This window comes from Enterobacter cloacae complex sp. IR53041, from assembly GCF_049238285.1.
Lineage (GTDB): Bacteria > Pseudomonadota > Gammaproteobacteria > Enterobacterales > Enterobacteriaceae > Enterobacter > Enterobacter roggenkampii.
The window spans coordinates 1-56,982 of record NZ_JBMKHB010000018.1; the positions used below are offsets into that span (position 1 = coordinate 1).

54 protein-coding genes and 2 tRNA genes (1 of these 56 only partly in view) are annotated in these 56,982 nt (G+C 55.6%); 22 read left to right on the forward strand and 34 right to left on the reverse strand.

All coding sequences use genetic code 11. From position 1 onward, the window contains the following. The 3 genes from ACOTXF_RS13970 to pncB form a co-directional block, all read right to left on the reverse strand. On the reverse strand, positions 1–448 hold a 448-nt coding region (locus tag ACOTXF_RS13970), incomplete at its 3' end, for a porin (RefSeq protein WP_421635284.1). Positions 449–1,054: 606 nt separating this feature from the next. Beyond that, positions 1,055–2,455, reverse strand: coding sequence for an asparagine--tRNA ligase (gene asnS, locus ACOTXF_RS13975; RefSeq protein ID WP_021240867.1), 1,401 nt, complete (start codon positions 2,453–2,455; stop codon positions 1,055–1,057). A gap of 166 nt (positions 2,456–2,621) precedes the next feature. After that, positions 2,622–3,824, reverse strand: a complete 1,203-nt coding sequence (gene pncB, locus ACOTXF_RS13980) for a nicotinate phosphoribosyltransferase (protein WP_045417272.1) — start codon at positions 3,822–3,824, stop codon at positions 2,622–2,624. Positions 3,825–4,078: 254 nt separating this feature from the next. Between pncB and pepN the strand changes: the two genes are divergently transcribed. Beyond that, the gene (gene pepN, locus ACOTXF_RS13985) at positions 4,079–6,691 is read left to right on the forward strand and encodes an aminopeptidase N (RefSeq protein WP_232926486.1); all 2,613 of its coding nucleotides are present in this window, start codon (positions 4,079–4,081) and stop codon (positions 6,689–6,691) included. 50 nt (positions 6,692–6,741) lie between these two features. Here the strand turns inward: pepN and ssuB are convergent, their stop codons facing one another. From ssuB to ssuE, 5 genes are read right to left on the reverse strand one after another with little or no spacing between them, the layout of a single operon-like run. Beyond that, entirely contained in the window at positions 6,742–7,512 is a 771-nt protein-coding gene (ssuB, locus tag ACOTXF_RS13990) for an aliphatic sulfonates ABC transporter ATP-binding protein (RefSeq protein ID WP_047745091.1), read from the reverse strand. Next, the gene (gene ssuC / locus ACOTXF_RS13995) at positions 7,509–8,300 is read right to left on the reverse strand and encodes an aliphatic sulfonate ABC transporter permease SsuC (protein WP_008499943.1); all 792 of its coding nucleotides are present in this window, start codon (positions 8,298–8,300) and stop codon (positions 7,509–7,511) included. The genes ssuB and ssuC overlap by 4 nt, the downstream gene beginning before the upstream one ends. Before the next feature lie 9 nt (positions 8,301–8,309). After that, positions 8,310–9,455, reverse strand: a complete 1,146-nt coding sequence (gene ssuD, locus ACOTXF_RS14000) for an FMNH2-dependent alkanesulfonate monooxygenase (protein WP_181518890.1) — start codon at positions 9,453–9,455, stop codon at positions 8,310–8,312. Then, the gene (locus tag ACOTXF_RS14005) at positions 9,452–10,414 is read right to left on the reverse strand and encodes a sulfonate ABC transporter substrate-binding protein (protein ID WP_047745093.1); all 963 of its coding nucleotides are present in this window, start codon (positions 10,412–10,414) and stop codon (positions 9,452–9,454) included. Before ACOTXF_RS14005 ends, ssuD begins: the two co-directional genes overlap by 4 nt. Then, positions 10,407–10,982: an NADPH-dependent FMN reductase gene (gene ssuE, locus ACOTXF_RS14010; protein ID WP_047745094.1), complete on the reverse strand. Its 576-nt coding sequence runs from the start codon at positions 10,980–10,982 to the stop codon at positions 10,407–10,409. Before ssuE ends, ACOTXF_RS14005 begins: the two co-directional genes overlap by 8 nt. Before the next feature lie 248 nt (positions 10,983–11,230). Between ssuE and pyrD the strand changes: the two genes are divergently transcribed. Beyond that, positions 11,231–12,241, forward strand: a complete 1,011-nt coding sequence (gene pyrD, locus ACOTXF_RS14015; RefSeq protein ID WP_008499939.1) for a quinone-dependent dihydroorotate dehydrogenase — start codon at positions 11,231–11,233, stop codon at positions 12,239–12,241. Positions 12,242–12,407: 166 nt separating this feature from the next. Continuing rightward, positions 12,408–12,950: a cell division protein ZapC gene (zapC, locus tag ACOTXF_RS14020; RefSeq protein ID WP_023292867.1), complete on the forward strand. Its 543-nt coding sequence runs from the start codon at positions 12,408–12,410 to the stop codon at positions 12,948–12,950. On the opposite strand, the gene ACOTXF_RS14025 is transcribed toward zapC, so the two are convergent. After that, positions 12,947–14,056: a YcbX family protein gene (locus ACOTXF_RS14025; RefSeq protein WP_047745095.1), complete on the reverse strand. Its 1,110-nt coding sequence runs from the start codon at positions 14,054–14,056 to the stop codon at positions 12,947–12,949. The genes zapC and ACOTXF_RS14025 overlap by 4 nt on opposite strands. A 98-nt stretch (positions 14,057–14,154) precedes the next feature. On the opposite strand from ACOTXF_RS14025, the gene rlmKL reads away from it, so the two are divergent. The 6 genes from rlmKL (at position 14,155) to rmf (ending at position 22,081) form a co-directional block, all read left to right on the forward strand. After that, positions 14,155–16,263, forward strand: coding sequence for a bifunctional 23S rRNA (guanine(2069)-N(7))-methyltransferase RlmK/23S rRNA (guanine(2445)-N(2))-methyltransferase RlmL (gene rlmKL, locus ACOTXF_RS14030; protein ID WP_021240859.1), 2,109 nt, complete (start codon positions 14,155–14,157; stop codon positions 16,261–16,263). 12 nt (positions 16,264–16,275) lie between these two features. After that, on the forward strand, positions 16,276–18,183 hold the full coding sequence (locus tag ACOTXF_RS14035; RefSeq protein ID WP_048962068.1) for an ABC transporter ATP-binding protein: 1,908 nt from the start codon (positions 16,276–16,278) through the stop codon (positions 18,181–18,183). Positions 18,184–18,196: 13 nt separating this feature from the next. Beyond that, a complete protein-coding gene (gene pqiA / locus ACOTXF_RS14040; RefSeq protein WP_047745096.1) occupies positions 18,197–19,450 on the forward strand; it encodes a membrane integrity-associated transporter subunit PqiA in 1,254 nt (417 codons plus the stop codon). Between the two features lie 4 nt (positions 19,451–19,454). Next, on the forward strand, positions 19,455–21,095 hold the full coding sequence (gene pqiB / locus ACOTXF_RS14045) for an intermembrane transport protein PqiB (RefSeq protein WP_008499933.1): 1,641 nt from the start codon (positions 19,455–19,457) through the stop codon (positions 21,093–21,095). Beyond that, positions 21,092–21,658, forward strand: a complete 567-nt coding sequence (gene pqiC, locus ACOTXF_RS14050; protein WP_047745097.1) for a membrane integrity-associated transporter subunit PqiC — start codon at positions 21,092–21,094, stop codon at positions 21,656–21,658. Before pqiB ends, pqiC begins: the two co-directional genes overlap by 4 nt. Positions 21,659–21,913: 255 nt before the next feature. Then, positions 21,914–22,081, forward strand: coding sequence for a ribosome modulation factor (gene rmf / locus ACOTXF_RS14055; RefSeq protein WP_013097261.1), 168 nt, complete (start codon positions 21,914–21,916; stop codon positions 22,079–22,081). Positions 22,082–22,151: 70 nt separating this feature from the next. On the opposite strand, the gene fabA is transcribed toward rmf, so the two are convergent. Beyond that, positions 22,152–22,670, reverse strand: coding sequence for a 3-hydroxyacyl-[acyl-carrier-protein] dehydratase FabA (gene fabA, locus ACOTXF_RS14060; RefSeq protein WP_008499931.1), 519 nt, complete (start codon positions 22,668–22,670; stop codon positions 22,152–22,154). A 68-nt stretch (positions 22,671–22,738) separates the two neighbouring features. Then, complete coding sequence (locus ACOTXF_RS14065; protein WP_421635285.1) at positions 22,739–24,499, reverse strand: AAA family ATPase; 1,761 nt, start codon at positions 24,497–24,499, stop codon at positions 22,739–22,741. A 186-nt stretch (positions 24,500–24,685) separates the two neighbouring features. On the opposite strand from ACOTXF_RS14065, the gene matP reads away from it, so the two are divergent. Then, on the forward strand, positions 24,686–25,138 hold the full coding sequence (matP, locus tag ACOTXF_RS14070; RefSeq protein WP_008499929.1) for a macrodomain Ter protein MatP: 453 nt from the start codon (positions 24,686–24,688) through the stop codon (positions 25,136–25,138). 64 nt (positions 25,139–25,202) lie between these two features. Here the strand turns inward: matP and ompA are convergent, their stop codons facing one another. Both ompA and sulA read right to left on the reverse strand, forming a co-directional pair. Further along, on the reverse strand, positions 25,203–26,258 hold the full coding sequence (gene ompA, locus ACOTXF_RS14075) for a porin OmpA (protein ID WP_045417251.1): 1,056 nt from the start codon (positions 26,256–26,258) through the stop codon (positions 25,203–25,205). A 354-nt stretch (positions 26,259–26,612) separates the two neighbouring features. Beyond that, positions 26,613–27,122 (reverse strand): SOS-induced cell division inhibitor SulA, encoded by a 510-nt coding sequence (sulA, locus tag ACOTXF_RS14080; protein ID WP_023618859.1) that lies wholly within the window; start codon positions 27,120–27,122, stop codon positions 26,613–26,615. 217 nt (positions 27,123–27,339) lie between these two features. On the opposite strand from sulA, the gene ACOTXF_RS14085 reads away from it, so the two are divergent. Then, on the forward strand, positions 27,340–27,966 hold the full coding sequence (locus ACOTXF_RS14085) for a TfoX/Sxy family DNA transformation protein (protein ID WP_048962070.1): 627 nt from the start codon (positions 27,340–27,342) through the stop codon (positions 27,964–27,966). Here ACOTXF_RS14085 and yccS read toward each other — a convergent pair. Both yccS and ACOTXF_RS14095 read right to left on the reverse strand, forming a co-directional pair. Then, positions 27,923–30,085 carry a YccS family putative transporter gene (gene yccS / locus ACOTXF_RS14090; RefSeq protein WP_232926488.1) on the reverse strand — a complete coding sequence of 721 codons (2,163 nt, stop codon included), beginning with the start codon at positions 30,083–30,085 and terminating at the stop codon, positions 27,923–27,925. The genes ACOTXF_RS14085 and yccS overlap by 44 nt on opposite strands. A gap of 19 nt (positions 30,086–30,104) precedes the next feature. Beyond that, complete coding sequence (locus ACOTXF_RS14095) at positions 30,105–30,551, reverse strand: YccF domain-containing protein (RefSeq protein WP_008499924.1); 447 nt, start codon at positions 30,549–30,551, stop codon at positions 30,105–30,107. 123 nt (positions 30,552–30,674) lie between these two features. Between ACOTXF_RS14095 and helD the strand changes: the two genes are divergently transcribed. Continuing rightward, a complete protein-coding gene (helD, locus tag ACOTXF_RS14100; RefSeq protein WP_047745101.1) occupies positions 30,675–32,729 on the forward strand; it encodes a DNA helicase IV in 2,055 nt (684 codons plus the stop codon). Between the two features lie 59 nt (positions 32,730–32,788). Here the strand turns inward: helD and mgsA are convergent, their stop codons facing one another. After that, positions 32,789–33,247, reverse strand: coding sequence for a methylglyoxal synthase (gene mgsA / locus ACOTXF_RS14105; protein ID WP_023618847.1), 459 nt, complete (start codon positions 33,245–33,247; stop codon positions 32,789–32,791). Between the two features lie 80 nt (positions 33,248–33,327). Then, positions 33,328–33,990 carry a curli synthesis inhibitor gene (gene csgI, locus ACOTXF_RS14110; protein ID WP_008499921.1) on the reverse strand — a complete coding sequence of 221 codons (663 nt, stop codon included), beginning with the start codon at positions 33,988–33,990 and terminating at the stop codon, positions 33,328–33,330. A gap of 173 nt (positions 33,991–34,163) precedes the next feature. Between csgI and ACOTXF_RS14115 the strand changes: the two genes are divergently transcribed. After that, entirely contained in the window at positions 34,164–34,577 is a 414-nt protein-coding gene (locus tag ACOTXF_RS14115) for a CoA-binding protein (RefSeq protein ID WP_008499920.1), read from the forward strand. A gap of 36 nt (positions 34,578–34,613) precedes the next feature. Here ACOTXF_RS14115 and hspQ read toward each other — a convergent pair whose 3' ends face one another. Both hspQ and rlmI read right to left on the reverse strand, forming a co-directional pair. Continuing rightward, positions 34,614–34,931, reverse strand: coding sequence for a heat shock protein HspQ (gene hspQ, locus ACOTXF_RS14120; protein WP_008499919.1), 318 nt, complete (start codon positions 34,929–34,931; stop codon positions 34,614–34,616). Between the two features lie 60 nt (positions 34,932–34,991). Continuing rightward, positions 34,992–36,182 (reverse strand): 23S rRNA (cytosine(1962)-C(5))-methyltransferase RlmI, encoded by a 1,191-nt coding sequence (rlmI, locus tag ACOTXF_RS14125; RefSeq protein WP_023343703.1) that lies wholly within the window; start codon positions 36,180–36,182, stop codon positions 34,992–34,994. A gap of 174 nt (positions 36,183–36,356) precedes the next feature. On the opposite strand from rlmI, the gene ACOTXF_RS14130 reads away from it, so the two are divergent. The 3 genes from ACOTXF_RS14130 to yccX are packed head-to-tail and all read left to right on the forward strand — an operon-like array spanning position 36,357 to position 38,006. Continuing rightward, on the forward strand, positions 36,357–36,914 hold the full coding sequence (locus ACOTXF_RS14130) for a kinase inhibitor (RefSeq protein WP_047745102.1): 558 nt from the start codon (positions 36,357–36,359) through the stop codon (positions 36,912–36,914). A 10-nt stretch (positions 36,915–36,924) separates the two neighbouring features. Next, entirely contained in the window at positions 36,925–37,713 is a 789-nt protein-coding gene (locus tag ACOTXF_RS14135; RefSeq protein WP_045417236.1) for an AraC family transcriptional regulator, read from the forward strand. A gap of 11 nt (positions 37,714–37,724) precedes the next feature. Continuing rightward, complete coding sequence (gene yccX, locus ACOTXF_RS14140; protein WP_008499914.1) at positions 37,725–38,006, forward strand: acylphosphatase; 282 nt, start codon at positions 37,725–37,727, stop codon at positions 38,004–38,006. Here yccX and tusE read toward each other — a convergent pair. From tusE to ACOTXF_RS14170, 6 genes are all read right to left on the reverse strand, one after another. Next, a complete protein-coding gene (gene tusE, locus ACOTXF_RS14145; protein WP_008499913.1) occupies positions 38,003–38,332 on the reverse strand; it encodes a sulfurtransferase TusE in 330 nt (109 codons plus the stop codon). The genes yccX and tusE overlap by 4 nt on opposite strands. A gap of 68 nt (positions 38,333–38,400) precedes the next feature. Further along, positions 38,401–38,952 (reverse strand): LuxR C-terminal-related transcriptional regulator, encoded by a 552-nt coding sequence (locus ACOTXF_RS14150; protein WP_008499912.1) that lies wholly within the window; start codon positions 38,950–38,952, stop codon positions 38,401–38,403. Positions 38,953–38,962: 10 nt separating this feature from the next. Next, positions 38,963–40,120 (reverse strand): CfaE/CblD family pilus tip adhesin, encoded by a 1,158-nt coding sequence (locus ACOTXF_RS14155; protein ID WP_048962072.1) that lies wholly within the window; start codon positions 40,118–40,120, stop codon positions 38,963–38,965. A gap of 1 nt (position 40,121) precedes the next feature. After that, positions 40,122–42,839 (reverse strand): TcfC E-set like domain-containing protein, encoded by a 2,718-nt coding sequence (locus ACOTXF_RS14160; protein ID WP_048962073.1) that lies wholly within the window; start codon positions 42,837–42,839, stop codon positions 40,122–40,124. 72 nt (positions 42,840–42,911) lie between these two features. Then, positions 42,912–43,418 (reverse strand): CS1 type fimbrial major subunit, encoded by a 507-nt coding sequence (locus ACOTXF_RS14165; RefSeq protein ID WP_021240847.1) that lies wholly within the window; start codon positions 43,416–43,418, stop codon positions 42,912–42,914. A gap of 75 nt (positions 43,419–43,493) precedes the next feature. Continuing rightward, positions 43,494–44,237, reverse strand: coding sequence for a fimbrial protein (locus ACOTXF_RS14170; RefSeq protein ID WP_232926492.1), 744 nt, complete (start codon positions 44,235–44,237; stop codon positions 43,494–43,496). 308 nt (positions 44,238–44,545) lie between these two features. Here ACOTXF_RS14170 and ACOTXF_RS14175 point away from each other — a divergent pair, with 308 nt between their 5' ends. Together ACOTXF_RS14175 and ACOTXF_RS14180 are read left to right on the forward strand one after the other, a co-directional pair. Then, complete coding sequence (locus ACOTXF_RS14175; protein WP_048962074.1) at positions 44,546–45,298, forward strand: winged helix-turn-helix domain-containing protein; 753 nt, start codon at positions 44,546–44,548, stop codon at positions 45,296–45,298. After that, on the forward strand, positions 45,295–45,771 hold the full coding sequence (locus ACOTXF_RS14180; RefSeq protein WP_008499906.1) for a hypothetical protein: 477 nt from the start codon (positions 45,295–45,297) through the stop codon (positions 45,769–45,771). Before ACOTXF_RS14175 ends, ACOTXF_RS14180 begins: the two co-directional genes overlap by 4 nt. 56 nt (positions 45,772–45,827) lie before the next feature. On the opposite strand, the gene yccA is transcribed toward ACOTXF_RS14180, so the two are convergent. Beyond that, positions 45,828–46,487 carry an FtsH protease modulator YccA gene (gene yccA / locus ACOTXF_RS14185; protein ID WP_048962076.1) on the reverse strand — a complete coding sequence of 220 codons (660 nt, stop codon included), beginning with the start codon at positions 46,485–46,487 and terminating at the stop codon, positions 45,828–45,830. A gap of 270 nt (positions 46,488–46,757) precedes the next feature. On the opposite strand from yccA, the gene ACOTXF_RS14190 reads away from it, so the two are divergent. The 3 genes from ACOTXF_RS14190 (at position 46,758) to ACOTXF_RS14200 (ending at position 49,152) form a co-directional block, all read left to right on the forward strand. Then, positions 46,758–48,386, forward strand: coding sequence for an ABC transporter substrate-binding protein (locus tag ACOTXF_RS14190; RefSeq protein ID WP_048962078.1), 1,629 nt, complete (start codon positions 46,758–46,760; stop codon positions 48,384–48,386). 130 nt (positions 48,387–48,516) lie between these two features. Next, positions 48,517–48,604 (forward strand) — tRNA-Ser (locus tag ACOTXF_RS14195). Between the two features lie 290 nt (positions 48,605–48,894). Beyond that, positions 48,895–49,152: a YjhX family toxin gene (locus ACOTXF_RS14200; RefSeq protein ID WP_047745106.1), complete on the forward strand. Its 258-nt coding sequence runs from the start codon at positions 48,895–48,897 to the stop codon at positions 49,150–49,152. 101 nt (positions 49,153–49,253) lie between these two features. Here ACOTXF_RS14200 and ACOTXF_RS14205 read toward each other — a convergent pair whose 3' ends face one another. From ACOTXF_RS14205 to ACOTXF_RS14225, 5 genes are all read right to left on the reverse strand, one after another. Further along, the gene (locus tag ACOTXF_RS14205) at positions 49,254–50,090 is read right to left on the reverse strand and encodes an alpha/beta fold hydrolase (RefSeq protein WP_023292852.1); all 837 of its coding nucleotides are present in this window, start codon (positions 50,088–50,090) and stop codon (positions 49,254–49,256) included. A gap of 155 nt (positions 50,091–50,245) precedes the next feature. Then, complete coding sequence (locus ACOTXF_RS14210; protein WP_047745107.1) at positions 50,246–50,464, reverse strand: acyl carrier protein; 219 nt, start codon at positions 50,462–50,464, stop codon at positions 50,246–50,248. 17 nt (positions 50,465–50,481) lie between these two features. Beyond that, a complete protein-coding gene (locus tag ACOTXF_RS14215; RefSeq protein ID WP_047745108.1) occupies positions 50,482–51,915 on the reverse strand; it encodes an AMP-binding protein in 1,434 nt (477 codons plus the stop codon). After that, on the reverse strand, positions 51,912–53,030 hold the full coding sequence (locus tag ACOTXF_RS14220; RefSeq protein ID WP_047745109.1) for an MBOAT family O-acyltransferase: 1,119 nt from the start codon (positions 53,028–53,030) through the stop codon (positions 51,912–51,914). Before ACOTXF_RS14220 ends, ACOTXF_RS14215 begins: the two co-directional genes overlap by 4 nt. A gap of 128 nt (positions 53,031–53,158) precedes the next feature. After that, positions 53,159–54,295 carry a D-alanyl-lipoteichoic acid biosynthesis protein DltD gene (locus ACOTXF_RS14225; RefSeq protein WP_047745130.1) on the reverse strand — a complete coding sequence of 379 codons (1,137 nt, stop codon included), beginning with the start codon at positions 54,293–54,295 and terminating at the stop codon, positions 53,159–53,161. 279 nt (positions 54,296–54,574) lie between these two features. Here ACOTXF_RS14225 and ACOTXF_RS14230 point away from each other — a divergent pair. Next, positions 54,575–54,662 (forward strand) — tRNA-Ser (locus ACOTXF_RS14230). Positions 54,663–54,706: 44 nt separating this feature from the next. On the opposite strand, the gene ACOTXF_RS14235 is transcribed toward ACOTXF_RS14230, so the two are convergent. The 3 genes in view from ACOTXF_RS14235 to hpxO are tightly spaced (at most 17 nt apart) and all read right to left on the reverse strand, a layout consistent with a single transcriptional unit that may run on beyond the window. Beyond that, positions 54,707–55,642 (reverse strand): PDR/VanB family oxidoreductase, encoded by a 936-nt coding sequence (locus ACOTXF_RS14235; protein WP_023343713.1) that lies wholly within the window; start codon positions 55,640–55,642, stop codon positions 54,707–54,709. Positions 55,643–55,653: 11 nt separating this feature from the next. Next, entirely contained in the window at positions 55,654–56,688 is a 1,035-nt protein-coding gene (gene hpxD, locus ACOTXF_RS14240) for a molybdenum cofactor-independent xanthine hydroxylase subunit HpxD (RefSeq protein WP_023343714.1), read from the reverse strand. A 17-nt stretch (positions 56,689–56,705) separates the two neighbouring features. Further along, positions 56,706–56,982, reverse strand: the final stretch of a protein-coding gene (gene hpxO / locus ACOTXF_RS14245) for an FAD-dependent urate hydroxylase HpxO (protein WP_021240834.1). The gene runs 878 nt beyond the window's last position; the window shows 277 of its 1,155 coding nt (coding positions 879–1,155); its start codon lies beyond the right edge, outside the window; its stop codon occupies positions 56,706–56,708.

The following is a 56,982-nucleotide window of genomic DNA, read 5'->3' on the forward strand; positions in this document are numbered from 1 at the left end:
CTGGGCGAAATGCGCCTGGTAAGCAGAGTTTTTGAAATGTAAGGCCTTTGAATAAGACAAAAGGCTGCCTCATCGCTAACTTTGCAACAGTGCCGTTACGACCGTAGTCGATGCTGCCAGCGTCGCCCGCTTTCAGACCAGCGAAAGCCAGACGGTTTTTGTTTTTCTGTGCAGAGTTTTCTGCATCGCTAGCCACGAAACGGTATTCCCACTGGCCATAACCTGTCAGTTGGTCGTTGATCTGAGTTTCGCCTTTGAAACCGATCTGCGCGTAAGTAGCGTCGCTATTGTTTGTGCTATCACCGGAAGTCACGAAGTCGTGCTCGGCGTTAACTTTACCGTAGAAGTCCAGCTTGTTGCCGTTCTTGTTATAGATTTCTGCAGCGTTGGCTGCACCGGCTACCAGCAGGGCAGGGATTACCACTGCCAGAATATTGCGCTTCATCATTATTTATTACCCTCATTGGTTTTTTTATGACACTCGCCACTGCCGTCAATAAATTCTGTCAATAAATATTTCCGGAACTATTGATGAGAGTTTGGTGTCTTTATGTATCTGACAGGCATCTTTCCATTCGCCGAAGCGTTTCGCTAGCCTGAAAGTGCTACAATTCTCAAGATTAAGTAACCAAAAGAAAATATATGTAACTAAATGTGTATTTTTGGGAACTTTGTGAACCACCTCAAACTTCAGAACGCCCTGGTGAATTAAGCGACAGTATCTATCCTATATATATGAATTTCTTATGATTAATTTGGATAAAGGCAATTCATATAAACAGACGATAAACGACTCGTTTTTTCTTATGACGCCGAAAAGCCTTCTGGATGGCTGTAAAATTGGTTGAAATTTGTGCTATTGCTTGAGGGTGTGATAAGCGCAATAAGAATGGGGTTTATTTTTTGTGGCTGGATATTTCGCGGAAACAAAACGTAACAGGTAGTGGTTGTGACGGGGTGAAGGTTTGAAGATGCTGACTTTACGCTGACGAAAACTGACAATGCAGAATAAAATAATGGCCAGCACAGGCTGGCCATTTTAGTCTTTTACCGATTAGAAGCTGGCGTTACGTGGCGTACGTGGGAACGGAATCACGTCACGAACGTTCTGCACACCGGTCACGTAGGCAATCAGACGCTCAAAGCCCAGACCAAAACCGGCGTGCGGTACGGTACCGTAACGACGCAGATCGCGGTACCAGCTGTAGTCCGCAGGGTTGAGACCCATCTCTTCCATACGCGCGTCCAGCACGTCCAGACGCTCTTCACGCTGAGAGCCACCGATGATTTCACCGATGCCCGGCGCCAGGACGTCCATCGCTGCCACGGTTTTACCGTCTTCGTTAAGGCGCATATAGAAAGCCTTAATGTCTTTCGGGTAGTTTTTAACGACAACCGGCGCTTTGAAATGCTTCTCGGCCAGATAGCGCTCGTGCTCAGACGCCAGGTCTACGCCCCAGTAAACCGGGTTCTCGAACTTCTCACCGCATTTCTCGAGGATCGCCACCGCGTCGGTGTAGTCCACCTGCGCAAAATCGGCAGAGACGAAGCGCTCCAGACGGGCTACCGCGTCGCTGTCTACGCGCTCGGCGAAGAATTTCATGTCGTCCGGACGCTCTTCCAGCACCGCTTTGAAGACATATTTCAGCATCGCTTCCGCCAGACCCGCGACATCGTCCAGGTTGGCGAACGCCACTTCAGGCTCCAGCATCCAGAATTCCGCCAGGTGACGGCTGGTGTTGGAGTTTTCGGCACGGAAGGTAGGGCCAAAGGTGTAGATTTTAGACAGCGCGCAGGCGTACGTTTCGCCGTTGAGCTGACCGGATACGGTCAGGAAGGCCTCTTTACCAAAGAAGTCTTTGTCATAGTCCACTTTACCTTCCGGGGTGCGCGGCAGGTTTTCGAGATCCAGCGTTGAGACGCGGAACATCTCACCGGCGCCTTCCGTATCGGACGCGGTGATCAGCGGGGTAGACACCCAGAAATAACCCTGCTCATCGAAGAAACGATGCAGCGCCTGCGCCAGCGTATGACGTACGCGAGCAACCGCACCAATCAGGTTGGTACGTGGACGAAGGTGCGCCACTTCACGCAGATACTCAATGCTGTGACGTTTAGCCGCCATCGGATAGGTATCCGGATCTTCAACCCAGCCGGTGACTTCAATCGCAGAAGCCTGAATTTCGAAACTCTGACCCTGGCCCGGGGATGCCACGACCACGCCGGTGACGATAACGGAACAGCCCGTTGTCAGGTGCAGAACGTCATCATTGTAATTGGGCAGAGAATTATTAATGACGGCCTGTACAGGATCAAAGCAGGAACCGTCATAGACGGCAAGGAAGGAGATGCCAGCTTTAGAATCTCGGCGGGTACGCACCCATCCGCGCACGGTGACTTCTGAGTCAACGGCGACACGGCCCTGGAGTACGTCGGCTACAGGCACAACGCTCATAATATTCTCTCTGTTAATAGTCGGAAAAAATAAACACTTGTCCACCCTTATGGGGGGATATCTATGTTACCTGCCATCCGCTATCAGACAAGTAAATTTCGCGGTCAAAAGGGAAGAATTGAGAAATAAATAAGAAGAGGGGAGCCATGAAGGCTCCCTTAAGCGCTTAACTGGCTTTTTTGATCTGGGGAAGATCGAAGGCTTTGCGCAACGCGCGGACAAACGCCTTGTCATGGCAGATGGTTTTGCCCGGGCTGTCGGAGAGTTTCGCCACCGGTTTGCCGTTACATTCCACCAGCTTTATCACGATATTCAGAGGTTTTACCTGAGGAATGTCGCAGGTTAACCGGGTACCGATCCCGAAGCTCAGGTTCACTCTGGCGTTGAAATGGCGATAGAGTTCGACGGCTTTCGCCAGATCGAGATTATCGGAGAAGACCAGCACCTTGCTCATCGGGTCAATGCCCAGTTTCTCGTAATGGGCAATCGCCTTCTCACCCCACTCAACCGGATCTCCGGAATCGTGGCGCAACCCCTGATAACGCTCCGCAAATTCAGGTCCAAAGTCGCGCAGGAAGGCATCCATCGTAATACAGTCCGTGAGGGCAATTCCGAGTTGACTCGGGTACTCCTCAAGCCATGCGGCCAGCGCTGCCCGCTGGCTGTTGGCGAGGTCAGGGCTAATTTGCTGATGCGCCTGGAACCACTCGTGCGCCTGGGTACCCATTGGCGTCAGATTGAGGCGACGGGCCAGATCGTAGTTACTGGTGCCCACGAACCACGGCTCCTGCTGCAGACGTTTAACGATGGCCTCCTGTACGTCGCGCGAAAAACGGCGGCGGGTGCCAAAGTCCATCAGGCGGAAGCGGGACATGTCCAGCCCTGCGGTCAGCGTGGAGAAGTCAGCGAGTTTCTTTTCCAGCGAGGCCACCGCCTGCGCTACGCCCGTTTCCGGGGAACGGTAGCGGTGAGCCAGTTCACTGATTACCGCCAGAAGCGGCACTTCCCACATGATCACTTCCCGCCACGGACCTGCAAGGCGAATATCCAGCTTGCCGTTATCGTTAACCACGGTGACCTGCTCCGGCTTATAGCGGAAGTCGCGCAGCCAGTTCAGGTAGTCGGCTTTGAAGAAAGGCAGGCTAGAAAGCCACTGATATTCCTCGTCCTGCAGCGTCAGATGCTGCATAGCATTGACCTGTTCACGAATGGCGTCTGCGTAGATACCGAGCAAGTCGTCGCCACGGCAGCGGAATTCCGCCGCGACATGAACGTCATAGTAATGGTGGAAAACGGCTTGCTGCATGTGCAGTTTATACGCGTCGGTATCCAGCAACGTATGCAGAACTGGAGAAGCGAATTGAGTCATAGGTGCGCAGTAGCATCCTCTCACAGGAGCGTTTAGTACAATAAACAACTCCGGAGTATACCTTGTTTAGTGATTTATTGAACCCCGATCACAACATAAGCGCGTTTTATGGTCGAGGGCATTTTGTGCCCCGTGTTATACAAATGTAGCAAAAAAAGGTGTTGGCCCTGAAAAGATGAACATTCTGCATAGCGCGTTTTGCGCAACAGGAATATATTGAAACGTTACTCGACAAACGATGCATAAGGTTTTCTATGACACAACAGCCACAAGCCAAATACCGCCACGACTACCGTGCGCCGGATTATCTGATTAGCGAAATCGATCTGACTTTTGACCTGGATGCCACTAAAACCGTTGTCACGGCGGTGAGTCAGGTGACGCGCCACAGCGCAACTGCTGTGCCGCTGCGTCTGGATGGCGAAGACCTGACGCTGGTCTCCCTGCATATTAATGATGAAGCCTGGTCAGACTATAAAGAAGAAAACAACCAGCTGGTCATCGACAACCTGCCGGAACAGTTTACGCTGCGCATCGTGAATGAAATCAACCCGGCCGCCAACACCGCGCTGGAAGGGCTTTACCAGTCAGGCGTGGCGCTGTGTACCCAGTGTGAAGCGGAAGGGTTCCGCCACATTACCTGGTATCTCGACCGCCCGGACGTCCTCGCGCGCTTCACCACCAAAATCATCGCCGATAAAACCCTGTATCCCTTCCTGCTCTCCAACGGCAACCGCGTAGGCGAAGGCGAGCTGGAGAATGGCCGTCACTGGGTTCAGTGGCAGGATCCGTTCCCGAAACCGTGTTACCTGTTTGCGCTGGTGGCGGGGGACTTCGACGTGCTGCGCGACACCTTCAAAACGCGCTCAGGCCGCGAAGTGGCGCTGGAGCTGTTTGTTGACCGCGGTAACCTGGACCGCGCGCCGTGGGCGATGACCTCGCTCATCAACTCCATGAAGTGGGACGAAGAGCGCTTTGGCCTCGAATATGACCTCGACATCTATATGATCGTTGCCGTTGATTTCTTCAACATGGGCGCAATGGAGAACAAAGGTCTGAACGTCTTTAACTCCAAATACGTGCTGGCGCGCACCGATACCGCCACCGATAAAGATTATCTCGATATCGAACGCGTCATCGGCCACGAATATTTCCACAACTGGACCGGTAACCGCGTCACCTGCCGCGACTGGTTCCAGCTGAGCCTGAAAGAGGGCCTGACCGTCTTCCGTGACCAGGAGTTCAGCTCCGATCTGGGTTCACGCGCGGTGAACCGCATCAATAACGTGCGTACCATGCGCGGCCTGCAGTTTGCGGAAGATGCCAGCCCAATGGCGCACCCGATCCGTCCGGATAAAGTCATCGAAATGAACAACTTCTACACCCTGACGGTGTATGAGAAAGGCGCTGAAATTATCCGCATGATCCACACCCTGCTGGGTGAAGAGAACTTCCAGAAAGGGATGCAGCTCTACTTCGAGCGTCATGACGGCAGCGCGGCCACCTGCGACGATTTTGTGCAGGCGATGGAAGATGCTTCTAATGTCGATCTTTCCCACTTCCGCCGCTGGTACAGCCAGGCCGGTACGCCAGTTGTTACCGTCAAAGACGACTACAATCCGGAAACCGAGCAGTACACGCTGACCATCAGCCAGCGCACGCCGCCGACGGCAGAGCAGGAAGAGAAATACCCGCTGCATATTCCGTTCAGCATCGAGCTGTACGATAACGAGGGCAAAGTCATTCCATTGCAGAAGGGCGGCCACCCGGTACACCACGTGCTGAACGTGACCCAGGCCGAGCAGACCTTTACCTTCGATAACGTCTACTTCCAGCCGGTGCCTGCGCTGCTGTGTGAATTCTCCGCGCCGGTGAAGCTGGAGTACAAGTGGAGCGATCAGCAGCTGACGTTCCTGATGCGTCACGCCCGCAACGACTTCTCCCGCTGGGATGCGGCGCAAAGCCTGCTGGCGACCTACATCAAGATCAACGTAAACCGTCACCAGCAGGGTCAGCCGCTGTCGCTGCCTGTTCACGTGGCTGACGCGTTCCGCGCGATCCTGCTGGATGAGAAGATTGACCCGGCGCTGGCCGCTGAAATTCTGACCCTGCCGTCAGCAACGGAAATCGCGGAGTTGTTCGAGATTATCGATCCGATCGCGATCGTGGCGGTGCGTGAAGCGCTGACCCGTACGCTGGCTGCTGAACTGGCGGACGAGTTCCTCGCCATTTATAACGCCAACAAGCTTGACGCTTATCGCGTTGAGCATGCGGACATTGGTAAACGTTCTCTGCGTAACACCTGCCTGCGCTATCTGGCGTTTGGTGAAACCGAGCTGGCGAACACCCTGGTGAGCAATCAGTATCACGAGGCGGATAACATGACCGACGCGCTGGCCGCGCTGGGCGCAAGCGTTGCCGCCGAACTGCCGTGCCGCGATGCGCTGATGCAGGAGTATGACGACAAGTGGCATCAGGATGGTCTGGTAATGGATAAGTGGTTCATCCTGCAGGCGACCAGCCCGGCGGCCGATGCGCTCAGCAAGGTGCGCAGCCTGCTGAAGCATCGTTCCTTTACCCTGAGCAACCCAAACCGCGTGCGCTCGCTGATTGGCGCGTTTGCCAGCAGCAACCCGGCCGCATTCCACGCCGAAGACGGCAGCGGTTATCAGTTCATGGTGGAAATGCTGACCGAGCTGAACAGCCGTAACCCGCAGGTGGCGTCGCGTCTGATAGAGCCGCTGATCCGTCTGAAACGCTACGATGAGAAGCGTCAGGCGAAGATGCGTGCCGCGCTTGAGCAGCTGAAAGGGCTGGAAAACCTGTCTGGCGATCTGTACGAGAAGATTGCTAAAGCGTTAGCGTAATAAAAGTTTACCCTCCCTCTCCCTGTGGGAGAGGGCCGGGGGTGAGGGCATCAGGCATTAGCCTTAGCTCGCTGTAACTCCGTGCCCCCGCGTTTCATCACCCGATCCAGCACTTCTGCCTCCAGCTCCGCCAGTCTTGCCGAGCCCACGCGACGAGGCCGGGGAAGATCCACCGTCAGATCCAGACCGATTTTTCCTTCCTCTATTAACAGCACCCGATCGGCCATTGCGACGGCTTCGCTCACGTCATGTGTCACCAGCAGTACCGTAAAGCCGTGCGTCTGCCAGAGGGAACCAATCAAATCCTGCATTTCGATTCGCGTCAGGGCGTCGAGCGCGCCCAGTGGTTCATCGAGCAAGAGCAGGCCCGGACGGTGAATCAACGCCCGCGCCAGCGCCACGCGCTGCTTCTGTCCACCCGAGAGTGCGGCAGGCCATTCATCGGCGCGATTTTCCAGCCCAACGGCGGCCAGCGCCTGGCGGGCTTCATCCCGCCAGTTACCCTTAAGGCCGAGCCCGACATTGTCGATAACCGATTTCCACGGCAGCAGGCGTGCATCCTGGAACATCATTCGGGTATCATCCTGAATATTCGAAAGCGGCGTCGTTCCTGCCAGAATGTCGCCGCCGTTGGGGGCTTCCAGTTCGGCCAGCAGCCGTAGCAGCGTACTCTTGCCGCCGCCGCTGCGTCCGACTACGGCCACAAACTGTCCGGCGGGAATATGCAGATCCAGCCCGTTAAGAATGGTGTTATCGCCGTAGCGTTTGGTGACACCGCTCAGCAATAACGGGGTCCCCTGATTCAGTCGTGCAGTATTCATGCTTTCGCCTCCTGAAGGGTATAGGCCGGATTCCAGCGCAGCCAGCTGCGCTCCAGCCACTGGGCGCTGACGTCGGCGAGTTTGCCGAGCAGGGCGTAAAGGATAATGGCTACTACCACCACGTCCGTTTGCAGGAATTCGCGGGCGTTCATCGCCAGATAACCAATCCCGGAGTTGGCTGAGATGGTTTCCGCCACAATCAGCGTCAGCCACATCAGGCCGAGCGCGAAACGCACCCCGACCATAATGGAGGGCAGGGCACCCGGCAGAATCACGTGAACAAAGAGGGAAAAACCCGATAAGCCGTAGCTGCGCGCCATCTCCACCAGACCACGATCGATATTGCGGATGCCGTGCCAGGTGTTGATGTAAATCGGGAACAGCGTGCCCAGCGCCACGAGGAAGATCTTGGCGCTCTCATCAATCCCAAACCACAGAATGACCAGCGGGATCAGCGCCAGATGCGGCACGTTGCGCAGCATCTGGATGGAGGTATCCAGCAGCCGCTCGCCCCAGCGTGAAAGGCCGCTCACCAGACCCAGAACCAGCCCGATACTGCCGCCGATGGAAAACCCGATCGCGGCGCGCCAGGAGCTGATCGCCAGATGCTGCCACAGCTCTCCGCTGACGCTCAGCGACCAGAACGCTTCTACAACGCCCTCCGGAGAGGGCAGAATGCGGCTCGACAGCCAGCCGGTGGACGATGCGAGCTGCCAGAGCGCCACAATGCCGACGGGTAAAAACCACGGCGCGGCGCGCAGCAGCCATTTTTGTGAGGTGGCAGACATGGTCCCTCCTTAGCTCTGTGCGGCTTTGCGTGGAATAAATTCGTTTGCCACGGCTTCGCCCTGCAGCTGGAGCGGCTGCGGCTGCGGAACCTCCGGAATGGCGACATCAAGATGCGGGAACAACAGCTCGCCGACCTTGTACGCCTCTTCCAGATGCGGATAACCGGAGAGAATGAAGCTGTCGATGCCCAGTTCGGCGTATTCATTGATGCGCGCGGCCACGGTCGGGCCGTCGCCGACCAGCGCCGTACCCGCACCGCCGCGCACCAGACCGACGCCCGCCCACAGGTTCGGGCTGATCTCCAGGTTCTCGCGCTTGCCGTTGTGCAGGGACGCCATCCGGTGCTGCCCGACGGAGTCGGTTTTGGCAAATGCGGCCTGGGCTCTGGCGATCGTTTCATCATCCAGATGGGAGATCAGGCGGTCCGCCGCCTGCCAGGCTTCTTCATTGGTCTCGCGCACAATCACATGCAGACGGATACCGAAGCGCACCTTGCGGCCATGGGCGGCCGCCTTCGCGCGGACCTGAGCGATTTTCTCTTTCACCAGCTCAGGCGGTTCGCCCCAGGTCAGATAGAGGTCGACCTGCTCCGCCGCCAGATCCTGGGCTACATCCGACGACCCGCCAAAATAGAGCGGCGGGCGCGGCTGCTGCACCGGCGGGAAGTAGAGCTTCGCGTCGCGAACGTGAATATGCTTACCTTCAAAGGTGACGGTTTCCCCTTCCAGCAGGCGTCGCCAGACGCGGGTGAACTCGGCGGAGGCCTCATAGCGTTCGGTATGGTCGAGGAACACGCCGTCGCCCGCCAGCTCCTGTGGATCGCTGCCCGTCACCAGGTTAAACAGGGCGCGGCCGTTGGACAGCCTGTCCAGCGTGGCCGCCTGACGTGCCGCCACGGTAGGGGAGACGACGCTCGGGCGTAACGCGACAAGGAACTTCAGGCGCTGGGTGACCGGGATCATCGACGCGGCGACCAGCCAGGCATCTTCACATGATCGTCCGGTCGGGATCAGCACCCCGGTGAAACCGATTCGGTCCGCCGCCTGTGCAATCTGCTGCAGGTAGCCATGGTCAACCGGGCGTGAACCCTCTTCTGTACCAAGATAGTGTCCATCACCGTGGGTGGGTAAAAACCAGAAAAGATTCAGACTCATGATTTAGCTCCTTCTTTGCCTGCGGGTTGCCAGATGCGTTCGCGAATATTGACCTGTTTTGGAACCAGGCGGTTTTGATAGAAGAGGTCAGCCGTTTGTTGCTGAAGTGCGGCGACGTGTGCGTCCACCGGCGTAATGGTGGTCGGCGGACGGTGGTTGAGATAGCTCGCGATCACCGGCTCAGGTAAGCCCATGGTTTTCGCCAGCAGGGCAATGCTCTCCTGACGCTGGCTCTGGGTCAAAGCATCGGCCTGGGTAAAGGTATCCAGCACGCCCTGAAGAAACGCGCCGTTCTTTTCAGCGTAAGGGCGCGCGGCCAGGTAGAACGAACCGGTCTGCTTCAGCGTGGTACCGTCTTTCAGCACGCGAACGCCACCCTGCAGCAATGCGGCGGAGTAGTACGGATCCCAGATGGCCCAGGCATCAACGTTCTTCTGCTGGAACGCGGCGCGCGCGTCGGCAGGCGTCAGGTAGACGGGCTGAATGTCGGTGAATTTGAGTCCGGCCTCTTGCAGAGCGCGCAGCAAAAGGTTGTGTGAGCTGGAACCTTTCTGGAAAGCGACCTTATGGCCTTTAAGATCGGCGACGCTTTTAATGTCGCTGTTTTCAGGCACCAGAATGACTTCGGCCTTAGGCTTGGGCGGCTCAACGCCAACGTAGACGAGGTCCGCTCCCGCGGCCTGGGCGAATATAGGTGGGATATCGCCCGTGCTGCCGAGATCGATACTGCCCACGTTCAGGGCCTCCAGCATCTGCGGGCCGGCGGGGAACTCCACCCAGGAGAATTTGGTGTCCGGGAAGCGTTTTTCCAGAAGCTGGTGGCTTTTTGCCAGCACCATGCTGATGCTGCCTTTCTGATACCCGATGCGTAAACTTTCCGGAGCCGTTTCTGCGGCATGGGCCAGCGAGGTAAGCGCCATTAAACCGGCCAGTCCGATGCGGGTTAACGTTTTAAACATGTGCGACTCCTTGAGGCTGACTAAACGCCGGGGCCTGGATATCCCGGCGATGCAGGGCATGCCAGAACGTTTCCAGAGCGTTATCGAGGCGGGTTTGCAGGTTGGGCGTAAAGTGGGGTTTGTGTTGATATTCGATGACCTGCGAGTCATCGGCGAAAACGCCGTGGAGGATCTCCTGCGCTTTCAACGCGTTCAGCACCGGCTTCAGGGCATAATCCACGGCCAGTAAATGGGCAACCGTACCGCCCGTTGCCAGCGGCAGCACCACCTTGCCGTCCAGCGCACGTTCCGGAAGCAGATCGAGCAGGGTTTTCAGGGCCCCGGAAAAGGAGGCCTTATAGATGGGCGTTGCTACGATCAGGCCGTCCGCGCCGTTAAGTTGCTCAATGAGGGTTTTCAGCGCGGGGCTGTCGAAACGGGCGTAGAGCAAATCTTCAGGTTCGAAGTTATGCAGGTTCCAGTGGCACACTTCCACATCCAGAGCATTCAGTTTTTCACGGGCATATTCCAGCAGGGCGCTGGAGCGCGAAGGGAATCGTGGACTTCCGGCCAGGGTAATGACGCGCATACTTCCTCCTTATAACTAATTGTTTGCTTTTATCTAACATTCATAACAATTTTAAGGAGTGTGACACCGCGCGTTTATTCCACTAAATGATTTATCTGCAATTAAAATGCAAAAAAGTGCATAAGAAATGGACGGGGAGGTAAACGATTGCGTTTTACGCGGTTTTTTTGCCGCAGGTCAATTCCCTTTCGCGACGGGATCGCCCATAATCCCCTCCCGGTTTGCACACCGGGAATCCAGGAGAGTTCATGTACTACCCCTTCGTTCGTAAAGCCCTTTTCCAGCTCGACCCTGAGCGCGCTCATGAATTTACATTCCAGCAATTACGTCGTATTACCGGCACGCCTTTGGCCGCGCTGGTGCGCCAGCATGTGCCGGTAAAACCTGTGCAGTGCATGGGGCTGACTTTTAAAAATCCGCTGGGTCTGGCTGCCGGTCTGGACAAAAATGGCGAGTGCATTGATGCCCTGGGCGCGATGGGCTTTGGCTCCATTGAAATCGGTACCGTCACCCCGCGCCCGCAGCCGGGAAATGACAAACCGCGCCTGTTCCGACTGGTGGAAGCCGAAGGGCTGATCAACCGCATGGGCTTCAACAACCACGGTGTTGATCACCTGGTCGAGAACGTAAAAAAAGCCCACTTTGACGGAATACTGGGCATCAATATCGGCAAAAATAAAGACACGCCGGTCGAGCAGGGTAAAGATGACTATCTGATTTGTATGGAAAAAGTCTACGCCTATGCCGGTTATATTGCGGTGAATATTTCCTCACCCAATACCCCGGGCCTGCGATCCTTACAATATGGTGAAGCGCTGGACGATCTTCTGAGTGCCATTAAAAATAAGCAAAATGAACTCCAGGCGATCCACCACAAATATGTTCCGGTCGCGGTTAAGATCGCCCCGGATCTTTCTGCCGAAGAATTGATCCAGGTTGCCGACAGTTTGGTTCGCCATAATATTGATGGTGTAATTGCGACCAATACCACGCTCGATCGTTCCCTCGTGCAGGGAATGAAAAACTGTGACGAAGCGGGTGGGTTAAGTGGCCGTCCGGTGCAATTAAAAAGCACCGAAATTATTCGCGCCCTGTCTGCGGAATTAAATGGCCGCCTGCCGATTATTGGCGTCGGCGGCATTGACTCCGTGATTGCTGCGCGTGAGAAGATGGCGGCGGGTGCGTCCCTGGTGCAAATCTATTCCGGCTTTATTTTTAAAGGGCCGCCGCTGATTAAAGAAATCGTTACGCATATCTAATCTTTTCTCGTAATCAGACAACCGGGGCTTTATTTCCAGCCCTGGTTGTTTTATATTCCGTCACTGTTGCTTATTTAGACATTATAGTCCTTTATTAATGGTGTTATAAACGAAGCGGCAAACAGGACATTTTTAGTACAGGACGTTTCGGGGACGGGAGAGAAACATGCGAATTAAACCTGACGATAACTGGCGCTGGTATTTTTGCGACGAGCATGACCGAATGATGCTCGACTTAGCCAATGGCATGTTGTTTCGCTCTCGTTTTGCCCGCCGAATGTTAACCCCGGACGCTTTTTCCCCGTCAGGCTTTTGCGTTGATGACGCTGCGCTTTATTTCTCCTTTGAGGAAAAATGTCGCGATCTGATGCTCTCGAAAGAGCAGCGCGCCGAGCTGGTATTAAATGCGCTGGTGGCTATCCGTTTCCTGAAGCCGCAAATGCCAAAGAGCTGGCATTTCCTGCCGCACGGCATGAACTGGACCCCGGCAACGGGCGATGCGGCCAGCGTCAACCTGAGCGATACCGCAGAAGAGGTGAGCCTGCTGGTGGTGGAGCCAGGCGATAATGCCGCGCTCTGCCTGCTGGCCCAGCCTGGCGTGACGATTGCCGGGCGGACGATGCAGCTCGGGGATGCCATTAAGGTCATGAACGACAGGCTGAAGCCCCAGCTTCGCGTGGATGCCTTCAGCCTCGAGCAGGCGGTTTAAGCTTCCAGCTGTACGGACGTTTTCGGGACGCAGCTACAGCACAGAATTGTGCCGTCATTTCCAATTGCCGACTTTTTCAACGCACTCACTTCGCCATCCACCAGTCTGATACGACAGCATCCGCAAATGCCCGCGCGGCAGGAATAGGGTATGCGGATCCCCGCTTGTTCCAGCTGCTCAAGCAGTACCTGCTGGTTGTTACCCCGGATGACGTTGCCCTGCCAGTGAATATCTACCGCAGAGGCGACGTTCGTCTCAACGTCGACAAACTCCTCCTCCTGACCCGAGCCGTACACTCTTGCTGGCCCACGGGCAAGAATTTCGACCTCATCGCCGACGCGGATCGCGCCGCTGGAGCGCGGAATCAGGTTCTGGCCGAAATCGACATCGCTATTATCCTGCGCGGTGCGGAATGATTGCAGGGTTTTCAACGGTTCGCCGGAAGGATGCTTCTGGCCTTTCTCCGGGCTCACCGTGGTGAAAATGCAGCGGCTGCAGGGCTTCACCACGTCAAAAATGACGCTGCCAATGCGGATCACTTTCCAGATATCTTCGTCCCAGGCCTCGGCACCCGTCACCACCAGGTTCGGACGGAACTGTTCCATCTGAACGCTGGCTTTGCAGCGGCCCTGTAAATCACGCAGCGAGGCTTCGTTCGTCAGCAGGAACGGGAAGCCATCGGCAAAGGAGAGGGGAACGGCGTCGTGGCGCTTCACGCGACGCGTCAGTTCAGGTCCAACCCACCGCAGCTGCACGTCGCGGGAGAAGAAGCCGCTTAACCAGCGGTTAATTTCATCCGGGGCGATGCGCGCGGTAAAGTGGTTCCCCCACACTTCCGTTGGCGCATCGACGGGCGCAAAATCAGCAAAGCGAATCACCGCGCTGGAACCGTCCGGCGCGGTAAGATGCAAACCGTCGTGAAGCGGGGAAGGGGTAAAGCGAACCATCTGAGGGAACTGGCGTGCGGTAATAAACGTACCGTCAGGCTCGGTGACCATAAAAATTCGATCGAAGGCGAATCCGCTCATGTCGGCCAGCGCGTGAGAGACGCCGATGCCGCGCATGGATTTCACCGGATGAATAAAAAGCCTGGATAACGTCGCCACTGCACACTCCCTCGAATGAAAATAAGCCTTCAACTTTATGACATACACGCCATATTAGCTATAATGCGCGACAATTTTCTAAGAGTAAAAGTGACGATATGAATTCTCTGTTTGCCAGTACGGCCCGTGGGCTGGAAGAGCTGTTAAAAACTGAACTGGAAAGCCTGGGCGCACAAGAGTGTCAGGTGGTTCAGGGTGGTGTCCATTTTGAGGGCGACACGCGGCTTATTTACCAGAGCCTGATGTGGAGCCGCCTGGCGTCGCGCATCATGCTGCCGATGAAAGAGTGCAAGGTTTATAGCGACCTTGACCTCTACACCGGCGTACAGATGATCGACTGGACAGAGATCTTCACCCCGAATGCCACCTTTGCGGTCCATTTCAACGGCGTGAACGACGAGATCCGCAACAGCCAGTACGGTGCCCTGCGCGTAAAAGACGCCATTGTGGACTGCTTTACGCGTAAAAATAAGGAACGTCCGAACGTCGATCGTGAAAACCCGGATCTGCGTATTAACGTCTGGCTGAACGGCGACACGGCGAGTATCTCTCTCGATCTGAGCGGCGCGGGCCTGCACCTGCGCGGCTACCGCGATCGTACCGGCATGGCACCCATCAAAGAGACCCTGGCGGCCGCCATTGTGATGCGCTCCGGCTGGCAGCCGGGCACGCCGCTGCTCGACCCGATGTGCGGTTCCGGTACCCTGCTGATTGAAGCGGCCATGCTGGCCACCGACCGCGCCCCGGGACTCCATCGCGGCCAGTGGGGCTTCAAAGGCTGGGCGCAGCACGATGAAGCGCTCTGGAAAGAGGTCAAAGACGACGCGCAGACCCGCGCACGTAAGGGGCTGGCGGAATATACCTCTCATTTCTACGGCTCCGATAGCGACCCTCGCGTCATTGAGCGCGCGCGCAGCAACGCCCGCCGTGCCGGTATTGGCGAGCTGGTCACCTTCGAAGTAAAAGACGTGGCGAACCTGACCAACCCGCTGCCAAAAGGCCCGTACGGTACCGTGATCAGCAACCCGCCATACGGCGAACGTCTCGACAGCGAACCGGCGCTGATTGCCCTGCACAGCCTGCTTGGCCGCAACATGAAGGACCACTTCGGCGGCTGGAACCTGTCTCTGTTCAGCGCCTCGCCGGAACTGCTGAGCTGCCTGCAGCTGCGTGCCGACCGCCAGTTTAAGGCGAAAAACGGCCCGCTGGACTGCGTGCAGAAAAACTACCATCTGGCGGAGAAAGCGGCCGACAGCAAGCCGTCCGGCGTGGCGGAAGATTACGCTAACCGTCTGCGCAAGAACCTGAAGAAATTTGAGAAGTGGGCGAAGCAGGAGGGCATTGAATGCTACCGCCTGTATGATGCCGACCTGCCGGAGTACAACGTGGCGGTTGACCGCTACGCGGACTGGGTGGTGATTCAGGAATATGCGCCGCCGAAAACCATTGATGCGCAAAAAGCGCGTCAGCGCATGCTGGACGTTATTGCCGCCACCATCGCCGTGCTGGGTATTGCGCCAAACAAGCTGGTGCTGAAAACCCGTGAACGTCAGAAAGGCAAAAATCAGTACCAGAAGATGGGCGAGAAGGGCGACTTTATCGAAGTGGGCGAATATAACGCCCGCCTGTGGGTCAACCTGACCGACTATCTGGATACCGGCCTGTTCCTCGACCACCGTATCGCCCGCCGCATGCTGGGCCAGATGAGCAAGGGCAAGGACTTCCTGAATCTCTTCTCCTATACCGGCAGCGCCAGCGTGCATGCTGGTCTGGGCGGCGCGCGCAGCACCACCACGGTGGACATGTCCCGCACCTATCTGGAGTGGGCGGAGCGCAACCTGCGTCTTAACGGCTTAACCGGGCGTCAGCATCGCCTGATGCAGGCTGACGTGCTGGGCTGGCTGCGCGACACCGACGAGCAGTTCGACCTGATCTTTATCGATCCGCCGACCTTCTCCAACTCCAAGCGTATGGAAGATAGCTTTGACGTTCAACGCGATCACCTGCGCCTGATGACCGACCTGAAGCGCCTGCTGCGTAAAGGCGGCACCATTATGTTCTCGAACAACAAACGCGGCTTCCGTATGGATCATGACGGCTTAGCAGCCCTGGGACTGAAAGCACAAGAAATCAGCCAAAAAACGCTGTCTCAGGACTTTGCCCGTAACCGTCAAATCCATAACTGCTGGTTGATTACCGCGGTCTGAAAGGAAAAATAAATGTCTTTAATTAGTATGCACGGCGCGTGGCTCTCTTTCAGCGACTCACCGCTTCTCGACAATGCAGAGCTGCACATCGAAGATAACGAGCGCGTCTGTCTGGTGGGCCGTAACGGCGCGGGTAAATCCACACTGATGAAAATCCTTAACCGTGAACAGGGTCTGGATGACGGGCGCATTGTTTACGAACAGGATCTGATTGTCTCCCGCCTGCAGCAGGATCCACCGCGTCACGTGACCGGCAGCGTGTACGATTTCGTGGCGGAAGGGATCTCCGAGCAGGCTGAATACCTGAAGCGCTATCACGAGATTTCGCATCTGGTGATGACCGATCCGAGCGACAAAAACCTCAACGAACTGGCAAAAGTGCAGGAGATGCTCGATCACCACGGTCTGTGGCAGCTTGAAAACCGCATTAATGAAGTGCTGGCGCAGCTCGGTCTGGAACCCGACATGGAGCTGTCGGCGCTCTCCGGCGGCTGGCTGCGTAAAGCGGCCCTGGGTCGTGCGCTGGTCAGCGGGCCGAAGGTGCTGCTGCTGGACGAACCGACGAACCACCTGGATATTGAGGCGATCGACTGGCTGGAAGGCTTCCTGAAAACCTTCAGCGGCACCATCATCTTTATCTCGCACGACCGTTCGTTTATTCGCAATATGGCGACGCGCATTGTCGACCTCGACCGCGGCAAGCTCGTGACCTATCCCGGCGATTACGATACGTATCTGCTGGAAAAAGAAGAAAACCTGCGCGTGGAAGAGCTGCAGAATGCGGAGTTTGACCGCAAGCTGGCGCAGGAAGAAGTCTGGATCCGCCAGGGCATCAAAGCCCGCCGTACCCGTAACGAAGGCCGCGTGCGCGCCCTGAAGGCGATGCGACGCGAGCGCAGCGAACGTCGTGAAGTGATGGGCAGCGCCAAAATGCAGGTGGAAGAGGCGTCCCGTTCCGGCAAGATTGTCTTTGAAATGGAAAACGTTAACTATCAGGTTGACGGTAAAGTGCTGGTGAAAGACTTCTCGGCACAGGTTCAGCGCGGCGACAAAATCGCCCTGATTGGCCCGAACGGCTGCGGTAAAACCACGCTGCTGAAACTGATGCTCGGCCAGCTGCAGGCCGACAGCGGACGCATTCACTGCGGGACCAAGCTGGAGGTCGCCTACTTCGACCAGCACCGCGCGGAGCTGGATCCGGACCGTACGGTGATGGACAACCTCGCCGAAGGCAAGCAGGAAGTGATGGTGAACGGCAAGCCGCGCCACGTGCTGGGTTACCTGCAGGATTTCCTGTTCCATCCGAAGCGCGCCATGACGCCGGTGCGCGCGCTGTCAGGCGGTGAGCGCAACCGTCTTCTGCTGGCGCGCCTGTTCCTGAAGCCAAGCAACCTGCTGATCCTCGATGAACCGACCAACGATCTGGATGTCGAAACGCTGGAACTGCTGGAAGAACTGATTGACGGTTATCAGGGCACCGTGATGCTGGTCAGCCACGATCGTCAGTTCGTTGACAACACCGTGACCGAGTGCTGGATCTTCGAAGGTGAAGGGCGAATTGGTCAATATGTCGGCGGTTATCACGATGCAAAAGGGCAGCAGGCACAGTCGCTGGCGACGAAGCAGTCAAAGTCCAAAACAAGTTCTGAACCTGCTGTAACAAAAGCAGAAACTGTCAAGAAAACCTCGGCTAAACTAAGCTATAACCTGCAGCGCGAACTGGAGGGGCTACCGCAGCGTCTTGAAGAGCTGGAGGCTGCGCTTGAGGATCTGCAAAAACAGGTTGCTGATGCGTCATTCTTTACCCAATCGCATGACTATACTCAGAAAGTATTGGCTGAAATGTCCGCGGCTGAAAAAGCCCTGGAAGATGCCTTTGAGCGCTGGGAGTACCTTGAGTCTCTGAAAAACGGCGCATAAACAGGGATAACATATGTGTGACCAGCACCATGCCGACAGGCATATTTTATGCTCGCAATGCGATATGCTCGTGGCGTTGCCAGAGCTTGGTCACGGACATAAAGCCCTGTGTCCACGCTGTGGCGCGACGTTGACAACCGAGTGGGACGCGCCGCGGCAGCGTCCTACTGCTTACGCGCTGGCAGCACTGTTCATGCTGCTGCTCTCTAATCTCTTCCCCTTCATCTATATGAAGGTGGGGGGGATCACCAGTCAGGTGAATCTGCTTGAAATCCCGGGCGTGATGTTCTCGGAAGATTACGCCAGCCTGGGGACCTTCTTTCTCCTGTTTGTCCAGATAGTCCCGGCTTTTTGCCTGGTCGTCATCCTTTTGCTGGTGAACCGCGTCAGGATGCCGGCACCGCTGAAAATCCGACTTGCGCGTATTCTGTTTCAGCTCAAAAGCTGGGGGATGGCCGAGATCTTTCTGGCGGGGATCCTGGTCAGTTTCGTGAAGCTGATGGCGTACGGCGACGTGGGGATTGGCAGCAGCTTTATTCCCTGGTGTCTGTACTGCGTCCTGCAGCTGCGCGCTTTCCAGTGCGTGGACAGACGCTGGGCGTGGGATGATATCGCCCCGGCACCGACGCTTGCGCAGACGGTGAAGGTCGGCGTGCCCGGCATTCGTCAGGGGCTGCGTTCCTGCCCGTGCTGCACCGCCGTGCTGCCCGCCGATCTCGACGTTTGTCCGCGCTGCGAAACGAAAGGGCACGTGCGCCGTAAAAATAGCCTGCAGTGGACGATGGCGCTGCTGGTCACGTCCGTCATGCTGTATCTGCCAGCCAATATTCTGCCAATCATGATCACCGATTTGCTCGGCGACAAAATGCCCTCGACGATCCTGGCCGGGGTGATACTGCTCTGGGGCGAAGGTTCCTATCCGGTCGCTGGCGTCATCTTTATCGCCAGTATTATGGTGCCCACCTTAAAAATGATCGCCATCGCCTGGCTCTGTTGGGATGCGAAAGGTCATGGGAAACGCGACAGCGAACGCATGCACCTGATTTATGAAGTGGTCGAGTTTGTCGGACGCTGGTCAATGATTGACGTGTTTGTCATCGCCGTTCTCTCTGCGCTGGTGCGGATGGGCGGTTTGATGAGTATTTATCCTGCGATGGGGGCTTTAATGTTTGCACTGGTCGTGATCATGACCATGTTTGCGGCAATGACCTTCGACCCTCGTTTATCGTGGGATCGTGAGCCTGAATCAAGCCATGAGGAAGAGTAAGAGCATGGAAAATAAGAGTGGAGAGGCGAAAGTGCAGAAGGTCAAAAACTGGTCTCCGGTGTGGATTTTTCCCATCGTGACTGCGCTGATCGGTGCCTGGATCCTGTTTTATCATTACAGCCATCAGGGGCCGGAAGTGACGCTGATAACCACCAATGCCGAGGGGATTGAGGGCGGTAAAACGACCATCAAAAGCCGTAGCGTGGATGTGGGCGTGGTGGAAAGCGCAACCCTGACCGACGATTTAACCCATGTGGAAATTAAGGCGCGCCTGAATGCCGGCATGGAAAAACTGCTGCACGGCGATTCCGTTTTCTGGGTCGTTAAGCCGCAGGTGGGGCGTGAAGGGATCAGCGGCCTGGGGACGCTGCTCTCGGGTGCCTACATTGAGCTGCAGCCGGGGGCTAAGGGTAACCAGCCAGCCCAATACCAGCTTCTGGATTCACCGCCGCTTGCACCGCCTGATGCCAAGGGCATCCGCGTGATCCTCGACAGTAAAAAAGCGGGTCAGCTCACGGCGGGCGACCCGGTTCTGTTCCGCGGCTACCGCGTCGGTTCGGTTGAGAAAAGCACGTTTGATCCACAGAAACGCGCGATCAGCTATCAGCTCTTCATTAATGCGCCAAACGATCGCCTGGTTACCAGCAACGTCCGCTTCTGGAAAGACAGCGGGATCGCGGTGGATCTGACTTCGGCAGGCATGCGCGTTGAAATGGGTTCGCTGACCACGCTGTTTGGTGGCGGCGTGAGCTTTGACGTGCCGGAGGGCCTGGATTTAGGGCAGCCGGTCGCAGAGAACACCGCTTTCCGTCTCTTTGACGATCAAAAAAGCATTCAGGATGCGCTCTATACCGATCACGTTGACTTCCTGATGTTCTTTAAAGACTCCGTTCGCGGCCTGCAGCCGGGGGCGCCTGTTGAGTTCCGCGGCATTCGTCTCGGTACGGTTGGGCAAGTGCCGTTCTTCGTTCCGGGCCTTCAGCAGGTGCTGGATGATGATTACCGCATTCCGGTACTGATCCGCATTGAACCAGAGCGTCTGCTTAATCAGATTGGTGAAAATCAGGATATCGCGACTCATATCACCCAGCTGATGGAACGCGGTCTGCGCGGGTCGCTGAAAACCGGCAACCTGGTCACCGGTGCGCTGTATGTGGATATGGACTTCTACCCGAAAGCACCGCCGATTACCGGTATCCGTGAATTCGGTGGCTACAAGATCATCCCAACGGTGAGCAGCGGTCTGGCGCAGATCCAGCAGCGTCTGATGGAGACGCTGGATAAGATCAACAATCTGCCACTGAATCCGATGATTGAAGCGGCAACAAACTCGCTGAGCGAAAGCCAGGCAACGATGCGCCGTCTGCAAACCACGCTGGATAACATCAACAAGATTACGGCGAGCCAGAGCATGCAGCAGCTGCCGCAGGACATGCAGAAAACGCTGCGTGAGCTGAACCGCAGTATGCAGGGCTTCCAGCCGGGATCAGCGGCCTATAACAAGATGGTGGCAGATATGCAGCGTCTTGATCAGGTCCTGCGTGAACTGCAGCCGGTGCTGAAAACGCTCAACGAGAAGAGCAATGCGCTGGTGTTCGAAGCGAAAGATAAAAAGGATCCTGAGCCGAAGAGGGCAAAAGAATGAAAAAATGGCTATTGATGGTTGGCGCTCTGCTGTTAACGGCATGCAGTTCAGGGGGAGATAATAAAAGCTATTATCAGCTGCCTGTGGCAACCCACAGCGGTGGGCAAAGCACGGCCAGTCAAGGAAACCGCCAGCTGTGGGTTGAGCAAGTCGCCGTGCCGGATTATCTGGCAGGAAACGGCGTGGTCTATCAGACCAGCGACGTGAAATACGTGATTGCGAGCAACAACCTGTGGGCCAGCCCGCTGGATCAGCAGCTGCGCAACACGCTGGTGGCCAATCTGGGCAGCCAGCTTCCGGGGTGGGTAGTCGCATCGCAGCCGCTGGGTAACGATCAGGATACGCTGAACGTCACCGTAACGGGCTTCCACGGCCGTTATGACGGTGCGGTGGTCATCAGCGGGGAGTGGTTGCTGAACCATCAGGGGCAGCTGATTAAGCGTCCTTTCCATCTGGAGCTGAAGCAGCAGAAAGATGGCTATGACGAAATGGTGAAAGTCCTGGCTCAAGGATGGGCGCAGGAGTCGGCAAGCATCGCGAGAGAGATTTCCCGGCTGCCATAAGTAAAATTCATCATCAGAAACCGCAATCGGTCTGTCGCTCATTGCGGTTTTTTTTCGTTTTCAACTCAGGTTGTTACTTGTGCCACGTCACAATTTTTGTACAAATGAACTTCCAGCTAGGTCACAAATATGACACCCGTATGAATTTTGAACATTGACGATGCGACTAATTCGGGGTATTCGTTATCTGTGCCTGTGCAGATAGTGCAGACACTGTTTTCTTTCCACCAGACAAAAGAATGAGGGAAACGAGGCATGAAGAGACAGAAACGAGATCGCCTGGAACGGGCTCATCAACGTGGTTATCAGGCCGGCATCGCTGGACGTTCTAAAGAAATGTGTCCTTATCAGACGATAAATCAAAGGTCACAATGGCTTGGAGGCTGGCGAGAAGCCATCGGCGACAGGGCACTCATAGCCTGATAACGTCTCTTTCAAAAAAGAAACCTCCGCAATGCGGAGGTTTCGCCTTTCTGGAGGTGCGAAAGCACGATCAGAAGGCGGACGTGTCCTGGAACAGGCCAACCTTCAGGTCGCTTGCGCTATAGATCAGACGACCGTCTACCAGCACTTCGCCATCTGCCAGGCCCATAATCAGGCGGCGGTTAACGATGCGCTTGAAGTGAATACGATAGGTCACTTTCTTCGCCGTAGGCAGAACCTGGCCGGTGAATTTTACTTCGCCTACGCCCAGCGCGCGGCCTTTACCTTCACCACCCAGCCAGCCCAGATAGAAGCCAACCAGCTGCCACATGGCATCCAGACCCAGACAGCCAGGCATTACCGGATCGCCAATAAAGTGGCAGCCGAAGAACCACAGGTCCGGGTTGATATCGAGTTCTGCTTCTACGTAACCCTTATCGAAGTTGCCGCCGGTTTCGGTCATTTTCACGACACGGTCCATCATCAGCATGTTCGGGGCCGGTAACTGTGGGCCTTTCGCGCCAAACAGTTCACCGCGACCAGAGGCAAGAAGATCTTCTTTTGTATAGGATTCGCGTTTATCTACCATGTTCTCAGTAAGCCTTATTTTAGTGAAGGACGCAGGATAGCTAACACGTGTACGCTGAACAAGTCCGATCAGTTCGAACTAAACCAGCCCAGCCAGCGTAACGGCCATGGATAACGGTGACGAGCATCCTGCTGTGTTGCCTGAGCAATGCGCTCCTGCATAGTCTGCATCAGGGTGGTTTGCCCTTCGCCATCCCATACCAGGTTTGTCAGTAAGGGTAGTGCATCCTCAATCCCTTCGATGGCCCAGATAGCGAACTGCTCTTGTTCAACCGCATCCAGAATCTCCTGGCTGAGGCTTAAATGGCGTGCGTTGGGAGCCGGAATAATCACACCCTGCTTGCCGTTTAAACCGCGCTGCTGACAAATAGAGAAGAAGCCTTCAATTTTTTCGTTGAGGCCACCCACAGGCTGCGCACGACCGAATTGATCCACCGAACCGGTGATCGCGATGTTCTGATTGATGGGCACTTCCGCCAGGGCGCTGATTAAGGCGCACAGTTCAGCCATAGAGGCGCTATCGCCATCCACTTCGCTGTAGGACTGCTCAAACGTCAGCGAGGCGGAGAAGGGGATCTGCTGCTCAAGCTGCAGTTCAGACATCAAAAACGCCTGCATGATCATCATGCCTTTGGCGTGAATGTTTCCGCCCAGCTCGGCTTTGCGTTCGATGTCGGTAAACTCGCCATCGCCAATATGCACAACGCAGCTAATACGGGACGGCTCCCCGAACGCGCGCGGATGGCCAGGGAATTCAATCACCGACAGGGCGTTGATCTGTCCGACGCGTTCGCCTTCGGTTTCCACCAGAATTTGTTCCAGCAGAATTTCATCCTGCATACGGTCAGCAAGATAGCCTTCCCGCCACTCACGCTGAGCCAGCATCTGGGTGAGCTGCTCCCCGCTGAACGCACCGCTACCGCTCACCACGCCCACTTCACGCAGCTGTTTGCCGATCCAGAGCGGGCAGAGTGGCAGCGTTTCCTGGTCACCGGTATAACGCACCGCTTCGCGGATCAGGCCTGGCCATGCGTCAGCCGCAGGCGTTGGCAGCGCAAAACGTTCAGCAACGGCCATCACCCACTGGCACCACTGCGCCATATCGTCGGCATCGGCAATCTGGATATTGTCTTCGTATTCGCTATACACCGCCTGTTCAGCCAGTTCAGGCTCCATTTCCTGGAAGTCTGCCAGCGATTCACGGTCGCCCGTCAGCACGACGGTTAATGACAGCGGCATAGACGGAACCGAGACAGGCAGAGGACGAGACTCATCGTAGCCGACCCAGTCGAAACGCTGCTGATGCACGATGGTTTTCAGACGCATCCACAGCAGCGGCTGCGAGAGCAGGGTACGCAGCGAGATGATCAGGACACCGCCATTTGCGCGATGTACCAGCCCAGGCTGCAGCGAAAGCTCGCCGTTAAACTGGCGCAGACAACCAAAGAGTTGTTCAGCCTCGACCCAGTTCGCGGTAATCACCTCGCCCTTAGCGGCAAAAAGGCCGTCAGCCTGCGCCGCCGGTTCGAAAGTTACATTATGTCCAGCGATACGATACTGGCCGCCAAAAACGGCGTTCGCTTCCGGCTTTAGCTGACGCACGGCATCCCCGAACAACGTCAGGTATTCCGCTTCTTCCGGGGCTTTGAGCAGCATGAAAGGCGCAGTTGCCCAGGGGCTTAATACCTGCTCCAGCGCATAATGCAAACGGGGCTGCGTATCGCTAAGGATGAATTCGTGTTCTTTTGCGAGATCTGGCTGTGCAAACAGTTCCTGATAACTTTCGGTATCCGGAACAAGGTCACGCCATGCAAGTTTCGTAATGGTCAAAGTTGATGTTTTTTAGTCAGATGTAAAAGCGTGGAGTATACCGTAAGCGGGGGGCTCTACCCAAGCAGGATTGGGGATTTCGACAGGGTGATTGGCTGCATTCACTCACAGGATATGATTTCTTTTCAGCAGATTGCTAAAAAACTGATATTCTGAACAGAGTTACGTGGTAACACTGAGATCGCAATGAAATATCAACAACTGGAAAATCTCGAAAGCGGCTGGAAATGGAAGTACCTGGTCAAAAAGCACCGTGAAGGGGAGCTGATCACCTGCTACATCGAAGCCAGCGCTGCGCAAGAAGCCGTGGATATTTTGCTGACCCTCGAAAACGAACCGGTACAGGTCAACGGCTGGATTGAGAAACACATTAATCCTGCGTTGTTAAACCGGATGAAGCAAACTATCCGCGCGCGACGCAAACGGCATTTTAATGCTGAGCACCAGCACACGCGCAAAAAATCAATCGACCTGGAATTTGTTGTCTGGCAGCGCCTGGCCGGGCTGGCACAACGACGGGGTAAAACGCTGTCGGAAACCATCGTGCAGTTGATTGAGGATGCAGAACATAAAGAGAAGTACGCCAACCAGATGTCGACACTGAAGAATGACCTTCAGGCGCTGTTGGGTAAAAAGTAGTTTTTTACTTTTCTTCAGACAATAAAAAACCCCGCATTGCGGGGTTTTTTTATAAGACGATAACTTATGCCGCTGGCTGAGTTACAACGTCTTTGATGCCTTTAACTTCGATCTCTACGCGACGATCTGGAGCCAGGCAGTCGATCAGTGCAGCGCGAGCTTTCACGTTGTCACAGGTGTTGCCAGTAACTGGGTTAGATTCGCCCATACCACGTGGGGAGATCTTGTTAGCTGGGATACCTTTAGAGATCAGGTAATCAACAACAGACTGAGCACGTTTCTCAGACAGTTTCTGGTTGTAAGCGTCAGAACCGATACGGTCGGTGAAGCCCAGAACCACTACAGAACCGTCTTTAGGATCCAGGTTGCTCAGCTGGGTGTACAGCTGATCCAGTGCCTGCTGGCCTTCTGGTTTCAGAGTCGCTTTGTTGAAGTTGAACAGAACGTCAGACTTCAGAGTGAAGTGCTTGGTCTGTACTTCTGGAGCTGGAGCCGGCGCTGGAGCAACAACTGGTGCTGCTTCTTCCTGCTGGCCGAAACGGTAGGAAACACCTACGCTCAGCATGCCGTTGTCTGGACGAACACCAACGGTGTTGCCGTCGCCGATGTTGTTAACCCACTGGTATTCCAGACGGGTAGCGATGTCACGGGTCATAGCCCACTCAACGCCACCAGCGAATACTGGGGAAACACCGGTGTCATGGTCGTCGCCAGCGTTGCTGTTGCTGGAGTCAGCGCGCCATACCATGCCGCCCAGACGGGTGTACACGTCCAGATCGTCGGTTACTGGGTAACCCAGTTTAGCGGTCAGCTGTACGCCCTGTGCTTTGAAAGCGCCATTGGTGTTGTCGCCTTTGTATGGCATACGACCTAACCAGTCGTAACCCATTTCAAAACCAACATACGGGTTAACCTGATAGCCACCGAACGCACCTGCACCAAGCTGGCTCTCGTGAGTCGGGCCATCATTGTTGTTTGCGCTGTTGTACCAGCCGGTGTCGTGGAACTGAGACCAGCCCAGTTTACCACCTGCATACCAGGTATTATCTTTCGGAGCGGCCTGCGCTACGGTAGCGAAGCCAGCCAGTGCCACTGCAATCGCGATAGCTGTCTTTTTCATTTTTTGCGCCTCGTTATCATCCAAAATTCGCCATGAAAGTCTCAAGAGAGAATCACGGTTAAATCCTTCACCGGGGGGCGTGGTCAAATATAAATCTACCGATATCTTCGGCTTAGGCCGAGCACCCCTGGCGATGTAAAGTCTACAACGTAGCTGAAAACTTACAAGTGTGAAGTCCGTCAGGCATAGGAAAAAAAAAGTTCCGTATACCGATTATTTAACATTTTTTGAACGAATTTTGTGCAATAAAATTAAGGAGAACCGCACCAGACAAGCCTTGCCGCAATTTTAAGGCCGGGAACTAAAATCCCATCTTGCGGTCAAAAAAAATTCCAGGAAAAATCTTAATTTCACTCAATGATACAAATTTGAGTGAATTTTTAGCCCTGAAAGTTGTCCTCTGCGGTAAGAATCCGATCGAACCGGACGCATAATGAACCCGATCGCATTCCCTTCTTCAGCGGCTTCAGTCAGTCGGAAATGTTCCTCTTCCGTCAATTCTTCCGGTAACCAGCCAATCACCACGCTGTAATTTCCTGTGCGTAACGCGCGGATCATCGACTCAACGGTATCGCAAGGCGAAAGTTGATTAATCTGCATGACCTTGGTCAGCGGAAGGCCTGCGGATTGAACCCACTCGCGACTCAGCTTTTGCTGAGGCGTGAGCCAAAGCTGCCAGCGCGATTGCTGACCGAGCTGTTGTAATAATGGCAGTAAAAGAAGTTGCGTTAACAAGGGCTGGTCTTCACGATAAACCACTTCACTGATAAGCCCTGTGGAAACACGCTCGACGGAATTTTGCGCGACATTGCCTGCGGCAGAAGAGAGAGAGGTTGCGCGATTTGCATAGCCTGAAGTGTGCATATTCATTCCAGCCCTGTAGTTACTGTATGGATATACAGTAACCCCTGTATGCCCAAAGATCAACCTCATTTTCGGAAAGCGACTCGCAAAATTCATTCAATCTTGATGCCCCTCGAAAAATCATCTTGCTCAACGACGATAAGTTGCCTATTTTCCTGCTAACGGATCCGCTAGTAAGAAATTTCGTTGTTAGCCTATGATTTTGAAGGGAAATATCATGAAAAAGATATCTTATGAACGGATTTATAAATCCCAGGAATACCTCTCTCCGTTGGGCGAGATTCATCATCGCGCGCTGTTTGGCGGTTACACCCTGGCAGTGGATGATGCGGTCTTTGCCATGGTGTCCGATGGCGAACTTTACCTTCGCGCGTGTGAAGAGAGTGCAAAATACTGTGTAAAAAATGCTTCCTCCTTCTTGACGTTGATGAAGCGAGGCCGCCCGGTGCTGCTCAACTATTATCGTGTGGATGACGGATTATGGCAGGACAGGGAGCGGTTGCTTCAGCTCTCCTCGTTTGCACTCAGTGCGGCAAGGAAAGAGCGCTACCAGCGCCATCAACGAACCCGTCTTAAGGATCTGCCGAACCTGACCTTTCAGCTTGAAGTCTTGCTCTATGAAGCCGGTATCACCAATGAAGAAACGCTGCGGGCGCTGGGCGCCAGAGCGAGCTGGCTGAAGATGCGGGCAAAGAATAAAGCACTCAGTATAAAAGTGCTCTTTGCGCTGGAAGGGGCTATCGAAGGGCTGCATGAGGCGGCGCTCCCGGCAGGTATCCGCCGGGAACTGACGGAGTGGTTTAATGCGCTGCCTGAGCCGCAGGAGAGTCGTTCCTCCAGGTAGCGATGTGCTGTTGCAGACGGCAAATTTCAGGCAGCAGAGCGATCAGCAGGCCTATCTGCTGAAGAACCAGCGGCGCTTTGCTGTCATTTCCCGGGTCAAGATGCGCAATGCGTTGAGCCAGTTCATCCAGAGCCTGTCGAACGCGCGGTTCATCGGCCGGGCGGTGATGAAGCGCATCATCGACATAGCAGACGGCGTCATCGAGGAGGTTGAGAACCGCCGGGTTAGTGAGCTTCTCGCGGTGGGCCCCCAGCGTCGAAATATAGCTGGTGAAGGTATGGTTAAGGCAGAGCAGGCGGAACGCTGTCTCACGAATCTCAGCCGTGGCGCGCGGCTCCGTTGACATGTTAGAGACAACGGAGGCCAGTTCAGCATCACTGTTATGCGCGTCGCGACGTGCTATCCGGTAAGCCAGACGGTTATCGCGGCCCTGGTGGTACTGCTCCAGAATTGCGTCAAGGTAACGACAGTTGGCATTCATCGCCCTGTCTACCACGCGCGGCAAATTGCGAAAAAGCCAGTCCGGCCAGATAAAGCTGACCGCGGCCCAGGCAATCGCGCAGCCAATCAGCGTATCAATCACGCGGGGCAGGGCGACTTCAAACCCTTCACCCAGCAGATTAAAGCAGAGCAGCACCAGCAGCGTGATGAACATGGTGGCATGGGCGTACTGCACGTTGCGAAACGCGAAAAACAGCACGCCGGTGATCACGATCAGAATCAGCTGCCCTTCGACGGAAGGCACGAAATAAAGCACCGGCAGGCCGATTGCGACGCCGACCAGCGTGCCGATAATACGCAGTGCCAGGCGGTGTCGGGTGGCGTTATAGTTCGGCTGGCAGACGAACAGGCTGGTCAGCAGGATCCAGTAGCCATGATGCAGCCCGGTTATCTGGATAAAGGCATAACCCACGCACAGCACCAGCGACATTCTCACCGCGTGGCGGAAGAGAGCCGACTCCGGGGTAAAGTTGCGGCTCAGGCGTAGCCACATATCGCTAACACTGTGCACGCTGTCATCAGCAAGCTGATTGTCGACCTCACTGCCCGGAAGCGCCATCGCCTGCTCGGACTCAATGGTCGCCAGCTGTGCGTCAATCGCCCGCAGGTTGTTCAGCAGAAAGCCCAGCGCTTTGATGTGTTCCGGTGACGTTCCGCTGGCCTGAACGCGGTCGAGCGCTGCGTCAAGATGGCTAAATACGCGTTCAAAACGTGGATCATGCTGATAGGGTGTGCGCAGCAGAATGGAGTGCGAGAGCTGCTGGCACGCCTGGGACTGCATGGAGAGCAGGCGCTGGAAGCGGAACATCACGTCGCTGTAGCGGAACTTCTCGCGCAGGGCGGCATACTGGACGTGCGAGGAGCTGGCGCGTTCATGAATGTCCTGGGCGGCAAAATAGTAGTGTAAGGTTCTTCGCGTTCCGCGCTGACCGCGATCGCCGCGCAGACGGGTCAGCAGAGAGGTTTTTGTCTGGTTAAGGGTGGCGACCAGTTGACCATTTGCCAGCGCCAGATCGTAGAGCGGCGCCTGGCTTTCTTCCTCGATATCCGGGTCGAACAGCCGGGATTTCAGTTCCAGATAGTGGGCTAGCTGCTCAAAGCTGCGGGCAAGGTTGTCCTGCAGAGGACGAACCGGGAAGATCAGATGACCGGTTAAGGTCAGCAGGTTATACCAGATGGCGCCGAGCAACAGCAGAACCGGCTGCTGGTACCACTGGTCGTAGAGAGATGCGCCCAGCATGGTATAGATGGCGATCAGCAGGGCGCCAAACGCGATAGTGGCATAGCGCTGCCCAAGGCCGCCCAGTAAAATAAACCCGCTGGTTGAGAGCGTCAGACCCAGGGCAAACAGCCAGGGCCAGGGGAAAAGTAACTCAACGGACGCTGACGCAATAAAAAAGCAGACGAGCGTGATGACCAGGTTGCGTAAACGCCCGGCCAGACGATCGTCCAGGTCCGCCAGCGCCCCGGCCACGACGCCCAGCGTGAGCGGGATGGTGAGCTTGACGTCATTCAGCCACCAGGGCAGGGCAACCGTGCCGCAAAGTGCGATAAATATCCTGACGTTATAAAGCCAGGTGCTGTTCCAGGTATAACGGCGAAGCAGTGGGCTTAGCATAAACGCGGCCAGTCCTTAGTTACTGAAAACGACGACGCGCATTGGCTTCACGCGCCGCCTGGGCCACTTCGACCGGAACAACCCTGCGCCCGACGGGCCAAAGAGCGATAGCGGCGATCTTAAAGTTCGCGATCCCCACCGGAATACCAATAATCGTGATGCACTGCGCAATACCCGCAAAAATATGCATGATGCAGAGCCACCAGCCGAAGAAAATCAGCCACAGAATGTTAAGCAGGGTTCCGCCCGTATTCATCAGGGCGTTTTTGCTCTCCGGATTCAGCTCGTCAACGTGGATGGCTTCATTCCCGTAGGGGACGAAGGAGAGTTTTGTGATTTCCCAGCAGGAACGGGTCAGGGGGAGCGTGAAAATCAGGACGATGCTCACCAGCGTGGCAAAAAGCCAGGAAAGGGTGGTGGCAAAACCGCCCAGCACAAAATTCAACACATTCAGAACGGTACGCATAAACCCTCACTTCCTTTCGATAAAATTAACGCCCAATGATTGTAACGTTTTTTTAGGCTGGAGCACCTTAAAACTGGCAGTTACACTGTCAGGTAAATTATCTCTTCGTGGATTTGGCGGAACATGGAACTGAAAGCAACGTCGTTAGGCAAACGTCTGGCGCAACACCCTTACGACCGGGTGGTTCTCCTTAATGCCGGGGTAAAAGTCTCTGGAGAACGCCACGAATACCTTATTCCGTTTAATCAGCTTCTGGCTATCCACTGCAAACGCGGGCTGGTGTGGGGCGAACTCGAGTTCGTACTGCCTGACGATAAAGTCGTGCGTCTTCACGGCACCGAGTGGGCAGAAACCCAGCGTTTCCATCATCACCTGAACGCGCTCTGGCAGCAGTGGAGTCAGGATATGAGCGTGATTGCCGCCGGAGTGCTTCAAAAGGTGTTGGACGATATCGCGCAAAGCAACGCGCAGCATTCGTGGCTCACCCGTCAGCAGACCGCCGGGTTGCAGCAAAAGATCCGGCAGGCACTCTCGGCGCTGCCGTTATCCGTGGCGCGTCTTGAGGAGTTTGACAATTGTCGCGACGCCTGGCGCCAGTGCCAGGCCTGGCTGAATGATAAGGATAAAAGCCGACTCGCCCATAACCAGGCCTGGACGGACGCCATGCTCACCCAATACGCCGACTTTTTCAGTACGGTGGAGTCATCTCCGCTTAATCCGGCTCAGGCGCGCGCGGTGGTCAACGGCGAGCAGTCGCTGCTGGTGCTGGCGGGGGCCGGTAGCGGTAAAACGTCGGTGCTGGTTGCGCGTGCCGGCTGGCTGCTGACGACCGGGGAAGCGGTCGCCGATCAAATTCTGCTTCTGGCCTTTGGCCGCAAGGCTGCCCAGGAGATGGACGAACGGATCCAGGAACGTCTGCATACCCGGGATATCACGGCCAGAACCTTCCATGCCCTTGCCCTGCATATTATTCAGCAGGGCAGTAAAAAAGTGCCTGCTATCAGTAAGCTGGAAAACGACGCGCAGGCGCGCCAGGCACTGTTTATCAAAACGTGGCGCCAGCAGTGCAGTGAGAAAAAGGCGCAGGCGAAAGGGTGGCGTCAGTGGCTCCAGGAGGAGCTCAACTGGGACGTGCCGGAGGGCAGCTTCTGGCAGGATGACAAACTGGCGCGTCGGCTGGGTTCACGGCTTGACCGCTGGGTCAGCCTGATGCGAATGCACGGCGGAACGCAGGCAGAGATGATTGAAAGCGCGCCGGAGGCGATCCGCGATCTGTTTTCGAAGCGGGTCAAGCTGATGGCGCCGCTGCTGAAGGCCTGGAAAACCGCGCTGAAAGCGGAAAATGCCGTCGATTTTTCCGGCCTAATCCACCAGGCCATCATCCTTCTTGAGAAGGGGCGCTTTGTCAGCCCGTGGAAACATATTCTGGTGGATGAGTTTCAGGACATCTCTCCGCAGCGCGCAGCGCTGCTTTCGGCGCTACGGGCGCAAAATAAGCATACTTCGCTGTTTGCGGTGGGTGACGACTGGCAGGCCATCTATCGCTTCAGCGGGGCGCAGCTTTCGCTGACGACCGCATTCCATCACTATTTTGGCGAAGGCGATCGCAGCGATCTGGACACCACCTACCGCTTCAATTCACGGATTGGTGAAATCGCCAACCGCTTTATCCAGCAGAACCCGCATCAGCTGGCAAAGCCGCTCAATAGCCTGCGGGCAGGGGATAAAAAAGCCGTGACCCTGCTGGCGGACGATCAGCTGGAACCGCTGCTGGACAAGCTCAGCGGCTACGCGAAGCCTGATGAACGTATCCTGGTGCTGGCACGATACCATCACCTCAAACCCGAGGCGCTGGAAAAGGCGGCCACCCGCTGGCCGAAGCTGCAGCTTGAATTTATGACGATTCACGCCAGCAAAGGGCAGCAGGCCGACTATGTGATTGTCATGGGGCTGAAAGAGGGGAGCGACGGTTTCCCGGCCCCGGCCCGCGAGTCGGTCATGGAGCAGGCCCTGCTGCCGGTGCCGGAAGACTTTCCGGATGCCGAAGAGCGGCGTTTGCTGTATGTGGCGATGACCCGCGCGCGCCATCGCGTGTGGCTGCTGTTCAATAAAGAAGAGCCATCCGTGTTTGTCGATATTTTGAAGAGTATTGATGTGCCGGTGGCGCGGAAGCCATAACGACGAAGTGTAAGGATGGGTAGGCCGGGTAAGGCGTAGCCGCCACCCGGCAAAAAAAGCTACTTCAGTCTGTCTGAAAGATAACGCTGATAGTCCGGAATAAGGATATCTACCGGTGAGTTAAACTGCGGCGATTCGATGATGAAATCCGCCGTCGAGAGGTTTGTCGCCACCGGAATATTCCACACCGTCGCCAGGCGCAGCAGGGCCTTGACGTCCGGGTCGTGCGGAACCGCGTTTAGCGGGTCCCAGAAGAAGATCAGCACATCAATCTTCCCTTCGGAAATCTGTGCGCCGACCTGCTGATCGCCGCCCATCGGGCCGCTCAGCATGGCGTTTACCTCCAGACCCGTTTCGCGCTGGATCAGGTTACCGGTGGTGCCGGTCGCCGACAGGGCGTGCTTTTCCAGCAAAGACTGATGGCGGCGAACCCAGTTAAGCAGCATTTGTTTACAGTGATCGTGCGCTACCAGAGCAATGTGTTTGCGTTCCGGGAGCGTGCGTGTTGTCAGTTCCATAATCATATCCATCAGGTTAACTGCCTACACGATGACGGGAACCGTCTGATGCTGCAAGAGAAAGGCGTAAAAAATGTGGCTTATGATGAAGGTTGTTGTTTTGCCCATTGTAAAAACCGGGCCCGCGTGTCGGCATCGGCCTGCTGGAACCAGAATTTAAGGCGCTGTTCCGTCAGGGCCTGGGACTGGGGAGGAATGACGTCCAGTTCAGAGACGCCGGAAAGCAGCGTACTGTCGTCAGCCATCATGGTGGCAAACTGAGGAAGCGACGCGCGTTTACCGGCTTTGTTATAGGTCTGCGTCGCGGCCTCGTAGTCCGGACCTTTCGGTGAAGTCGTCAGCGCCAGAATATCCAGCTTCGCCGGAATCGGCATCGCATCCCCGTCCAGCAGTTCAATGCGGGGAGACGCGTCGAAGGCCGCTGATTCCTTCTCCGTTTCAAGGCGTGGCAGGGTAATATTCACCTGACTGATTTGTCGGGTATTAAAGCTGACGATCAGCGGCGGGGAGATGTACATCCGTTGCTCGTGATTGGCCAGACCGATCGATTTTTCTACGCGGAATACCAGCTGATGCGGTCCGTTATCCAGCTCGATACTGTCCGCACCGCGCAATAACGAACTGGAGACCTTTTTTCCGTCCAGTACCAGAAGATCAATATCGGTAGAGAGCCGGAGCGTGGTAGCAAAAACGCAGACCGGCATCACTAATGCAATCAGAGCAGTGGCAATACCGGTTTTCATAGAAGGCTCCCGTCAGAAATCCTGTCGCCGCATTAATGTATCTAAATTTTTCGATAATCACGTTTACTAACATATAGACATATTTGGCCGTTTTGCCCTCATGCATCGGTATGGGATGGATGGTTGAGATGTGCGGTTTGGCGTACACTTTTAAAAAAGCCAGGAGAAAAACCATGAAAGAGAACGATATTGCCGAGATTCTGACATCCACGCGTACCATTGCGCTGGTGGGCGCGAGCGATAAACCCGATCGTCCCAGCTATCGGGTGATGAAATACCTTCTCGATCAGGGCTATCACGTCATCCCGGTCTCGCCAAAAGTGGCGGGGAAAACCTTACTGGGCCAGCAGGGTTATGCCACGCTCGCTGACGTGCCGGAAAAAATTGATATGGTCGATGTCTTCCGTAATTCCGAGGCGGCGTGGGAAGTGGCGCAGGACGCTATCGCCGTCGGGGCGAAAACGCTGTGGATGCAGCTGGGCGTGATTAACGAGCAGGCTGCCGTGCTGGCGCGGGATGCGGGGCTGAACGTCGTCATGGATCGCTGTCCGGCGATCGACATCCCCCGTCTGGGGCTGGCGAAGTAATAAAAAAAAGCCCGTTCATCGGGCTTTTTTACACGCTTAGTTCCGCAGGCGCGGAGCCTGTAACTGTTTGCGGATAGTCTGAGCAAGTTCATCCATAGTGGGTTGCTCCGGATGCTCTTCCTGCAGCTCGCTGCTTAGCTGCGCTTCGGCAAGGTAGGTGTGGACGGGTTGCCCGTCGTCACCTTCCATCACCACATGGTACCAGGGTGCAGCGCGAAGCTCCGCGTTCACCGCCAGCTCGTCTGCTGACGGCTCATCAAGGGAATACTCCGGGTCGATATCCACGACCACACCCAAATACCCGAGCAAAGTGTGGCGGACCTGCTGGCCGATACCGAATTTGCTGGCAATCATAGTCACCTCCCGGGAAATACGACTTACACGTTATGTGCGGGCAATATTTCTCTTTTCAAGTTACATGACGCGACAGGCAAACCCTTTCAGATACAGTCCTTCCGGGTAGGTAGCAATCACGGGGTGATCGGCTGCCTGACGGAACTGCTCTATAAATTGTACATCACGGCCAGCATCTATTGCGGCATCAGCGATGATTTTCTGAAATAAATCTGTGGTCATCAGGCCGGAGCAGGAGAAGGTGAGCAAAACCCCGCCCGGATTCAGCAGCTGGATAGCCAGCATGTTGATATCTTTATATCCGCGGCAGGCGCCCATCAGCTGGCTTTTGTTCTCCACAAACTTTGGCGGATCCATCACGATGACGTCGAACTTCTCGCCCTGATCGCGGTATTTACGCAGCAGCTTGAAGACGTCGTCGCGTATAAATTCGGCTTTGCTCAAGTCCAGTTTGTTCAGCTCGACGTTCTGTTTTGCCACGTCCAGCGCTTCCTGCGAGGTATCCACGCTAACCACCTGGGCACAGCCGCCCATCAGCGCCGAAACGGCAAACCCACCGGTGTAGGAGAAGCAGTTGAGCACGCGTTTGTCGGCAACGTACTGACGCGTCGCGAGACGGCTGTCGCGCTGGTCAAGGTAGTAACCCGTTTTGTGCCCGCCCTGAATATCCACCAGCAGCTTCATGCCGTGCTCTTCAATCGGCAGCAGGGCAGGCGGCAGTTCACCCGTGACCGGCCCCTGAGTCAGCTCCATGCCTTCTTTTTTGCGCACCGCCACATCGCTGCGGTCGTAAATGGCGCACTGCGGGAACTGCGTTTGCAGCGCGCTAATCAGCGCAGCGCGCTGGTATTCCGCCCCGGCGCTCAGGAGCTGCAGCACCAGGAAGTTACCGAAGCGATCGATGGTCACGCCCGGCAGGCCGTCAGACTCACCGGCAATCAGGCGGTAGCTGTCCAGCCCGTCGCGTTTAGCCAGCCAGTCGCGCCACTGCTGCGCCTGCTGCAGACGGCGGACGAAGAAGTCGATGTCGATGGTTTCGTCTTTATCGAATGTCCAGACGCGCGCGCGGATCTGGGAGGCTGGCGAGTAGGCACCTCGCGCTAACCATTTCCCCTGGTGGTCCACGATATCAATGGTTTCACCGAGGCTGGCTTTGCCTTCCATACGGGCAACCGCGCCGGAAAAGACCCAGGGATGACGGCGCAGTAAGGATTTCTCGCGCCCTTTGGCTAACACTAAACGTACACTCATAATTTGCTGTTCTGTCGATTTCAGGGAAATGGCGCGTAGAGTAGCACATTCAGCAAGGCGCAATCATCTGCGGATGCCGTTGAGCGTTTCGGCACAAAATCAAATCGCTTAAGCACATTACGGCACTGCGGCGGGATATACAGTGGGATTCCGGTTCAGCAAAGGAAACCCCCCATGAAAAAGCGCAGTGTCATCACAATAGCCGCTCTGACGGCAATGAGTTTTCAGGTTTTAGCCGCAACGCCTTTCAGCATGACCAGCCGGGATATTTCCGGCGACCGGCGGTTAGCGCCACAGCAGGTGTTTGAGGGATTTGGCTGCCACGGTGGTAACCAGTCCCCGCAGCTGGCGTGGAAAAGCCCGCCCACGGGTGCGAAAAGTTTTGCCATTACGGTCTATGACCCGGATGCGCCTACCGGCAGCGGCTGGTGGCACTGGACAGTAGCCAACATTCCCGCGAAGACAATGATGCTGCCCGCTGATGCCGGTAACCCAAATGGCGAAAAATTACCTGCTGGCGCTGTGCAGGGGCGTAATGATTTCGGTTATTCTGGATTCGGCGGCGCATGTCCGCCCGCAGGCGATAAGCCTCACCGCTATCAGATGACCGTCTGGGCGCTGGACGTGGATACCCTGCCCATCGACAACAATGCGAGCGGCGCGCTGGTCGGCTTTATGCTCAATAGTCACGTTCTGGCAAAGGCTCAGTTAACCGCAACCTACAGCAGATAAGGATGAACCGGTGCAGGAGTTCCATTTTCGACATAAACATCTCACGGCGGGTGAAGTGAGTGCCAGCAAAATGCATCGCCTGCACCAGGTTAAGCTCTTTTTCCCGGCGATTTGCCATATCACTCACGGCAGTAAGGTGATTGTGCAGGACGATAACCGCCTGGTGGCCACCCGGGATGAACTCATCATTATCCCTGCCAATACGGCAATGGAGATCATCAATCAGCCTGCAAACGGTCTGTTTCACTCGGACTTGCTGATGTTATCGCCGGAAATCGTTGCCGAGTTTAAAGCGCATTACCTGAAATCCTGGCCGCGCACGACGCTGCATTCGCTCTGCGCTCCGCTGAGCGAGGGGCTGGCGTTTATGTGGGATAACCTGCTGCACGCCGTGCGTCAGGAGTTACCGGAGGCGCTGCAAAAACATCAGGCCTTCGGTCTGTTGCTGGCATTGCTGCATGACGGCCTGGCAGGTCCGCTGCTTATCGAGCGAAGCAATAACCTGACCGAGCAGGTGCGACAGTTCATTATGCTGTCGCCCGCCAGAGCCTGGACCGCGCAGGACGTCGCCAGCCGTCTCGCATTAAGCGTACCGACGCTGCGCAGACGGTTACGCGAGGAGTCGCAGAGTTTTCGCCAGATTGTCGAGGAGGTGAGGATGGCCGTGGCTTTGTCACAGTTACAGTCAACCCGATTACCGATCGGCGAAATCGCATTACAATGTGGGTATCTGTCCAGCTCTCGTTTCACCGCCCGTTTTCGACAACACTACGGTTGTTTGCCGAAAACGCTACGTTAAGGAGAAGAAGAATGTCTAAAGTCTGCACTATTGCCTGGGTTCACGGCGTCGTTCAGGGCGTGGGTTTCCGCTACAGTACCCAGCGCGAAGCGATTGAGCTTGGGCTAACGGGATACGCGCGCAACATGGATGACGGCAGCGTTGAGGTGGTCGCCTGTGGCGAAGCAGAGCAGGTTGACAAGCTGGTGGCGTGGCTGAAAGCGGGTGGGCCGCGCAGCGCGCGGGTTGATAAGGTCTTAACGGAACCCCATCAACCGGGGCGCGAATACGTCAACTTCGGTATTCGGTATTAAATACACTTCACCGGCTTAGGCAGGCCGGCAATTTTGGTGGCCTGTTTTGCCGGACCTTTCGGGAACAGACGATAGAGATAGCGGCTGTTGCCTTTCTCTTCACCGAACTTATTGGCCATCGCCTTGACCAGCATGCGGATGGCCGGAGAGGTGTTGAACTCGAGATAAAACTCGCGCACAAAACGCACCACTTCCCAGTGTTCGGGGGAAAGAGTAATCCCTTCGTTTTCCGCAATTTTCTCCGCCAGCGGTTCGCTCCAGAGCGTTGTATCTTTCAGATAGCCTTCGCTATCGGTCTCAATTTCCTGGCCTGCAAAAATGAACATAATCTTCTGTCGTAGGTGAAAAATCGGCGACAGTGTAGCAAAAAAGCGGGCTCAGGATAAACCGTGACCTACAGGAGCAACTGAAGCAGGTTGTTGGCATTGAGCTTCTTCAGCGCGTTGCATTTATGGGTTGAAACCTGTTTCTCCGACATGTGCGTCACGATGGCAATGTGGCGGACCGGCAACCCGGTCAGCATCAGATCGAGCACGTTGAATTCAGGAACGGTCAGGCAGCAGTCCAGGCTCCGAACGCGACGCGGCTCTTTTGCCAGCAAATACGCCGCATCGGCAACGGCGATCCGGTCGTCGATGATATAAAGCGTTAGCGTACTGAAACGCTTGCGTAAATGCGTCGCCAGCGCCCACCCCTTTTCGTTGCAGACCAGATAAAGACTGCCTTTCCAGCGGGCGGCTTCCAGCCTGAGCAAAATATTGATCAGCGCCTGATGCGTCGCCGCCACGGAAAAACGGCAGCGGACGACAATCACGCGGCGGGTAAGCAGCGTTGGCTGCCATTGTACGGTATCGCTCTGGACTTCTAACTGAACGCCCCGACGCAGCAGCGCATAGCGCAGTCCTTCGGCGTAAAATCGATTATTGTCGAGAATGGCGTAACTCACGGTGACCTCGTTATAACGTGCTGGGCGTATAGATGACGCGCAGCGTGCCGGTATAGTCGCCCGCGTTTTTGCTGCTGGCGGCGAACGCGGGGGTTTTCAGGATAATTGGCGCAGGAATGCACAGTACGCTCTCGCGTCCGCCGGGCAGCACGACCTGACGCAGATACTGCGGATCGTTAGTGCCTTGCCAGACTACGGTTTTACCGTTCGCGACGGTTTCGGTTGCGCCTGTGACGGGATGGGTAACGGAGACCTGATAGTCGAGACGGTCCCGCGCATCCGTCTGGCTTCCACCGCGCCGCCGGATAGAAAACGCGCCTTCGGCACGTCCCGCTGAGGGAAGCCCGTCATCTTCAAAACGAAGATAGGCGCGGGTGCTGGTGCTGTTTTTGCCGTCGTACAGGCACATATCCAGCGTGTTTTCCCCCTTGATCTCGCTGCCCCCGGGGCGCCCCGGGAAGTTGGTCAGGTTGAGGTTAACGATGGGCGTGGAGTGCGGAAAGGCTGGCAGATAAATCTGCTGGTTTCCCGGGTCGACCACCTCAATGCGAATATTTGCCTGCCATTTGGCGATGGTGAGATAGCCAGGACAGCCGACATTCACGTCATTGAAGTTGCCGCCGCAGTCGGCGCTTCCCCACTGGCGCAGGTTCTGCTTCAGCGTGGCGGTCCAGATCCCCGGCAGGGCGAGCTTATCCAGTTCGCTTTTCACGATATAGAAATCGAAGTAGGGCTCTCTGTTCCAGTTAGCAATTTCCGTCGTCCCTCCCGTGACAAAGCTGGCAAAGGTGAACACTTTATTGTTGATAAACATGTAGTGATCGCCATACACCTTGATATTCACCGTCTTGCCGGTAAGGGAATGGGTAAACGCTAAATTGATGGCATAAGGCGCGGCCGGGTTCGCCGAGAACCAGACCGGTGAGTTCATGCAGGCGCCGTTCGTGGTATCGGTACGGGACTGACAGGTCAGGGTATTGCGCCCCCACTTTTGCGGATCGGCGGCGTCAAAGCCGCCCGATTCATGAAACCAGATGTCAAAACGGGCGGGCGGCGCGGTACGATCGAAGCTGATCCCTACGCTGGTATTTCGTCCCGCGGGAGAGCCTGCCAGCGTCTGGCTGGCCCACAGGCTTAAGAACAGTAAAATAAAGAGGCACTTAATCACATCATTTCCCTTTAGTGAGGCTATCGGTGTTCATGGCAGTCGGTCCAGCAGGGACCGACCGTCCGGCCAGCATCAGCTGTGCCTGCTGCTGGACGGCATCCGGCAGGGCGGAGAAGGTTAACTCCTTACAGGGGATCGACCCGACGTAACGCACCACGTCGCGCATACTCTTCACGTTCAGCGCGCACTGATAAAACTGCTGCTGACGCACCAGGTAGAGGTGATGGAGCAGGGCGTCGGTTTGGGCGCTAAACCCGCCGTTGCCAAGGTCGCTCCAGCCGTTCACGTTCAGCGGCACGCCGCCGATAAACGGCGAATGACGCTCGTCGGTTAACTGGCCGAGCCAGGTGTAGCTTGCGGTGGTTTGCACGTCCCGTCGCAGCAGTTTGCCAGGCACCATAAACAGCGTTCTGCTGCCCGATCCTTGCGTGATTTCACTGCTGGCTCCTCGTGAGACATCCAGCGATTCGTTAACCGTCAACGTTGTCTGCTGATAGCCCGGCACCGCGAAGAGGGCGCGGCTATTGCCTGGAATATCGGCACTGCCGCCGTTATCCAGCAACACGGCGCCGCGCGGATCCTGAGCATCTTCCGGCGTGGTCACGTTCACCGCGACGGCGGAAGCAGGGCGACCGTCGCTCCAGCGGCCCAGCCAAAGGCCTGAGCGGGACAGCGCAAACGTCGAGCTGTAGTTGCCGCTGCTGCTCAGCGTATGGCGACGATCCTGACGATCCCAGGCGTCGCTGACGGTCAGACTCCCGTTGCCATATCGTCCGCCCTGGCGCGTATAGGCTGAGGTATTCAGCGAGTCGCTGTTAATGCCCGACGCGCTGAGGCCGTACTCATTTTCGCCGCGGGCATCGGCATACCAGTTATGCGCCACGTTGTAGCTCAGCTGGGTTTTTTCACGTTGCTGATGCTGCCATGTCGCGCCCAGAGAGGTGTAGCTTGACGCATCGCCCTGGCGGTTATGCGCCATGGACAGGCTCACGCTCAGGTAGCCGCCTTTATCCCTGCCTTCGCGGGCGTCATCGTTACGCATAAACAGGTTAATGCTGCTGTTAATGTTCAGGCCATGGGTGCTGAAGGCATTGCTCAGGCCAGCCTGCCAGGCCCGCGTGCGCGAGCGGGTCATATAGACCGATTCCCACGGCAAACCCGCATCGTGGCGATCGTCACTGTCCGGCAGCTCCCGGCGTGAAACGTACCGGCCTTCGTTGCGGTTATCCGAATACCCCAGGCTCGCATACCAGGCGCCGACCGGGACGGAGAACATCACCGAGAGGGTGCGATAACAGCCGTTCACGGCGTCAAATCCCGCGTTTTGTGTGTTGCAGTTTTCAGCGGATAACGCGTTGCGATAGACGCTCAAAGAAAAACCGTCGTTGTAGCTGATTTGCTGAATATTGCCGCGCTGGCCTTCGCTGCCGTAGAGGTAGCTAAACCGGGTACTCAGCACGCCATCGATCGGGCCCGCGTTGAAGCCCCGGCTCCAGTCGAGTGCGTTCTCCAGGAAACGCTGATTTTTCTTGAACGTTGCGCCGCTGGTCAGCGCCAGCGTCGGGGTGACGGGCAGACGAATGCCCGCCTGCGCAACCGCGCGGCGTTCTTCGTTCTGATCGCTATTATCGGTTTCGCCCGCCTGCAGGAACCACTCGACGCGGTCGAATGGCGTAATGCCGGTTCGGGTAAACGGCACCTGCTCGGTGCGCGTCAGCCGGTTATTTTCATAGATGGAGAGCGTCACGGTGTAGCTCCCGTCCGGGAACGAGCGCGTGTCCAGGGTTTGCGCTCCGGCATTCAGATAGAAGCTCGCCAGCAGCTGGTTGCCCCGGCGGGCGTCGATACGCGCGTCATGGGAAAGCAGCACGGTAACAGGGGTTCCCTTCGACTGCTGAACCGGGTTCATCCACGCCCGTGTTGAACCCGTGCGCAGGCCGCGAATTTTGCCCAGCGGCAGCTGGCTGAGGGTGATATTTCCGCCGGCATTGCTGAACAGATCGCGGGTATCCATCTCGCCTGCCTGGACGTAGTACTGACGCAGGATATCCTGGCGGAACCAGGCGTTGTTGACGGTGACCTCCTGCTGCTGCTGGTGCCGTGAACGCTGCCCCAGCCAGGTCCAGTCGAGATTCACATAGCCGTCCTGGGTGAGCGCCAGCGCGCCGTTGCCCTGCACGGTGGCCGACTGATAATCCCTGTCGGCAACGAAGTTAATGTTTTGTTGATGGATCAGCGCATTTTCGGTGCCGTGCGTGGGCTGATACCATGCATTCTCTGCCGTCTGCTTAGGCAGAAATTTCTTGTCCAGGAACAGGTTAATGCGGGCGTTATTCTCGTCATAAATAATGGCCGCGCGATCGGTATCGATGTAATCGCAGCCCGCTGCGGAGCCGTTGCTGCTGCAGGCCAGGTTGCCGTTACGGGCAAGCGGAACGGCCAACGCGGCAGAGACGGTGGCAACGAGGGATGGGGCGTCATTAAACCGGCGTTTGATGGCCGCTACCACCTTCTCAGGTGCGACAAAGCTCACCGTTTCAAGCGTGATATCCGTTTCAAAAAGGCCCAGCGATTCGCCGTAGAGGTTCACCTCTGTCCACACGCGCTGCGTCTTTGCCAGATCTTCAAAACCTGGTGGGACGGCCAGCCCGGCGCAGGCGAGTTGGATGGAAGCGGGTAACAAAGCAACAAAGAGGAGAGTATTTCTGTGAAACGCCATGAACGAGCCTCGACATCATCCTGACGTCAGAGGGTGGGCACCCTCTGACGTTATTCCTTAGGTGCTGTGGTGTTACGCACCGCCTTCCGTGGTCGTCGCCTGCGTCAGCATCAGGCTGACAACGCCGCTGTACTGACCGGTTTTCAGAATGCCTTTGGTGGTCTGGGAAATGGTCAGCGGCAGTACCGCAGAACCGTTTTCAATGCTCCCCGGGAACAGTTCGGTACCGGTGTATTCAACATCTGCGGTAGAGAGGGTTTTATCGCCCAGCTTCACCGTCATAGGGATGGTTTCAGCACCGTCGGCATTCGCCAGCTTCGCGGCGCTCACCAGACGGACTTTCACGTTGCTGGTGGCGGAGTTAGACCACACCTTGGTATTCAGACGGTAGCTTTCCAGACCGCGGCCAGGCAGGTACTGCATATCGATGCTTGCCGGCAGCGGCGTGTTATCGGCCTGAGTCATATCCAGCTGTGAATCAACGCTGGCGTTGACGGTAATATCTTTTTGAATCGCCAGCGCGCTAACGGACGTGGTCATCGCGGCAACAATCATCAGAGGTTTAAAGTACTTACGCATTGATATCTCCATATTTACAAATGAGCACCCTGGCTCTTTAATCAAACCCTGTGGGGTTTTTACGGTGACGTCGTGTTATTGCACGACGGGTAAATCAGCTTCTTCAGCGCTTTTATTCAGCCAGTTGAAGTAGCGGAATTTATATTTCTGGCCTTGTACCTTCGTGAGCGTTTTTAATTTACGTTCGGTGTCCGGATAAATCGTCGCGTCTTCTTTAATCCATCTACACGATGAATCCGCATCACAAACACCGATCTCCCTGAGCGGCACGCGCAACGTGCCGTTGTTTTTTAACGTTCCCCTGAGAGGGTCAATCGTCAGTGAAACCACGCTTTTTTCCGGTGCGAGATGGATCAGGGCGCCCCAGATCACATTGACGCCCAGTCTTGCCGTCGCCGCAGGGCTTTCTGCCTTGCCCGGAATAATGCTGTCAGGCTGCTTTACGCCTTCAAAATAGACGCGCCAGGTCGTCTCTTTTTCCGGTGGTGCAAGCGATACCAGGCGAACCACGCGCATTGCGCCTGCCGCAAGGGCGAATTTTTCCGGTGTGACAACAACGCCACCTTCTTTCCACGAGGCCACATCAATCTCTTTTTCCAGGGGCGTGCCGGGATTAAGAATTTTCTTTTGCCTCACCCGAATGAACTGAATATCATCCGTTTTTGATGCCACCTTAATTTGCGCCGCACCGGACTTATCCACGTTAAGTTCCATGGGATACACGCCCATATTGGCCAGTGCCATTTCTGAGAAAAATGGCAATGACAGCGCGGCGATATAAAAGGCAGTTGTCTTATTCACACTATTTTTCTGTTTCACTTTCGGTCCGCCTGCGTTGAGTTCATTCCCGGCGCATTCACAACGGGACACCCTCTGCTAACGTATTGCTTCAGGGCAGGGAAACTTTAACCAGAACAGCGGTTTGTGAAAATTTGTATTAATTAACTCGTTATATACAGTTTTTTATCCTGCTTTCCTGGCTTTAAGGTTGTATAGTTAAGCGAAAATACCGCGACCCGGGATGGGGAGAAAACTCCTTCTGATGAAAAAACAATCAGTTCAGGAGGCGGTTTTCTTGTCGTTGTATCAGGGATTAAAAAGCATGCGGTAACAGCCGAGAATAAAAGATGTTTTTTATATGCAATAATTCGTTGTTATTCGATCCTGAAGCACATGCAATAAGTATTGTTGGGCAACCCGAGTCTGTATTAAGGCTTTCGGCTCCGGCCGTTCGTCTTTTACAGGAGTTTATTCGTCATAAAGGGCGCGACCTGAGCCGGGAAGAGTTGATCACTCGCGTGTGGGAGGAGTTCGGCTTTACGCCGTCGGGAAATAACCTCAATAAGGCGGTAAGTGAATTACGCAAAAGCTTCCACGCCCTGGGCGACAGCCACGACTATATCGTGACCGTGCCCCGGTTTGGATTCCGCTTTGACGCCGACGTTATTTTTAAGCCCGCAGAGAGCGTTACGCCCGAAGTATCTCAGCCGTCCGTTGAGCAGCCGTCAGGATATAAGCGTTTATCCAAAAAGTGGTGGCTGGTTTTAGCGGTATTAACGACGTCAGTCGTGGGGTTTAGCCTGTTTTTTAGCCGACAGCTTGAGATAACCGTACCCGCAACACTCAAACCCGTTAAGGAAAAAATAGCTGGCTGTCGGCTCTGGGTGATCAACGATCATGGCCGACCGCTGGTGTTATCAAAATTGGCCGAGCTGCTGAAGAAAAATAACGTCGCGTGCGAGCGCGAGGAGTACAACATTTATTATTTCAGCGCCCGCTTTTCGCTTGCCGCCGCCGATGAGGTTTTCATCGGCGCCTGCCCGGTGAGTGAAGCCAGCCTGTGTAAAACTATTCGCTATAAAAGCGGGGCGGAAGAATGAAAAACAGACTTCTGTTCGGACTGGGTGGCGCAGTCGTTGGCGGGGCGTTTGCGCTCTTTATCTACACCGGCGGAGCCTATAAGCGCGATGCGCTGGCCTGCAGCACCGAGTTTAATTTTACGCGCAATCAAGGAAAGGCAAATGAAGTGAAGGTCAATGCCGTTGCCCAGTTCTATTTTCATCGTAACGGCACCGGCCTGACCACCTACAAAGGCGCTGCAAAGGCTGAAGGTAAGAGCCTGATCGTTGACAGGGACGTGGATTTTACGTGGGAGCGACGGGACGATGATAAGGTAATTGTCCTGAGCTACACCAAGACCTGGCGTCGACACAATGACAACACCCCTGATGCCCAGTGGGGAAGCTTTGCCAGCCCGACCGCACGCTACTATCTCACGATCTCTGAACTCTCGCCTTCCGTATGGCTGATTCAGGACCGGCGTTACCCCACCTATATTTGCCGGGGTGATTAAGGCATAAAAAAAGGAGAATGCCGGGGGCATTCTCCTTTTTGTTTCAGCAGGTCAGCTTAATCGCGGCTGGCGAAGCCCAGGATGCTCAGCAGGCTGACGAAGATGTTGTACAGCGACACGTACAGGCTCACGGTGGCGCGGATATAGTTCGTCTCACCGCCGCGAATGATGTTGCTGGTTTCAAACAGGATCGCGCCGGAAGAGATCAGAATAAATACGGCGCTGATCGCCAGGTGCAGAGCAGGCAGCTGCAGGAAGATGTTGGCCACCATGCCCACCAGCACCACCACAACACCCGCCATCAGCATGCCGCCGAGGAAGGACATGTCCTTACGCGTGGTCAGCACGTAGGCCGAGCAGCAGAAGAACACCAGCGCGGTACCGCCCAGCGCCATACCAATCACATCGCCCATTCCGGCGGACAGATACGCGTTCAGCATAGGTCCCAGGATGTAGCCCAGGAAGCCGGTGAAGGCAAACGCGGACAGAATACCGACCGGTTTGTCAGCGGTTTTGTAGGTCAGGAACATCAAACCATACATACCCACCAGGGTCAGGATCAGCCCCGGAGACGGCAGCATCAGCACGGTGCTGGCGGTGGCGGTGATCGCCGAAAACGCCAGCGTCAGGCTGAGCATGAAATAGGTATTGCGCAGCACCTTGTGGGTGCTGAGTAGCGATGTGCGGTCGCGTGAGGAAGTAATTATACGATCCATGAGTCACTCTCTTATGACAGATGTAATTAACGGAAAGAATAGGAAACGGCGCGTCACTCTCAAAGTGGTTTTACCCATCTTTACTCAGCAGGTTAGCGCGAGAGCTGGTTGTTTCTTCTGCATAAATACGTTTCATCAGTATGAACAGCGGTTTGTCGAGATTAATCAGATCAACCTCTTATAGGTTACTGAAAATTATTGCGTTATTACCATAAGGCCGCTAAGAGTTATTTCCGGATCGTCACAAAAACAGACAATAAGGCGAAGGACATGAAACCACAAACACGCACGCGCTTTACGCTCTCTTTACTTACCGCCGGGATCCTGTGCGCCAGCACGGCGACCTGGGCGGCTAACGTGCCGGCAGGAACCGCGCTGGCCGATAAACAGGAACTGGTCAGGAATAATGGCAGTGAACCGGCTTCGCTCGACCCGCATAAAGTCGAAAGCGACGTCGAATTCAATATTATCAGTGATTTATTCGAAGGTCTGGTGAGCGTTTCCCCGTCGGGTGAGGTCCAGCCCCGGCTGGCGGAAAAATGGGAGAACAAGGACAACACCGTCTGGACGTTCCATCTGCGTCCGGGCATCACCTGGAGCGACGGCACGGCGATTACCGCAGAGGATGTGGTCTGGAGCTGGCAGCGCCTGATTGACCCGAAAACGGCGTCACCGTACGCGAGCTATCCGGGCAACATGCATATCGCCAACGCGGCCGATATCGCTCAGGGGAAAAAATCCCCCGACACGCTGGGCGTGAAGGCCATTAACGACACCACCCTGGAAGTGACGCTCACCCAGCCAAATGCGGCGTTCCTCGCGATGCTGGCGCACCCGTCGCTGGTGCCGGTGGATAAAGTGCTGATTGGCCGCTTTGGCGACAAGTGGACCAAACCGGAGCACTTCGTCAGCAGCGGGGCGTATAAGCTGTCGCAGTGGGTGGTCAACGAACGCATCGTGGCGGAGCGTAACCCGCGCTACTGGGATAACGCGCACACCGTGATTAACAAGGTGACGTATCTGCCTATTACCTCCGAGGCCGCAGATGTGAACCGCTACAAAGCGGGCGAAATTGATATTGTCTACACGGTGCCGATCAACCAGTTTGCCCAGCTCAAGAAAACCCTGGGCAGCCAGCTGGATGTTTCTCCGCAGCTGGCGACCTATTACTACGAATTCAATACCACCCGACCGCCGTTCAACGACGCCCGCGTGCGTAAGGCGCTGAACATGGCGCTCGATAAAGACATCATTGCCGGAAAAGTATTAGGGCAGGGGCAGCGCCCGGCGTGGCTCATCAGCCAGCCGGACATCGGCGGCGTTAAGCTCCAGAACCCGGATTACGCCAGCTGGCCGCTGGACAAGCGCATCGCCGAGGCGAAAAAACTGCTGAACGAGGCCGGATATAACGAAAGCCATCCCCTGAGCTTCAACCTGCTCTATAACACTTCTGAATCGCACCAGCGCATCGCGATTGCCGCCAGCTCCATGTGGAAGAAAAACCTCGGCGTGGACGCGAAGCTGCAAAATCAGGAGTGGAAAACCATGCTGGATACCATGCACACCCACAACTTTGACGCGGTGCGTTACGCCTGGATTGCCGACTACGACGACGCGGCGACGTTCCTGAACAACTTCCGCACCGGCGACAGCGAAAACACCAGCCAGTACAGCAATCCGGAATACGACCAGGCGCTGGTGAATGCCGCAAAAGCCAAAACAACGGAAGAGCGGGGTAAGTTCTACCAGCAGGCGGAAGATCTGCTGGGACGCGATGTGCCCGCCATTCCGGTGTATCACTACGTCCGTACGCACCTGGTGAAACCGTGGGTGGGTGGATTTACGCCGGATAAGCTGGGGTACTATTACACGAAAGACATGTACATCAAGAAACACTAAGCCTGTGCTGATAAAATCGTCGATGTGTTGTCAGTTCAACCGATTAAACACGTTTTGACTATTTTTACAGCGAACGATTGCTGGCACTCTTTACAGCACGCGGTGAGGTGTTTATAGTTCGCCTCACTCAGGAAGTGTGGCCGAGCGGTTGAAGGCACCGGTCTTGAAAACCGGCGACCCGAAAGGGTTCCAGAGTTCGAATCTCTGCGCTTCCGCCAGATATAAACCCCAGGTTACTTGTGAACTTGGGGTTTTTCTTTTGGATTAGCCGATCCGCCTCACATTTTTAAGACCCGGTTATTTCCCTGTAAAACCCCGGCGTTATCATTCACCCCGTAAATACCTTTTCATCGCTTACCGAGGCTTTGATGCTGGAGAATGTTTTCATCAGATAATCAGCTTCCCGCCCTTTTCAGGACGGACTGGTTATCGCTGCGCTTAAACCTTACGCACGCACCTGCGGGTGTGGGCTCGTTTTTACGCATGATGATTACACAGGTTTTCCAGTATGAATTTATCCCGTCAGGAACAACGTACCTTACACGTTCTCGCCAAAGGTGGACGTATCGTGCACGTCCGCGACAGTTCTGGCCGCGTCACGTCCGTTGAGTGCTACACCCGTGAAGGGCTGGTGCTGAGCGACTGCACGCTCAGCGTCTTCAAAAAACTCCGCGCCAAAAAGCTGATCCGATCCGTGAACGGGCAGCCTTACCGCATCAACACCACCGGGCTGAACAACGTTCGCGCCCAGCTGGATAATCGCTAAGCGGAATTAACAACGCCACCCTCGGGTGGCGTTCATGCATTGAGCGGGATATTGTGGCGTAGGCCGGGTAAGCGCAGCGCCACCCGGCAAGAAACGCGGCGTTATGAGCGAATAAAGGCCAGTATGTCCGCGTTGATAGTATCCGCATGGGTAGTATGCATCCCGTGCGGGAAGCCCGGATAAATTTTCAGCACGCTGTTCGCCAGCAGCTTGTCCTGAAGAAGGGCGGCATTTTTATACGGCACAACCTGATCGTCATCGCCCTGCAGCACCAGAACGGGAACGGTGATGGTTTTCAAATCTTCCGTCTGGTCGGTCTCTGAAAACGCCTTAATCCCCTCATAGTGGGCTTTGGCGCTTCCAATCATACCCTGTCGCCACCAGTTCTGGATCGTACCCTGCGAAACGTCGGCACCATCGCGATTAAAACCGTAGAAAGGACCGCTGGCAACGTCGAGATAAAACTGGGCGCGGTTAGCCGCCAGCGCTTTGCGAAAGCCGTCGAAAACCTCGATCGGCGTTCCGCCGGGATTCGTCTCCGTTTTGACCATCAGAGGCGGGACGGCGCTGACGAGCACCGCTTTGGCGACGCGCCCCTGCGGCTGGCCGTACTTCGCAACATAGCGGGCGACCTGGCCGCCGCCGGTGGAGTGACCGACGTGCACGGCATTATGCAGATCCAGGCTTTCAACCACGGCTGACGCATCGGCCGCATAATGATCCATATCGTGGCCTTCACTCACCTGGTCCGATCGTCCATGTCCGCGGCGATCGATAGCGATAACGCGATAGCCTTCTGCCAGGAAGAAGAGCATCTGGTTATCCCAGTCATCGGCACTCAACGGCCAGCCGTGGTGGAAGACAATGGGCTGAGCCTCTTTCGGACCCCAGTCTTTGTAGTAAATGTTGACGCCGTCTTTCGTGGTTACGAATGCCATACCGCAGACTCCTCTGTTAAGAACAACACGACCCCTAAAGTGTAGGAGAAATCCCAAAAGCGGTTGGTTTAATTCCGGTGAAGGATATTCATTTTGCGTCTGGGCTCTGGCGCGATGCGCCAGAGCCTTCAGGACAGGATTAACAGCAGGGGCGTTTAGCGGTTTTCTTCAATATAGCGGGCCAGGTCCGCCGGGGTTTTCAGCACCGTCGCCACGTCTGTCGGCGGGATCATGCAGCCGTAAACGTCCTGCACTTCCAGAACCATATCGACCGCCAGGATGGAGTCGATAATGTCGGATTCAATCAGCTCATCGTGAAAGCCCACCTTACGGGATAACACTTTTTCGAACAGGGCGAGAATTTCTTGTTCCATAATTTTTCCTGGAGTCATTAATTTGTGCGGGCGTAAGCGTCCAGCAGCTTGCGGTCAATTTTGCCGTTAGGATTCAGCGGCAAAGCGTCTTTTACGATAATTTGTGACGGCACCATATAGTGGGGAACCACCTTCGACAGCGAGGTTTTGATGGTATCCGGCGCCAGTTCCGTCACGCAGAACGCGGCAATGCGCAGCACGCTGCCGCAGGGTTTCATCAGTGGCATCACCACCGCTTCGTTAATCCCGGACATCGCCAGCAGGCGGTTTTCAATTTCGTTGATTTCAATACGGTAGCCATTCAGTTTGACCTGGCTGTCGTTGCGTCCCTGGCAGTAGATAAGCCCCGCTTCATAGCCCAGATCGCCGGTCCGGTAGCCGCGAAATGCTTCATTTTCCCGACGGAGTAATTTTTCTGCGTTCTCCTGCGGCAGGCCGAGGTAGCCGCGCATGACGTTTTTACCCCAGATAATCAGCTCGCCCTCGGCGGAAATTTCCATTCTGCTCTCAGGCATCATGACCCCCACCGGCAGCACGGCGCTGTCGCTGTTCAGAATCGCATCCGTGATCTCGACCACGGTGGTCGCGATGGTCGCTTCCGTTGGGCCATAGGAGTTGATGATTTTGGCCTGCGGGAAGCGGCGGCGAAGCTGTTTAACCAGCGCTTTATTCAACACTTCACCAATGAAGATAAAGACGCTCAGCGCAGGCAAATACTCGCTGTTGAACTGCGGGGAAAGCAGCTGCTGGTAAGCAAAAGAGGGGGTGGAAACCCAGGCGGAGACGGCGTTGCTTTTCAGTCGTTCCAGCCAGTTCGCTTTCTGAATATCGTCTTTGGCGTTCAGCACGATGTGTCCACCCATCGCCAGATTCGCCAGCAAAGGGATCAGGGAGAGGTCAAAACTGAACACCGCGTGGTTCATCAGGACCGGTTTTTCCGGCAGCGAAAAGTCCTGGCTGACCCATTTCATGAAGTGCCACACGCTTTCACGCCCAATCTGCACCCCTTTAGGCTTGCCGGTGCTGCCGGAGGTAAACATGATATAGGCCAGATCCTGCTCCTCCAGCACCTTGCCCGGTTCACCCGTGGCGATGAACTGCCGGCTCGCGACGTCGTAATAGTAAGGGGCGCTGGCCAGGTGGCAGATCTCCCGCAGGCGCTCCTGCGGGTAAATGCAGTCCACCGGAATGTACGGAATGTTGTGCAGCAGGCAGCTATAAATCGCCACGGCGAACTCGGCCTGCTGGTGTCCGTACAAGACGACCGGCGTACCGGCAACAGGCTGGCTACGCTGATAGCGCTGAGCCCAGTCCGTCACGGCAGCGGAAAGCTGCAGCCAGCTTAAGGCTTCGTCGCTGCCGCTGATGGCCAGCTGCTGCGGGGAGGCGGGATCGCATAATGCCGCGCGCAAGAAATCCTGCAGTTCCTGAAGATCGGAGAGATTTTTCATAGAGGTGACATTCCACTAAAGATGTAAAGGGCGCCCGCGGCGCTTCCCAGCGTCAGAATGCGCCCTAAAAAAGCAACAGCCGGATACTGCAACCCGCGGTGTAACGCCGGGCTGCGTTTGGCTGACCACAGCAGCATGTTGTGAGCGACTGAAATGGCGCCAAACAGCGCGCCGCTGATGACGTAATGGCGTTCCAGGCCATTCCATGCCCCCATGCAAAACAGGGTGCAGAAAATACCGATATTTTGCGCCAGCGTTTTGTTCTGACGGAAAAAGTTAAACTTCATCAGGTTCATATAAACGGGCATAAAGACCACATCGCGCAGCCATTCAGACAGGCTGATGTGGAAGCGGCGCCAGAAATCCTGCGGGTTCTTTGCCAGAAGCGGCATATTGAAGTTTGCCGGGATGTTGAGCCCAAACAGGCGGCCCGCACCGATGGCCATATTGCTGTAGCCCGCAAAATCAAAGTAGAGGTAGGCGCTATAGGCAATCGACATCACCACGCCCACGGTCAGCGTAAACGGCTTATGGCTCCAGGGCTGTACGACCAGCGAATCAACCAGCATGGCAAACAGGAACTTCTGGACAATGCCGGTAATGATTTGCTCCAGCGCCACTAAAAACTGTTCGCGGTTAAGGGCAAAGACGGGCTTGCTGACGTCGTTCATCCATGTCCGCCAGCGGTACATTGGGCCTGCCAGAATAATAAAGGGCATAAACAGATAGCAGAAATAGTGCAGGAAATTCTGCCCTTCTTTTTTACTGCGATAGAGCAGCACGTCCACCGCGCGGAATGTCATAAAAGAGAGGCCGATCATGCCGAGATGATGATTAAGGTGCAATTTCACCAAAAATAAAGGAAGCAGCGTTAACACAATCGCCTGCCAGGTTTTTAACCATCCTTTTTCTTTTAACGCGGCGACTAGATAAAAACTGATAAAAACGACCGCGGGAACACGGTAATCACCCTGAAAAATATAGCCCCAGCCTAATGCGGCCATGACGGATAATGCCGATAAATACGTCAGGCGATGGCGTAATAGGCGATTGACCAGCGCAAACGCCAGGGCGGATGAAAACAAACAGACAAAAAACATTCCTGAGCTATACATCATTCGGCCTCAGAACTTTTGATATTCAAAATGCAGCTGCATACTCATACTGTCATCGACAGAGGTCCACGCGACGATGGTGATCGCCAGCAGGAGATAAAGGAAAAAAAGACGGATCGCGATTTTCATTATTTAAAGCTCTGTGCAATAAAGCGAATCATAGGAACCCAGGCCAGTTCGGAAGGGTGCAAACGATCCCAGTTCCAGCCATTCTGATAAGGCATGGCGTACATATCTAAATACGGGATCTGGTTCTTTTCCAGAATGGTTTTAATTTGCTTATCCACCGGGCGGAAGGTATCGGTGTTGTAAAGCGCCCAGGGGTTAACCGGGTCGACGATAGCAATCACCTGCACGTGGTGTTCTTTAAGCAACTGGACGGTTTTACTGAAGGCAGCGATTTGCGCAGGCACGACCGGCGTGTCATCCCACTGCTGCCGCGTACCGTCCTCCTCGTAAATCGTTTTGTCCATCCACAGGGTGGCCGCGCTCTGCTGGCGCTTTTTATTTAACTCGCGGGCATTCGCCAGCTCTTTATCCCAGTCAGGGGCAATGTGGGTGGTTGGCTGTGGCGGCCACGGCTGTTCCGTCCGGGGCGTGACGTGAAGCAGCGCCAGCCAGTCGTTTTTTATCAGGGTACAGACGTTGGCAAACTGGAAACTCACCTCGTCCCATATCAGATCGGGGGGCCAGCCAAAGACACGCATTTGGCCAAAGGTTAAATGGCTTATTTCTTTACTCTCAATATGTTTTAAATAATTAACCAATATTGGGCGTGCCTGCGGATCCTTCATCAAAGGATTAAAAACAGAACCCGGGAAATTATCGGCATAGATAGCGGGAGGCAGGCCTTTTGAGTAAAAGCTGTCAGGTGCCAGCAGCAAAACAACTTTACTGTTTGCGTTGAGGCTATTTTTAAAACGTGAGAACAGTAAAAACTGCGTTTCGTCATCGACAAACGCATCGCCATACGCCACGACGGGTTTGTGCAATTGCTTATTAAAGTAATTATAGACAGCGTAATGTTCATCTTCTGAGGTCGCCACCTCAGACGCACCAATGAAGAATATCGCATTCCCTTCTAAGGCATGAGAGATAGTGGCAATTTTTTCCGCCTGTTCTTTAGGCGTGCCCGCCATTGATTTAATCAGCGGCTGGAAGGTAAGCGGCGGATCGAAGCTCGCCACCAGCGGGTGAAGACAAAGAAACAAAATGGCCAGAAACGCCATCAGAAAATGTAAGCAAAGCGTATTTTTGATTTTCATCATCAACCAGTAACACTGCATGGCAGTAATGTCTTAAATCTGCGGAAATTCAGATTAATAACAATTACACAACAAATGGCCGTCTATTTTTGTGGCATTCTATACCAGAGCGATTTAAAAAGATGAGCGTTGCTGTGTTACGGTATGTACAAGGTCGCGGAGAGTGAGGGGGATGTCAGCGTTTGGGTGACTTTTTGCGCAGTCAAACGCCCGTGGGGAAAAATCGAAAAATTCCTGCTTTACAAGGCGCTAATAGATGTTTATAGTGCGCCTCACTTTGGAAGCGTGGCCGAGCGGTTGAAGGCACCGGTCTTGAAAACCGGCGACCCGAAAGGGTTCTAGAGTTCGAATCTCTACGCTTCCGCCAAATTCGAAAACCCTGCGATAGCAATATCGCAGGGTTTTTTCGTTTTACAGCCCAATCACCAGCTCCCCGGAATAGCTTCGCGAACAGCACAGCGCCACCTGCTGGTCCATCGCGCCTTTTTCCGCCTCTGACTGCACGCTATCCCGGTGATCCACCACGCCGTCAATCACCGGCGTCAGGCAGGCGCCGCAGATCCCCATCTCACAGGAAAGCGGGACCGCCACGCCATTTTCCTGCAGCACCTGGGCGATGGTTTTATCCGCAGGCACCGGCCAGCGCTCCCCGGTGGAGGCCAGTTTGACCGTGAAGATCTCCCCGGCTTCACCGCCTGCGGCGGGCGCAACGGGCTGAAACGCCTCGCTGTGAAGATGGGCGTCATCCCATCCCTTTGCCGCCGCCACCTCACGCACTTTTTCCATAAAACCTGCCGGACCACAGACCCAGGCGTGAAGGCCCGATTCGGCCACCGGGAGATGTGCCGCCAGCGCTGTGCGCGGGCTGGCGGTATGAATGAGGCACTCACCGAGCCGGGAGAGTTCGCGCCCAAACGCCGCGCTTTCACGGTTTCTGACGTAATAATGCAGCGTGAACGGCGTTCCGGTCGCCTTCAGCTGCAGGGCCATCGCATACAGCGGCGTAATGCCAATCCCCGCCGCCAGCAGCAAAACCCGCTCTGCCTGCTGCAGCGGAAACAGGTTGCGCGGAGCCGATATCATCAGCTTCTGCCCGGGACGCAGCGTCTCGTGAACGTAGCGCGACCCGCCGCGCGAGGCGGTTTCACGCCCCACGCAAATAAGATAGCTCTCGTCCCCACATGCTCCGGTCAGGGAATACGGGCGCACCACGCCGCAGGGCAGGTGGACATCAACGTGCGCCCCGGGCTGCCACGGCGGCAGCGCGTCGCCGTTATCAGCCACCAGCCTGACGGCGAGGCTTTTGTCGCCCTCGCGCCACAGCCCGTCAACAATCACGCTCAGCATATTGGCCTCCGTCATACCAGGAAAAACTCGCCAAAGCCCATTTTCTTCAGCCCCCGACGATAGGCAATCGAGCTTTTATCCGCGGGGATATGCGCTTCCAGCGTCAGGTCCAGCGGCAGGCTTTCCGGGCGCTGGGTTTCCACCATCAGACGGTCCTCTTCAAAAATCCGCAGGTTGAAGGCATGTACATCCTCCACCGGAATATGCAGGTCAAAATTGCGGGCAATAGGGGCGAACATGTGGGTCACGCGCGATGACACCGGCGACGCGGCGTTCATGATCACCAGCCGCGATTCACCCGGAAAATGAATCGTCAGGGTGGCGGTGAACGGCAGGTGCATTTCAAAATGGCGCAGCCACTGGAACCCTTCCGGAGCCTGCACGGGGGAACTGGCGGGATAGTTGCTCACGGCGCTCCAGTAATCCGCCACGAAGCCGAACGGCGTCTCCTGTGGCTGATAGGCAGGCACAAGCTGATTATTGGGGTCGGCAAAGGTTTCGGTGTGGATCCACGCAAAGTGCGCCACGTCCAGAAAACCCTCTACCTGACGTCCGGCGAAGCCGTTCACCTCAAACGCCGGGCAGTTAATCTGCTGAAATCCGTCGTCATCCCAGTGCGGCATGGTGGGCAGCGGCGCGGGTTTTTCCGGATCATAGGCCAGGCAGGCCCAGATCAGCCCGAACCGCTCTTCGACCGCGTAGTTAATCAGGTTCAGCTTCGCCGGAACGGGCTGATCGGGGCTGGAGGGAATACGGTTGCAGCGCCCGTCCTCCCCAAAGCGTAAGCCATGATAGGGGCAGATAATCCCGTGCTCGTCGTGAAAGCCGAGCGTCAGCGGCACGCCGCGGTGCGGGCACACGTCACGGGCGACCACGACCTGGTCGTTAATGCGGTAAATCACCAGCTGCTCATCCAGCAGCGTCGCTTTGACCGGCGCCGGACCGACGTCGCAGGCGCGCGCGACCGGATGCCAGCATTTCGCCAGACGCAGCCAGTCCTCTGGCTCAAACGTACAGTGGGCGGGTGGGGTCGGTTCTCTTTTCATCGTTGTCCCTCATGCGTTCAGCCTAACGGGCCGCCCTGAATGGTCTCGCACAGACCGTTGATGATGCGCTCTCCGGTCTCCTCTTTGAGCTCCTGATACCAGGCCTGCGTCAACGCCATATCTTTGCCGTGGGTGACGTCGCAGCGCTTGCGCGCCTTCAGCACCAGGTCGCGTACGCGGTCGCAGCGCAGCGCCTCGTACTGCCGCAGCGCCAGCGTGATGTTGTGGTTTTCACGCAGGCATTCCCCCAGCACCACGGCATCTTCCATCGCCGCGCAGCCGCCCTGGCCGATA

Bases quoted from the DNA above. Each gene is read 5' to 3' on its own strand.
- asnS (WP_021240867.1), bottom strand. From the start codon at position 2,455: ATGAGCGTTGTGCCTGTAGCCGACGTACTCCAGGGCCGTGTCGCCGTT.
- pncB (WP_045417272.1), bottom strand. From the start codon at position 3,824: ATGACTCAATTCGCTTCTCCAGTTCTGCATACGTTGCTGGATACCGAC.
- pepN (WP_232926486.1), top strand. From the start codon at position 4,079: ATGACACAACAGCCACAAGCCAAATACCGCCACGACTACCGTGCGCCG.
- ssuB (WP_047745091.1), bottom strand. From the start codon at position 7,512: ATGAATACTGCACGACTGAATCAGGGGACCCCGTTATTGCTGAGCGGT.
- ssuC (WP_008499943.1), bottom strand. From the start codon at position 8,300: ATGTCTGCCACCTCACAAAAATGGCTGCTGCGCGCCGCGCCGTGGTTT.
- ssuD (WP_181518890.1), bottom strand. From the start codon at position 9,455: ATGAGTCTGAATCTTTTCTGGTTTTTACCCACCCACGGTGATGGACAC.
- ACOTXF_RS14005 (WP_047745093.1), bottom strand. From the start codon at position 10,414: ATGTTTAAAACGTTAACCCGCATCGGACTGGCCGGTTTAATGGCGCTT.
- ssuE (WP_047745094.1), bottom strand. From the start codon at position 10,982: ATGCGCGTCATTACCCTGGCCGGAAGTCCACGATTCCCTTCGCGCTCC.
- pyrD (WP_008499939.1), top strand. From the start codon at position 11,231: ATGTACTACCCCTTCGTTCGTAAAGCCCTTTTCCAGCTCGACCCTGAG.
- zapC (WP_023292867.1), top strand. From the start codon at position 12,408: ATGCGAATTAAACCTGACGATAACTGGCGCTGGTATTTTTGCGACGAG.
- rlmKL (WP_021240859.1), top strand. From the start codon at position 14,155: ATGAATTCTCTGTTTGCCAGTACGGCCCGTGGGCTGGAAGAGCTGTTA.
- ACOTXF_RS14035 (WP_048962068.1), top strand. From the start codon at position 16,276: ATGTCTTTAATTAGTATGCACGGCGCGTGGCTCTCTTTCAGCGACTCA.
- pqiA (WP_047745096.1), top strand. From the start codon at position 18,197: ATGTGTGACCAGCACCATGCCGACAGGCATATTTTATGCTCGCAATGC.
- pqiB (WP_008499933.1), top strand. From the start codon at position 19,455: ATGGAAAATAAGAGTGGAGAGGCGAAAGTGCAGAAGGTCAAAAACTGG.
- pqiC (WP_047745097.1), top strand. From the start codon at position 21,092: ATGAAAAAATGGCTATTGATGGTTGGCGCTCTGCTGTTAACGGCATGC.
- rmf (WP_013097261.1), top strand. From the start codon at position 21,914: ATGAAGAGACAGAAACGAGATCGCCTGGAACGGGCTCATCAACGTGGT.
- fabA (WP_008499931.1), bottom strand. From the start codon at position 22,670: ATGGTAGATAAACGCGAATCCTATACAAAAGAAGATCTTCTTGCCTCT.
- matP (WP_008499929.1), top strand. From the start codon at position 24,686: ATGAAATATCAACAACTGGAAAATCTCGAAAGCGGCTGGAAATGGAAG.
- ompA (WP_045417251.1), bottom strand. From the start codon at position 26,258: ATGAAAAAGACAGCTATCGCGATTGCAGTGGCACTGGCTGGCTTCGCT.
- sulA (WP_023618859.1), bottom strand. From the start codon at position 27,122: ATGCACACTTCAGGCTATGCAAATCGCGCAACCTCTCTCTCTTCTGCC.
- ACOTXF_RS14085 (WP_048962070.1), top strand. From the start codon at position 27,340: ATGAAAAAGATATCTTATGAACGGATTTATAAATCCCAGGAATACCTC.
- yccS (WP_232926488.1), bottom strand. From the start codon at position 30,085: ATGCTAAGCCCACTGCTTCGCCGTTATACCTGGAACAGCACCTGGCTT.
- ACOTXF_RS14095 (WP_008499924.1), bottom strand. From the start codon at position 30,551: ATGCGTACCGTTCTGAATGTGTTGAATTTTGTGCTGGGCGGTTTTGCC.
- helD (WP_047745101.1), top strand. From the start codon at position 30,675: ATGGAACTGAAAGCAACGTCGTTAGGCAAACGTCTGGCGCAACACCCT.
- mgsA (WP_023618847.1), bottom strand. From the start codon at position 33,247: ATGGAACTGACAACACGCACGCTCCCGGAACGCAAACACATTGCTCTG.
- csgI (WP_008499921.1), bottom strand. From the start codon at position 33,990: ATGAAAACCGGTATTGCCACTGCTCTGATTGCATTAGTGATGCCGGTC.
- ACOTXF_RS14115 (WP_008499920.1), top strand. From the start codon at position 34,164: ATGAAAGAGAACGATATTGCCGAGATTCTGACATCCACGCGTACCATT.
- hspQ (WP_008499919.1), bottom strand. From the start codon at position 34,931: ATGATTGCCAGCAAATTCGGTATCGGCCAGCAGGTCCGCCACACTTTG.
- rlmI (WP_023343703.1), bottom strand. From the start codon at position 36,182: ATGAGTGTACGTTTAGTGTTAGCCAAAGGGCGCGAGAAATCCTTACTG.
- ACOTXF_RS14130 (WP_047745102.1), top strand. From the start codon at position 36,357: ATGAAAAAGCGCAGTGTCATCACAATAGCCGCTCTGACGGCAATGAGT.
- yccX (WP_008499914.1), top strand. From the start codon at position 37,725: ATGTCTAAAGTCTGCACTATTGCCTGGGTTCACGGCGTCGTTCAGGGC.
- tusE (WP_008499913.1), bottom strand. From the start codon at position 38,332: ATGTTCATTTTTGCAGGCCAGGAAATTGAGACCGATAGCGAAGGCTAT.
- ACOTXF_RS14160 (WP_048962073.1), bottom strand. From the start codon at position 42,839: ATGGCGTTTCACAGAAATACTCTCCTCTTTGTTGCTTTGTTACCCGCT.
- ACOTXF_RS14165 (WP_021240847.1), bottom strand. From the start codon at position 43,418: ATGCGTAAGTACTTTAAACCTCTGATGATTGTTGCCGCGATGACCACG.
- ACOTXF_RS14175 (WP_048962074.1), top strand. From the start codon at position 44,546: ATGTTTTTTATATGCAATAATTCGTTGTTATTCGATCCTGAAGCACAT.
- ACOTXF_RS14180 (WP_008499906.1), top strand. From the start codon at position 45,295: ATGAAAAACAGACTTCTGTTCGGACTGGGTGGCGCAGTCGTTGGCGGG.
- yccA (WP_048962076.1), bottom strand. From the start codon at position 46,487: ATGGATCGTATAATTACTTCCTCACGCGACCGCACATCGCTACTCAGC.
- ACOTXF_RS14190 (WP_048962078.1), top strand. From the start codon at position 46,758: ATGAAACCACAAACACGCACGCGCTTTACGCTCTCTTTACTTACCGCC.
- ACOTXF_RS14200 (WP_047745106.1), top strand. From the start codon at position 48,895: ATGAATTTATCCCGTCAGGAACAACGTACCTTACACGTTCTCGCCAAA.
- ACOTXF_RS14205 (WP_023292852.1), bottom strand. From the start codon at position 50,090: ATGGCATTCGTAACCACGAAAGACGGCGTCAACATTTACTACAAAGAC.
- ACOTXF_RS14210 (WP_047745107.1), bottom strand. From the start codon at position 50,464: ATGGAACAAGAAATTCTCGCCCTGTTCGAAAAAGTGTTATCCCGTAAG.
- ACOTXF_RS14215 (WP_047745108.1), bottom strand. From the start codon at position 51,915: ATGAAAAATCTCTCCGATCTTCAGGAACTGCAGGATTTCTTGCGCGCG.
- ACOTXF_RS14220 (WP_047745109.1), bottom strand. From the start codon at position 53,030: ATGTATAGCTCAGGAATGTTTTTTGTCTGTTTGTTTTCATCCGCCCTG.
- ACOTXF_RS14225 (WP_047745130.1), bottom strand. From the start codon at position 54,295: ATGAAAATCAAAAATACGCTTTGCTTACATTTTCTGATGGCGTTTCTG.
- ACOTXF_RS14235 (WP_023343713.1), bottom strand. From the start codon at position 55,642: ATGCTGAGCGTGATTGTTGACGGGCTGTGGCGCGAGGGCGACAAAAGC.
- hpxD (WP_023343714.1), bottom strand. From the start codon at position 56,688: ATGAAAAGAGAACCGACCCCACCCGCCCACTGTACGTTTGAGCCAGAG.